Genomic DNA, 57,671 nt, shown 5'->3' on the forward strand with positions numbered 1-57,671 from the left:
GAGAAGCACGGAGGAAAAATCTTTTTAACCGCAGATGGACACAGATAAACGCGACTGGAATTTACGCCGTTTTGCCGGACTGAAAATCTATGTTTATCTGTGTTCATCTGCGGTTGGTTATCTCCGTGTTTCTCCGTGGGCTCCGTGGTTGAAATGTTTTTATTTACCGGTCGCAGTCGCCCATGACGAAGTCGAGCGAGCCGAGGATGGCGACGATGTCGGTCATCATCACTCCCTTGCAGAGTTTGGGTAAAATCGAGAGCGTGCAGAACGAGGGGCTGCGGATTTTCATGCGCCACGGGACGCCGCCGCCCTTGCTCACGATGTAGAAACCGAGCGCGCCCTTGGGATTTTCCGCCTCGAAATACGCCTCGCCCGGAGGAATCTGCGGACCGGTGGTCGTGATCATGAAGTTGTTGATCAACTCCTCCATTTTTGTGAGCACCTTGTCCTTGGGCGGCGCGAAAATGCGGCGCGCCTCCTCGGTGTCGTCCGCATACCAGGGGCCGTCGGGCATGTTTTTGATAATCTGGCGGACGATGCGCACGGACTGGCGCATTTCCTCGCCGCGGCAAAGATAGCGGTCGTAACAATCGCCAACGGTGCCGGTGGGCACGTCGAACTCGTATTGCTCGTAGCCGCTGTAAGGTTTGTCCTTGCGCAGGTCGAAGCCGATGCCGGAGCCGCGCAAGTTCGGCCCGGTGAGCCCGTAGGCAAGCGCGTCCTCCTTTGAAATGACGGCGACGCCGACTGTGCGGTCCATGAAGATTTTGTTGCGCGTGAGCATCGCGAGCATCTCCTCAAGGCGCGGGAGAAACTGGTCGCAAAAATCGCTGACACGCCCGAGCCAGCCTTCGGGCAGATCGCGGGTGACGCCGCCGATACGCGTGTAGCTGGTGGTCAGGCGCGCGCCGGTCAACTCCTCGAAAAGCGTGTAGAGCTTTTCGCGCTCGGTGAACTGGTAGAGGAAGGGCGTCCACGCGCCGGTATCCATCGCAAACGACCCGTAGCCGAGCAGGTGCGACGATATGCGGGCGAGCTCGGCGACGAGCACGCGAATCGCGGCGCAACGCGGCGGAACCTTCAAGCCGGCGAGTTTTTCGACGGCGAGGACGTAGGCGACATTGTTGGCGAGCGGGGCGAGGTAATCGAGCCGGTCCGTGTAAGGCACGAACTGGTTGTAGGTCATGTTCTCGGCGATTTTTTCGTCGCCGCGGTGCAAGTAGCCGATGACCGGCTCGCAATGGGAAACATCGTCGCCGTCGAGTTCGAGCTGGAGCCGGAGCACGCCGTGCGTCGATGGATGCGAGGGCCCCATCGAAAGGGACATTTTCTCGGTGTCAAAAATGGGCGCGTCGTCGGGCAAGTGCCCCGCGGCGACAGCGGCGGCGCTGGCGTTCTTGGCGGCGTTGTCCTGAAAAGTGTATTCGGTGGCCATGTCGTGGGGAAAAATTCTGAAGTTCTAAAAGCCTGAAGGCTGAAATTTTCGGAGCTTCGGTTGTGTTGGATTTTTAAGTGGCTTGGCGCGGTTGGATTGGTGCTGGTTTTCTGGCCTCTGGCTTTCTGGCTTCTGGTATTCTATTTGTTTCAGCCTTCAGCCTTTCAGATTTTCAGGCTTTGGATTCTCCTCGCTCCAGCTTTGGTCCTTTGCGCGCGGCTCGGACTCGGCGAGGTTGAGGTTTCCGGTGGAGGCGACAAACGGGCCGCCGGCCATCGGGGCGGCAACAAGCCGGGCTTTCGTTTCGGCCTCGACCTCCGGATCGGGCAGCTCGTCGTCCATGCCGGCGAGCGGAAATTCCTTGCGCAACGGATGGTGCGGATAGCCGTCCCACATGAGGATGCGGCGCAAATCGGGATGGCCGGTGAAAACGATGCCGAACATGTCGAACGTCTCGCGCTCGTGCCAGTTCGCGGCGGGCCAGATGCCCGCGACGCTGGGCATTTCCGGCTCGGTGTCGCTCGCGCAATCGGCCGCGACACGCAGGCACACGCCGGGATTAATCGTAACCGAAAGCAAATGCCACACGACGGTGAAGCGCGGCGACGAGCCCTCCGCCCAATCAACCGCCGTCAAATCCGAAAGCATTTCGTAACCGTGCTCGTCGCGCAGATACGTGAGAATCGCCACCGCGGCGTCGGCGGGCACGTTCACCGCGGGATGGTCGGCGGAGGCGCGCGGCGTGATCTTCTCCGCGCTTTGCGGAAATTTCTCGCGCAAAGTGGCGACGATCCCGGAAGTCGCGGTAGTGTTTGTTTCGGAAATTGCGTCGGACATTTTTTGAAAATTATTTCTGAATCCTTGGTCTCTTATCTGGCCTCTGGCATTCTGGCTTTCTGGTTCTCCGGCCTCTGAACCTCACCCCTTGTATTCCTCCTTGAAGAGCATCTTGGCGGAAGGCTCGCGGCGGATTTTTTCCTGCATCTTGATAAGCGCGTCGAGAATCGCCTCCGGACGCGGCGGGCAGCCGCTGATGTAAACATCGACGGGCAAAATCCGGTCCACGCCCTGCATGGTCGCGTAGCTGCGATACATGCCGCCGGTGCTTGCGCACGCGCCCATGGCGATCACCCATTTCGGCGACGCCATCTGGTCATAAATGCGGCGGATGTGCGGGGCCATCTTGTAAGTCACCGTGCCGGCCACGATCATGCAGTCCGACTGGCGCGGCGAAAACCGCATCACCTCGGCGCCGAAACGCGCAATGTCGAAGCGCGCCCCGCCCGCCCCCATGAGTTCGATGCCGCAGCAAGCGAGCCCCATCGGCATGGGCCAGATTGAGTTCGAGCGGATCCAATTGATCACCGCATCAAGGCGCGTGACGACGATGTCGCCCTCGATCGCCGAGTTGTAAGTCGCTTCTTTGTTTGCAGTAACCATCGTAGTAAAAATGACAATTTTCAGCCGGAAGCGGCAAACGTAATGCCGCCCCCACCTCATGCAAGGCCTTTTATGCCGCGTGCCGCGTTTGGGGCGTAATTCAAAATAAATTCAGATTGCCCCAAAAAAAGCCCCAAAACCGCCCGGCTCACAAAACGCCTCTCCCCGAAAACTTGCGTCCCGAAAACTTTCTTCTTCACGCCGCCGTGTTGAGCGTGTCTTATTTGCGGCTTTCAGTTTTGCGGCACTGGCGCCGCTCCCGCCTCACTCCAACCGATGACACGTTTTTTCATTTCACGACTCCTGCAGACGCTGCTCGCGTTGTTTGTCATCGTCACTGCGACATTTTTCATGTCGCGCTTCGCGCCGGGCGGGCCGTTCACCGCGGAAAAATCCACCACGCCCGAAATCGAGGCCAACATCAAGGCCTACTACAATCTCGATAAGCCGCTCTGGTGGCAGTATCGCAAATACATGTGGGATGTGATGCCGAAAACCTTCCGCCCCACCCTGCTCTTTTCGGAGCAAGGCGGCATCGACCTCAAGGCCGGCCTCGGCATGGATTTCGGCCCCTCCTACAAATACGCCAATCGCACCGTCAACGAGATCATCGCCGAAAAACTCCCCGTTTCCATCCAGCTCGGCATGCCCGCGCTCATCATCGCGCTCGGCATCGGCATCACGCTCGGCGTGCTTGCCGCGCTCAAGCGCAACACTTGGGTCGATTACGCGGCGTCCACGTTCGGCATGGTCGGCCTCGCCATTCCGACATTCGTCGTGGGGCCGATTTTTGTGCTCATTTTCGCGCTGCAACTGCACTGGTTCAACGCATCGGGCTGGTATACTGTTCAGGATCGCGTGCTGCCGTGCTTCGTGCTCGGCCTCGCCTACGCCGCGCCCATCGTGCGGCTCACTCGCGGCGGAATGCTCGAGGTGCTCAACCAGGATTTCATCCGCACCGCGCGCGCCAAGGGCGCGTCGGAGGCGCGCGTTGTTTTCCGCCACGCGCTGCGCGGCGGCCTGCTGCCCGTCGTGTCCTACCTCGGCCCCGCCGTGGCAAACATCCTCACGGGCTCGTTTGTCATCGAAACGATTTTCCAAATCCCGGGGCTCGGACGCGAGTTTGTGAACGGCGCGTTCAACCGCGACTACTTCATGATCCTCGGCACGGTGATCCTCTACGCCACGCTCATCATGACGCTCAACCTCCTCGTCGACATCGCACAGGCGTGGATGAACCCGAAAGTGCGACTGGAAAACTAAACCGCGCGCATGGCATCCATCGACACACCGCTTTCCCAGTTCGCCGCCGCCGAGCCGCTTGAAAAAGGCAGCTCGCTCTGGCACGACGCATGGCTGCGGCTGCGCAAAAACCACCTCGCGCTTTTCGGAGCCGGCGTCATGCTGGCGCTCGTTCTCGTTTGCATTGGAGGCTGGCTTTTCGGACAACCCTACTACGATCAAAACATCTACCTCGCCAACGCCACGCCCGGCTCCATCGGCATCCGCGTCACACCCGACGACAGCCCGTATGATTTTGCGACGTTTGAAATGCTCGACGACGAGGGCGTGTTCACCGACGCGCCCGAATCGCAGGCGCTGCGCGCGGCGCTTCTCGGCGGCAAAACAATCCGCATCGGCGACAACCAGTATTCGCGCAACTACCACCTGCTCGGCACCGACAAGCTCGGACGCGATCTCTTCGCGCGCCTCTGCTGGGGCGGCCTCATTTCGCTCGGCGTGGGACTCGCCGCGACCGCCGTCGCGCTCATCATCGGCGTGACCTACGGCGCCATCGCTGGATTTTTCGGCGGCAAGCTCGACGCCTTCATGATGCGCGTCGTGGACATCATGTATTCGCTGCCCTTCACGATCTTTGTGATTCTGCTCATGGTGCTTTTCGGACGCCACCTCGTGCTCCTCTTCGCGGCAATCGGCGCGGTCGAATGGCTGACCATGGCGCGCATCGTGCGCTCGCAAGTCATGGCGATAAAACGCATGGAGTTTATCGAGGCGGCCTATTCGCTCGGCTTCGGCAAGCGCCGCATCATCTTCCGCCACATCCTGCCGAACATCCTCGGGCCGGTGATTGTGTATATCACGCTCACGATTCCGTCGGTGATGCTGCTTGAGGCGTTTCTGAGTTATCTCGGCCTCGGCGTGCAGCCGCCGATCAGCTCGCTCGGCGTGCTCATCAAGGAAGGCTCCGAAATCATGGAGGAATACAGCTGGCAGCTCATGTATCCCGCGGCCGTCTTTTCGCTGATGATATTCTCGCTAAACTTCCTCGGCGACGGCCTCCGCGACGCGCTCGACGTGAAGGCGTCGAAGGATTGATGCCATTGGTCCGAATAATATATAAATCCCCAAACACTCATCTCCATGTGGCGCGTAATTTTTGCATTATCTTGTATAATATTTTTATCCACATCCGTCGCGCGCGCCACTGATTATGACGAAGACATAAAATACGCGCTCAACCAGCTCCGCGCATACAAGCACGAATCGGGGTTGCCCATGCTCGCCGGCTACTCTTCCGGCATAGGAGGCGCTCATGGAGCCTTTTATTTGCTTTATCCATACATCCGAACGCACGCCTCGCCGGAAAATGCGCGACTGATGCTCAAGGACGCCAGTCCGGTCGTCCGCATAGCGGCTGCAAAGTGTATATTAACTCCAAGTCTCCGCCCGTTACCCTTGAAATACCTCGATTGTCTGGCGAATGACAAGGAACAGCTCTGGGTTGGCCCGTTCCATAACGCCAAACAATCATACAAAGTCATGACCGTCGCCGAGGTCGTTGAAGAGATGAGAAAGGACCCTGAATTTCTCTTCAAACACTACTATGGCGAAAAAGTCCGCATGGATTACATTACGGAAGCCCGACCTTTACAGTCTGTGCAACCAGTGAATGCACCGTTGCCTGAGTTCCCCCATGAAATGCGACGTGCGAACATGTCCGGATATGTCACGGTGCGTTTTACGGTCAATGAAAACGGATCAGTTGGCGAAGTTTTTATCATCAAAAGCCCGCTCAAGGAATTTGAGCGTCCGGTTAAGAAAGCGGTGTCGAAGTGGCGTTTTTCCTTTTCAGATCAACTGCCGCAAGAAAAACGCACACCCATCGTATTGGAGTGCAAATTCACGTTTTACTTTGAGAATGACTGAGTCGGTCCGGTGATCGTATGTATATCACACTCACGATTTCCACGTCGAAAAATCCCCTCGAGGGCGCACGCAAGGTGCGCCCCTACGAAACTGCGGCGGCCAGTTTGCCGCTTCGCGAGAGGCCCAGGGCACCGGTCATGACGTCGAAGAGTTCCGTGTTTTGCATCAATCCGCAAATGGGCTCGCTGCCGGGGCCGATCGCCGCCAGCTCCACATGGTCGCTCGTGTGCGCGATGCCGGTCCAGCCAATCGACGTGTAGTTCGCGATCAACTGGCCGAGCGTAATCGTAGCGCGGTTGCGCACACGGTATCCCTCGCGCGGCGCGGGATCCTTTTTCAACGCCCGCATGAGCAGCTCGATTTCGTCGTCGAGCAGCTCGATGCCATTCGCGGTTTTCACGCGGTTGCGGATTTGCGCGGGCGTGCTTTTTTTGGAAAGCTTCGAGCGCACCCACCTGTTGCTCCGGCGAAAATCGCCCAGTCGGTCAAAACACTTCTGAGTGTCGCCGTAGCTGCCGCCGCGGCTGTCGAAACTGCCGCCGGTTCCGTTCAGGCCGGGATTCGAGTTGCCGTGGTCGGTCGTGACAATGACCAGCGTGTCGTCGCGCCCGGCGGCGAACTCAAGCGCCGCGCCCACGGCGTCGTCGAAATCGATCTGCTCGTGAATCAGCGCGCCGATGTCGTTGGCGTGCGCGGCGTAGTCGATGTTGGCCCCCTCGATTTGCATGAGAAAGCCGCCTGGGTGTTTCGCCATGCGGCCGATGGCGGCGCGCGCCATCTCGGCAAGTGACGGAATTGCCGCGCTGAGCGCCGCGTCCGCCTTCCGGTCAATCGCGTATGGCAGGTGGTCGTCGTCAAACACACCGAGCAGCCGCCCGCCGTTCGACGCCAAAAGCTCCTCGCGGTTGCGCAACACGCTGTATCCGTTGTTTGAATACTCGATGAGGAGGTCGCGCTCGTCGTTGCGTTTTTCGGAATCAAAAAAACGCACGCCGCCCCCGAGCAACACGTCGTAGCGCGCGTCGAGATACTGGATCGCTATGTCGCCCTCGTCCACACGCGACTCGATCGACGCGCCAAAACCCGCGGGCGTGGCATGCGTGAGGCGCGCCGTGGTGACAAGCGCGGTGCCGATGCCCGCCTCGGCCGCGAGGCGCAGGATGGGCTTGTGCAGGCGCCCGTCGGGAGTCTGGTTGAGCGCGCCGTTTTTGACCTTGTGGCCGCAGCCCCATGCCGACGCGGCGGCGGCGGAATCGGTCACGAGCGCGTTGGCCGAGCAGGTGTCCATCAGAGCGCGGCGAACATTGGGATATTTTTTATACATCCCGAGCCAGTGCGTGCCGCGGTTTTCGAAACGGCGCAGGTAGCGCTCCGTCATCGTGAGCGTGCCGAGGCTCATGCCGTCGGACACGAGCAGGATGACATTGCGGGCGCGCCGCGGCCCGGCGGTGATCGCGACGGATGGCGCGGATGCCGGACCGCGCAAGCCTGTTGAGAGCAAAACGGAACCGGCGATACCGGTGCGGAGAAAATCGCGGCGGGTAAACTTGGACATTCGGCGTATGTTTGGTCTTCGAGAAGAAAAATCAACATTCGGATGCCGCGGGCGGGCGGCTTTTCCAATCGCTGGAGGGCAATCGATTTTTGCGAAATCTCATCTCGCACACGCTGGCGGGATCGTCCAACGTTTGCGGCGATTCACGTCACCGCAAACCGCCGCATGAAGCGCTTCATTCCCTATTACTCGCATCTCAAGCAAGTCCGCTGGCCCTTTATCGGCGGCATCTTCTTCGGCATCTGTTTCGGCATCTCGAGCGGTTTCGGAATTCCGTTCATGCTGAAAAAAGTGCTGCCCGCGCTTTTCCCCGACACCGGCGAGGGCGTCACGCCGCTTGTGCTTTTGTCCGGCGAGGAAGCCTCGTGGATGCCCGCCATCATCGTGCCCGAGCAATACGTCCTCATTGTCGCGCTTTTCCTGCTTCCGATAACATTCTCGATACGCGGCATCAGCCAGTTTCTCAACGCCTACCTGCTCAACTACGCCGGGCTGCGCGTCCTCGAGTCCATACGCGCCGACATCTTCGCGCACTTGCAGTTTCTGCATCTCGACTATTTCCGCAAACACAAGTCGGGCGATCTCATCAGCCGCGTTTCAAACGACACCACGGTCGTCAAGGGCGTGATCGTCGAGGCCACCAACGACATCCTCATCCAACCCTTCACGCTCATCGGCGCCATGGGTTATCTCGTGTGGGAAACGCTGCAGCATCCCGAGGTGCTGCACTTCCTCGCCTGCCTTCTGGTGGTGCCCCTCTGCATTCTTCCCATTCGCTACGTGGGCAAAAAAACCCTGCGCAAATCCCAGGCGATGCTCGGCCAGGCGGGCGAGCTCAACGCGATCCTCACCGAAAGCCTCCAGTCGCCGCGCGACATCCGCGCCTACAATCTCGAGCAGCGCGAAATCTCCCGCTTCCGCCAGCAAGTGCGGAAGTTTTTCAAACTTCAACTGAAGGTCGTCAAATACGACAAGATGCTCTCGCCCATCATCGAGGTCGTCGCCGCCCTCGGCATTTCCTTCGCCATTTACCAAATTCACGGCAGCGGGCTGGACCAGGAATCCGTCATCGCGCTCATCGGCGCGCTCTATTTCGCCTACACTCCCATCAAAAAACTCGGCGGCCTCAACAACCGCATCCGTCAGGGCGAATCCGCGCTCAACCGCATCGAGGAGGTTCTCTACTCCCCAATCGAGGTCGCCTCGCCCGCAATCCCGGTGCCCATTCCCGCCGGCAGGGGCGATGTCGCCTTTGAAAACGTCACATTCGGCTACGACCCCGAAAATCCCATTCTCAAGGATATCAACATCGGCATTCGCACCGGGGAAATTGTCGCGCTTGTCGGGGCCACTGGCGCGGGCAAGAGCACCTTCATCAACCTCATCCCGCGCTTTTACGACGTCACCTCCGGCCGCATCACGCTCAACGGAATCGACCTCCGCAAAGCCTCGCTCGCCGATCTGCGCAACCACATCGCGCTCGTCTCGCAGCAACCCATTCTTTTCAACGACACCATTTACAACAACATCCTCCTCGGGCGCCCCGAGGCCTCCCGCGCCGAGGTCGAGGAGGCGGCCCGCCGCGCCTATGCGTTTGAATTCGTCACCGGGCTCCCCGAAGGCTGGGACACCATTGTCGGCGAGCGCGGAGACCGGCTCTCCGGCGGACAGCGCCAGCGCATCGCCATCGCGCGCGCATTCCTCCGCAACGCGCCCATCCTGATACTCGACGAGGCCACCAGCGCGCTCGACACCGAGTCCGAGGCGCAAGTGCAAGGCGCGCTCGAGGAGCTCACCCGCGGCAAAACCACATTCATCATCGCGCACCGTTTCAGCACGATCCGCAACGCGACCAAAATCCTGGTCCTCGACCAAGGCAGCATCATCGCCACCGGCACCCACGCAGAGCTCTACCAAGGCAGCCCCGTCTACAAAAACCTCTACGACTTGCAGACGGTGGGCGCGGGGTAAACCGGATGCGTTTTTGCGAGGCGCGCCCCTGCAAATCAACGTATTCACTGGAATAAAGGTTTATTCCAACTCCTCCCGTTGGTAACGTGGCGTGTTTTTTATTAACCCTTATCATTACCCGAGCATGAATCTGAAACACGCATTCCACGCGGCGGTCATCTCCGCGACATTGTTTTTCCCGACCGCGCTTTTTGCGGACGACGCGCCGTTTTACACAAGGGATCCGCTGGACATCGCAGCGCAGCTTCCCCCGCCGCCAGCCGATGCCTCGCCCGCGGGAATGGCTGACTTGGAAACCATCCTCCAAGTGCAGAAGGACCGGACGCCGGAGCAGGTGAAGCGCGCGACCAGCGTTGCCGGAAACACAACATTCTCGATGGGCACCAAGGTCTTCGGATCGAAGTTCACGCCGGAGAATCTTCCCCGCACGTCGGCGATTCTTTACAAGGCTCGCTTGGGTCTGCGCAAGGTGCTCCAACCGGCGAAAAAAAACTGGAGTCGTGAGCGCCCCAGCGTGAGGGACGGGCGGGTAAAACCCTGCGTGGCGATTCCAAAGGCCAACAATTATTATTCCTATCCGAGCGGCCATTCCTCGGCGGAGGCGTTGTTTTTTGCCTTTTATAGCGAGGCCATGCCCGAGTATGCGGCGCTTTTTGAGGACTATGTCCGGGAGACGATGTGGTGCCGGGTGATCGGCGGCGTGCATTATCCGACGGATACGCAAGCCGGGCACATGCTCGGGAAACTGGTGGCGGAGGAAATGCTGAAGAACCAGTCAACGCGGAATGCAATCGCGGAAATGCGCGCGGAGATTCTCGACTTTCTAAAGAAGCATCCGGACGCGCTCGAAAGCGCGGAGGCGGCGAAAAAGAAAGCGGCGCGCCGGTAGGGCGATCTTGTTTTCTATTCGTCGCGCGCCTTTGGCGCCCTGAAACAAATCAACGCTCATAAGGCCTCGCCCCACCCTGCCGGAGTTTGATTACGGCGCCTCTTTCCAGATGCCGTCCATCAACATTGAGACCGGACATTCGGGGACGCCGAGGTTGTTTGCGTGCATTTGGGCGACCACCATGTCCACGGCGTTTGCCGCAAGCTCGTCGTTGCGCAAATTGACCCCGGAAAGGACGCCCTGCGGATGCCATTCAAGCGTGATTATCTTGCGGGTCTTGGGCGATATTTTGCGTATCAACTCGACTGCATGCCGGTCAATTTGCCATGCCATTATCAGCACGTCCGGCTTTGTTTTTCGCAGCCATTTTTCCATTGGCGAAAAGTCCTTGGGCGTTCCGTAGGCGACGCATTTCATCGCATCTTTTGGATTCGGGTGATTCGTGATGAACGCGGCCGTCTGCATGAAGTGGATGCGCTCCTGCACCTCCTGGTTGAGAATGATCGCCGGGCGGGTATGCCCTTCCTTGCCCAGGCGTTCGAGCACCCGCCACACGCTCCGGTAATGAAAATGCGCCGAGCGGCTTATGGACGGCGTGAACTCCGTGTGACCGATGACCGCCGTCGCAAAGGGGCTCCAATCCCAATCCAGGGCAATGCTCCCGCGACAATCCATCGGCGCGAAAATGACGCCGGAAATTCCGCGGGAGACCAGTATCTTCCACAGGCGCGCCGGGGACAGCCCGTCCCCGAAGAGCCGGAACTGGTCAAGCGCGCAGCCGTGCTGCTCCGCCCGGCGCGTCACGCCGAGCAGGATGTTTTTTGCGAATTCCCGCGTGGCCGTGGCCAGTCCGGACAATTCGCGCGGGGTGTTGATCCAGACCAGGGCAAGGGTTTCCCCTTTTTCAAGACGCCTCCCGCGCCGGATGTTTGCCATGAGCGATTTGATGCGCAAATCGGGCTTGTAGCCGAGCTCCGCGGCCACCTTCCGCACACGCTCCACGGTCGCACGCGAAATGTTCGGATGTCCGCGCAATGCGTAGGAAGTTCCGCCAATGCTCAACCCCGCAGCCTTTGCGACATCCGTGAGGGTAACCTTTATGAGCTTCGACATGTTCCCGAAGTTTTCAGGAGGAAATTGCGCGGTCAAGCACTGCCGCCCGAGCGGACATTAACGCTTTCAGTTCGCTTTGCGTTTCATTTGTTGCGCAAGCCTGTTGAATGGAGCAGCAATCAATTCCCCCCATTTACCCAATCAATACATGACCTCAATCGACTACCTGATCATATTGTTATACTTCGTCGGACTCTTGATTTTGGGAGCGACGGTCGGGCGCAGGATCAAAAGCTCCAAGGAGATGTTTATCGCCGGAAGAAACTCCTCGTGGTGGCTCTCCGGCCTGTCCACTTACATGACAATATTCTCGGCGGGGACGTTTGTCGTGTGGGGCGGCGTCGCCTACCGTTCCGGCGTGGTGGCGATTGTCGTGGGGCTCATGCTGGGTTTCGCGTCGCTGTTCGTGGGATTGTTTCTCGCCGGCAAATGGTCGCGGATGCGCATTAATTCACCCGCGGAATATCTCGGCATCCGCTTCGGCAAACCAACCATCCGCTTCTACACCGTTTTCGGAATGATCGGCAAGGGAGTCCACACGGCCGTGGCGCTCTACGCCGTCGCAATCATGGCCGTGGCGCTGATGCCGTTGCCCGAGGGACATTTCCTCGCCGATCCGCGAACAGGCCACCTGTCGATCACCTACGCGGTCATCGTGCTCGGGCTTATCACCTTCGTTTATACGGCGGCGGGCGGATTTCTCGCGGTGCTGATGACCGACGTCGTGCAGTTTGCGATCCTCATAGCGATGATACTCATCATGATTCCGCTCTCGTTCAACAGCGTGGGCGGAGTTCAAGAGTTCATCGCCAAGGCGCCGCCCGAATATTTTTCCCTTTTCACCAGCCAGTATTCCTGGGTGTGGATGATCCTGTGGTGCCTGTTGCACGCCTTCATGATCGGCGGCGACTGGGCTTTCGTGCAACGCTACATCAGCGTGCCGACGTCTCGGGATGCGAAGAAGAGCGTCTTTCTTGTCGCTGGTCTTTATTTCGTCACACCGCTGTTTTTTTATGTGCCGGCGCTGGTTTACCGCGTCATCAATCCCGACGCCAATCCCGAGCAAGCCTACATGTTGATGAGCCAATACATCCTGACCACGGGCATGCTGGGAATGATGATGGCCGCCATGCTCTCGGCGACAATGAGCATGGTTTCAGGCACGCTCAACGTCTACGCAAACGTCTTCACCTACGACATCTTCAAATCCCTCCGTCCGCAATCAACCGACAGGACATTGATGCGGGTCGGACGCGTTTTCACGTTCATCTACGGTTCGCTCATCACGCTGGTCGCCATTCTCATCCCGTTCCTCGGTGGCGCCGAGCGCGTGGTCGTGTCGTTCCTAACGCTGGTCATTTCACCTCTCTTCATTCCGTCGATATGGGGACTGTTCTCCAAGCGCGTCGGCCAGAAATCTGTCTTCATAAGCATGGGCATCACCTTCGGCACCGCCATTTTGGTGAAAGCCGGCCTGCTCTTCCCCGACATTGTCAGCCGGCACCCCACGTTTGTCGACGCCTTCATCGGCTTGGTGTTCCCCGTCACCATTCTGACCATCCTCGAACTCATCCTGTGGAAAAAACCGCAGGCCGAGGGATTCCTCAAAATCGCCGCGCGCTACAAGAAAGAGGACGAGGTGCTGACCGCGGAGCAGATCCAAAAGAACAAGCAGGCCGGCGCGATGTATTCGAACATGGCCTTCAAAATCATGATGGGCACCTACGCCGCCATCGGCCTCATAATGGTGCTGCTCGCCCTCGGCAGCAAGGACGACCGCGGCTCGATGCTGATCTACGGGGGCATTTTCCTCGGCCTGTCCACACTGGCGTTCCTGCTCTACCACGGCATCAGGGCAAAACGAAAAAACTCAAACGCCGGCTGAACAATTTTCCGGAAAAACAACATCATGGAATCAATCACACAGACAAAAAACGTCCCCGTCGTGGGGCAATACGACGTGGTGGTGTGCGGAGGCGGCCCCGCCGGATTCATCGCCGCGATCGCCGCCGCGCGAGGCGGGGCGCGCACCGCGCTCATCGAACGATATGGGTTTACGGGCGGAATGGCCACCGCCGGACTCGTCGCCCCGATCAGCGTTTTCAATTACAACGGACGCCGGATAATCGGCGGCCTGCCATGGGAGTTCGTTGAGCGACTCATGGAAATAGGCGGCGCGGAGGAGGAAAAGCCGCTCGGCAACATCACTTTCTCGTCCGAGAAATACAAACTCACCGCCCAGCGCATGCTTCTGGAGGCCGGAGTGTCGCTCTATTACCACTCCTACCTGAGCGGCTGCCAAAAAACAGGCGCCAGCATCACCCATGTGATCATGGAAAACAAAAACGGCACGGAGGCCCTCACCGCGAAGTATTTCATCGATTGCACAGGCGACGCCGATCTCGCCATGCAAGCTGGCGTTCCGATGCAGCCCTCAGCCAAATCGCTGCAACCGGCCTCGCTCATTTTCATGCTCGGCGGCGTGGACACCGGCGCGCTGCCGATGATCCGGCACAGCCAGCAAGGGGTTAATTATCACGATCTCGCCATCCGCGAAACACTCACCGAGCTGCGCAAAACGCAGGATATCCCCGTGTTCGGCGGCCCGTGGTATTGCGGCGTGCTGGCCCCCGGAATCGTGCTTCTCAACATGACGCGCGCGCAAGCCGACATGGCGGACAACCGCGAGGCCACCAACACGGAATGCCTTCTGCGCGAGCACGCCCATCTGTTCGCCGGACTTCTTCGCGAACACATCCCCGCGTTCCGCAATTCCAGCCTGATCGGCACCGCCACGCAAACCGGTGTTCGCGAAACGCGCCGCATCAAGGGAGCCCACACGCTCACCGGCAACGAATATCTCAACGCGGTCGATTTCCCCGACGCCATCTCGCGCGGATGCCATCCGGTTGACATACACGCCTCAGAAACGACGCAGCAACGATGCGAGTTCCTCAAGAACGCCGCGTTCATTCCCTACCGCTGTCTGATCGCGCCCGGCTTCCCGAACCTTCTGGTTGCCGGCAGATCATTCTCCGCGGACGAAATCGCCTCGGCCTCCGTGCGCGTGCAGGCCTCGGTCATGGGATTGGGGCAGGCCGCCGGAACCGCCGCCGCCCTGTGCCTCAAGGCAAACGCCGATGTGTCAGCGGTGGATGTTAACGCGCTCCGAAACCGACTGACGCAAGACGGAGTAAACCTCACAGCGTAAACAAACCCGCGCGCACACAAACGAAGCGGCGATCTTTACATCACGCCCGTTTTGTTTCTAAAACCCAATCATCATGCACGACGCCCCGCATGTAATAGGAATGGATTTCGGCACGGATTCTGTCCGCGCCCTGTTGGTGAACGCGGTCACCGGCGAGGAAATCGACTCCGCCGTTTTTAATTATCCCCGCTGGTCGCAAGGACTGTATTGCGACGCGCAAAAGACGCAATTCCGCCAGCATCCGCTCGACCACATCGAGGGTTTGACGAGCGTGATCCGAAGCCTGACCGCGGCCCACCCCGAAATCGCAAAACAAATAAAAGCCGTCTCCGCCGACACCACCGGAAGCTCGCCCTGCCTCGTGGACAAGGAGTGCCGCCCGCTCGCCCTGCGCCCCGAATACGTGGAAAACCCCAACGCGATGTTTGTCCTCTGGAAAGACCACACCGGCGAAAAGGAATCCGCCGAGATCACCGCCCTGTGCGCGGCGTCGCCGGTCGATTATTCGGTGCACACCGGCGGCCACTACTCCTCGGAAAACTTCTGGTCCAAGATCGTCCACATTTTCCGCGATGAACTGGAAATCAAAAAGCACGCGCATGCCGCCATCGAACTCTGCGACTTCATCCCCGCGCTTCTCGCGGGCGTGAGCAACATCGCCGATTTGAAAATGGGCTACTGCGCCGTCAGCCAAAAATGGTTGTGGTCTGAAAGATGGGGCGGTTATCCGTCGCCGTCATTTTTTGAAAAACTGGAGCCGAGTCTGCAGGAATTCGCCAGCCGCCTCAACACGAGGATTTACACCTGCGACCAGGCCGCCGGCACAATCACGGCGGAATGGGCCGAACGCCTCGACCTGCCCCGCGACGTGAAAATAGGCACCGGAACGATCGACGCGCATTGCGGCGCGGTGGGCGCGGGAGTCGCCCATAAAACAATGGTGCTCAACATAGGAACCTCGGCCTGCTACATGACGGTTGTGCCGCGCGAAGTCCTGGGAGACCGAATGATAAAGGGAATCTACGGGCAGGGCGACAACTCCATCATCCCGGGCCTTGTCGGTTTCGAAATGGGGCTCTCCGCCTTTGGCGACGTCTATGCGTGGCTCCAAAAATTCCTGAGCTACCCCCTCGTGGAAATCCTGGGCAAAAGCAACTTGGTCGACGAAGCGACAAAACAAAAACTCATCGCCGAAACCCGCGGCAAAATTCTCCGCGAACTGGATGCGATGCCGGCCGTCGCGCCCGACGAAAACGCCCCCTTCGCCACGGACTGGCTGAACGGACGCCGCAGCCCCTCGGCAGACTTCACGCTGACAGGAAGCCTCATGGGATTGAGGCTCTCGACAACCGCGCCGCAAATATATCACGCCCTTGTCGAGGCGACGGCATTCGCGACAAAGACCGCCATCACCCACCTTATTGACAACGGCATTGAAATCGAACGCCTCGTCGCCGCCGGGGGCATCCCGCAAAAATCCCCCCTCGTGATGCAAACCCTCGCCGACGTGCTCGGGCGCGAGATACAAGTCACGGGCTGCCATCACACCGGCGCGCTGGGCGCGGCGATTCAAGCAGCAGTTGTGGCGGGCGTGCATGCCAATGTGCAAGCGGCGCAAAAAGCGCTCTGCAAACCCGCCATCCGCGCCTACGCGCCGAACATGGAAAATCACAAAATCCATCTCCGCCGATACGAAAAATACAAAGCCGCCGGAGCCTTCACCGAGAAGCGAATATAAAAAACCGGAGTCCCGAGGGATTTGATTTGGTAGGGCGAACCGTCCCGGTGAGCCGAAACGGTGAACGGCTCACCGGGACGGTTCGCCCTACCCTGTCAGGCTGTTTCCGTCGCGTTTTTTGCCGCGGTTTTCAGGGCTTTTATCATTGATGAAAAATCCCTTGGCACGGGGGCGCGGAGGTCGAGGGTTTTGCCGGTGATCGGGTGCGTCACCACCAAATGTTCCGCGTGCAGCATCACGCGCTTGGGTTGCGATTTTTCGGGAATGCGCGCGTCGCGCTTCCAGCCATACACCGCGTCACCGAGCAAAATGTGCCCGAGCGATTTCATGTGCACGCGGATTTGATGCGTGCGGCCCGTGTGAATGGCGCAGCGCACAAGCGCCGCGATTTTGCCGTAGCGTTCCACGACCTCCCAATCCGTGTGCGCGTCGCGTGGGCCGGACTTGCGACGCCCGCCGCCCGCGACCACGGAAGTGTTCTCGTCCTCATCCGCCTCCAAATCGTAGAACTCCGCAACCTTCTCCTCGGGTGCGAGGCTCCGGGCGGAATCCTCGAATGCCATCATTTTGTGCCGTTGCGACGGATGCCGCCCGATGGCTTTTGTGATGCTGCCGCTCAAGAGCGAGGGCGCGCCATTCACGAGCGCGAGATATTCCTTTTGCAACGAACGCGCCGAAAACTGCTCCGCCAGGCCGCGATGCGCCGCGTCGGTTTTGGCGATCACCATCACACCCGAGGTCTCGCGATCGAGCCGGTGCACGATGCCCGGACGCTCCACGCCGCCGATGCCGCTCAACGAGCCTTTGCAGTGCGCGAGCAGCGCGTGCACGAGCGTGTCCTCGCCCGTCGCCGCGCCCGGATGCACAACCATGCCCGCGGCCTTGTTGATCGCGAGCAAGTGCTTGTCCTCATACAAAACATCGAGCGGGATTTCCACCGGCCTCAATTCCGACGGCCTGGTTTGCGGCATCGAAAACACAATCTCATCGCCGCCGCTCACCGCCGAGTCGCGTGTGAGCGCGACGCCGCCGCGCAAAACCAGCCCCGCGTCAAACGCGCGTTGCAACGCCGAGCGGCTGTGCTCGGGAAAGCCGATCGCGAGCGCCTTGTCGGCGCGAATCGAGCGCACTCCCGGCGCGATTGTGTAAGTGTGTTGGGAGGACATCGTGAGAATTAAGACTTGGGAATTAAGCTTTGGGAAATCAGAAAACAAACCGCGCAATTGATGGCGGCCCGCTTCTTAAATCTTAACGCTCAGCTCGTTTTTTTGAACCTTTCCACGACCCAGCGGGAGATCGCCTTGTCTGGGTTTTCGACAACGTCGCGGGTGATGACAAAGCGCTTTGAGCCGTCACCGCCGTCGTCCGCCACAAGGAGCTTCAGCCCATGGTGGAAATTGTGAAACTTGTCCTCGCACAGCGCGCGGATCGTTTTGTCGGCGGCGAGGCTTTGCTCGATCAGCACATCGACAGCGCCGTCGTCAAAAACCAGTTCGAAGCCGTAATCCGTCTGAAAGCGTTGCGCGAATGCATTCACGTCGGCGCGAAGCACCTCGTGCTGCTTTTGCGCGTTTTCCCTGAGCAACGAACACAGAACGGCCTCGGGCTCGGCGATGGTTTTTTCGTCAACGCGAAAGGCCTTCACGGCGGTCGAAGGCAGCTCGAACTTGAAATTGCGAAACACCCGCTCGAGCACAGTCATCAATCCGCGCGCGCCCGTGTTTTCCTGATACGCCTGCGCGGCGATCTCGCATACCGCGGGTTGTGTGATTTCGAAGTCGATGCCGTAGCCGGCAAAGTCGGCGCGGTATTGCGAAAGGATGCTGCCTTCCGAGGTGACGAGGATTTTTTCCAAATCCGCCGCGGTGAGCGCCTGGCACGCCACGCGCACCGGCAGGCGCCCCACAAACTCCGGCTCCATGCCGTAGTCAATGATGTCGCGCGACTGCGCGAGGCGCAGAAAATCGCTGTCGTGCGTCACATGCGCCCGAGCCGCCGCCACCGCGCCCGCCGCGCCCGCGGCAAACCCGATACTGCTGCTTTGCACACGGCGCTTGATCTGCTCGGAGAGTTTGTCGAACGCGCCGCTCACGATGAACAGGATGTGTCGCGTGTTGATCGTGCGCTTCCGGCTGCGGCCCGTGCGTTGCATTTCCATCATCGCCTGCATTTGCGCGGCGAGGTCGGTCTGGCTGTGCAAGTTGACCTCGGTTTCCTCCATCAGTTTGAGCAGGTTTATCTGCACGCCGCGCCCCGACACATCGCGCCCGCCACCGCCGGTGGTGCTTCCCGACGAGGCGATTTTGTCGATTTCATCGATGTAAACGATGCCGTATTGAGCAAGTTCCACGTCGCCATCGGCGGCTTTCACCAAGTCGCGAACCAAGTCCTCGACATCGCCGCCCACGTAACCTGTTTCAGAAAATTTTGTCGCATCAGCCTTTACAAAAGGAACCCCAATCAGGCGCGCAATGCAGCGCATCAGGTAGGTTTTCCCGACGCCGGTCGGCCCGAGCAACAGAATGTTTTGTTTTGCATAATCGATTTCGCGCAAGGACGGGTTCTCAATGCACTGGCGCACATGGTTGTAATGGTCGCAAATGGCCACCGAAAGCACCTTTTTGGCCTCCGCCTGCTGGATCACAAAACGGTCCAGATAATCGCGTATCTCGCGAGGTTTCAAGTTGAAGCCTTGAATTCGCTTCAAGGTTTCCTCGTGCGCCTCGGCCCCCTGATCGTCCTCCGCGGGGGAATCCGGATTTTTTTCAGATTTCCCCACAAAAAATGTCTTGAACGGGGAACTTTTCATCAGATCACGAATCTCTTTAGGCAATTGATCCGTTGGCTCTTGTGAATCTTTATCACTCATATTCTAGTATCTTCCTGATTAACGTATAATTTGGATTGCAAACCACTTAACCGCAAATAGCTTAAAAATAACTCAACTCACTAATACCTATGCCTTCAAATCTGACCAAACGCGAGATTGTATTGGAAATCTACGAAAAAACCCAATTCCCCCAAAAGGAAATTGTATCAACTGTGCAGATGACGCTCGATATCATCATGAAAGCGCTGGCTGAAGGTCGCAATGTCGAGTTGCGCAACTTCGGTGTGTTGGAAGTGCAACGCCGCAAGGAACGCGTGGGACGCAATCCCAACAAGCCCGAAAACAAGGTGATCATCCCCGAGCGCGCTGTTGTTAAGTTCAAGTCCGGAAAAATCCTCAAGCAACTCCTCAAAAAGCTCAATGTGAAGGAGCTCTGAGCAATCCGCAGCAGCACACAAAAATTTCAAGCCGGAGCCGAACGCTCCGGTTTTTTTTGCGCCCAAATCCCATTTCTCCGGCATGCGAACTATCGTCAGAGAGGGATGTTTTTGGAAAAACCACCCCGCCGGCGCATCCACCAGTATTTTTTTCGCGATCAGCGAAGCTGGTTGATCTCCACGACGCGGTCGTCGCGGAATGTCACACGCAGGTAATCGCTGATTGTTGAGGGCGTGTTGTAGTATCCCGACCAGCCGTAATAACCGCCCCAATAACGCGGACGCATCGAATACGGACTGCCCCAGTAACCGTGGAATCCATAGTCAACCGAGGAATCGTAACCGCGATAGCGCCACGTCACCGTGGTGCCGTTTTTGTCGATTTTTTGGGCAATCTGATCCGGCTCGCCAAGCGCGAGTTTCACCATGTCGGGAGTGAACCCGAGCGCGACGCGCCCCTGCTTGATGAGCTCCTGGTCGGCGGCGGAAATGGAGGAGAACAATTCGGGGTTGTGCTTGATGCGCATGGAGGGCGTCGAGCAGCCCGCGATCACCAATGCGGCAACCGCCAGCCCAAAGGAGATTATTTTGGTTTTCATGGTATGGCCTTCCTTCTGTTAATTTCGCTTAAAGTGAATCTGCACGTTATGCAATCTATGACGCGCCTGACCTGACAATGTTGCAAACATCCGGGAGGTAAAAGATTCACTTCGCCTGCTCCAGCGACGAGACCCTGTCGTTTTCAAAAATAACGCGGACCTTGTCGTCGGAACGATCCCCGCCCGTCGAAATCCCAACACCCGTGCCAATCGAGGTGCGCCCTCCCCCGCCGATGCCGAGTCCGAAGCTGAGCGCGGGCGCCTTCGACCTGTAAGCCCACACCTCCGAATTGCCGCGCTCGGTGGTGCGCGTGTAACGGCGGTCGGGCTCGCCGAGCGCCATCAGAACCATGTCGGATGTGTAGCCGATATCAACCTTGCCGGCGCGAATGTTGGACTGCACTTCGGCGGGGAAACCATCAAAAAGCTGCTGGTTTTTCTTGATGCGACCGGAAGTGGTCGAGCAACCGGTGAAAAGCAGCGCTACAAAAGCAAAAAGCGCGATGACAATGATGTTTTGGACTTTCATAACAAAGGAACAGGAAGTATGTTTTGCGGTGCCGGGGAAAAAGGCTCTTGTGTAAGACAGCCCAATCCGCGGCAGGTTCAAACAATTTGCAAACGCATCCATGAAAACATTCCAGATTGCCATCGGTTCCGACCACGCCGGTTTCAAATACAAGGAAACCATCAAAACCATGCTCCTCTCAGCCGGGCACACAGTGCGCGACTTCGGCACACACTCGGAGTCGGCGTGCGATTATCCCGACTTCGTCCGCCCGGTGGCCGAGGCGGTTGCGCGCGGCGAATACGAGCGCGGCATCGTGCTTGGCGGCTCGGGCAACGGCGAGGCCATCGTCGCGAACCGCGTGAAAGGCATTCGCTGCGGGCTTTGCTGGAACGAACAAGTGGCGATCTGGAATCGCGCGCACAACGACGGCAACGTGCTTTCGATCGGCCAGCGCACGATCAGCGAGGAGGAGGCGTTGAAGATTGTGCGCGTGTGGCTGACCACCGAGTTTGAAGGCGGCCGCCATCTCGCCCGCATCAACAAAATCGACAACCCCGCGGGGTGACGAACGCGCCGGGTCCCGGCTCGGCACAAAGCATTTTCTAAAAAAATCAAACCTGCCGGGTCGGAACCCGGCATGCGTGACCGTCACACCAGCAGCAGCGCCGGGGCTTCGAGGAGTTGCTTGAGCGCGGCGAGGTATTGCGCGCCGAGGGCGCCGTCCACAACGCGGTGGTCGCAACTGAGCGTGAGCCCCATCGTCTGGCCGGCCACGATCTGGCCGTTTTTCACAACGGGTTTTGCCACGGTCGTGCCGACACCGAGGATCGCCGAGTTCGGCGGATTGATGATGGGATTAAATTTCGTGATACCCATCATGCCAAGGTTGCTCACGCAGAACGTGCCGCCGGTGAACTCGGCGGGCGCAAGTTTTTTCTCCTTGGCGCGCTTGCCGAGCGTCTTCGCCTCGGCGCTGATTTGGAAAACGCTTTTGTTGTGCGCGTCGCGGATGACCGGCGTGATGAGGCCGTCCTCGATCGCCACGGCAAACGAGACGTGCGCCCCGCCGAAGTAGCGGATTTGCGTGCCTTCCCACGAGGCGTTCACCGCGGGCACGCGGCGGAGCGCCTCGGCGCTGGCTTTCAAGATGAAGTCGTTGACCGAGAGTTTGACGCCTTGTTTTTCGAGCGCGACGTTGAGTTGCTGGCGCAAAACGAGAAGCGGCTCGGCGTCGACTTCGATATCGAGATAAAAGTGCGGGATGGTTGTCTTCGCCTCGAGGAGGCGGCGCGCGATGGTGGCGCGCATGTTGCCGACAACAACGGTGCGCTCTTCCTGGATCGGGCCCGAGGCGAATGCGGAATGCGGAGCGCGGAATGCGGAATTGGTCGGGCCTCCGGCAGCGCTAGTGGCGGCGGCGGTTGGCGCGGCGGCGAGGAGCGAGGGGTTTTCCGCCGCGGCGATAATGTCGGCGCGCACGATGCGCCCGCCGCGTCCGCTGCCTTGGAGGCGTGTGTAGTCGATGCCTTTTTCGCGGGCGAATTTGCGCGCGAGCGGCGAGATGCGGATGCGTTCGCTGGGAATGCGGGGAGCCTCGGTTTGCGGTTTTGGCGGAGTGGCCGGCGCGGGGCGGCCGACGGGGCGGCGTCTCCGGCGGAGGCGGGATTGGGTTGCGGAGTTGAAACGGGTTCGGCCGGTGCGGGCGCTTTCGGCTCAGCCGGAGGTTTCGCCTTGCCCTCGTCCTGGGCGGGTTCGGGCGGTTTCGGCGCCTCGACGGTTTCGCCGGGTTTGCCGACGGCGCAAAGCGCGACTCCGATGGGGACTTGCGAACCCTCGGGGGAGAAAATTTTCAACAGTGTGCCGTCGAAAAAGCTTTCCAGCTCCATCGTGGCCTTGTCGGTTTCGACTTCGGCGAGAATATCCCCGGTCTTGACGGGGTCGCCTTCCTTTTTGAGCCATTTTACCAGCGTGCCCACCGTCATGGTGTCGCTGAGTTTGGGCATGTCGATGATTTGAGCCATGGTGTTACACTTCGCTGAAAATTGAATGCTTAATGTTTAAGGGTTAAGAATGATGAGGCGAGGTATTTATAGTGCGCGCATTGTGTCGGTTTGTGCGCGTTATTTGCCGTCACACAAGGTAGGTCAATGGCATGAGACGTTTGTGTTTTTTCATCACTGCTCATGAACCCATGGTGGCGAGCGCGGCCTTGAGAATACGTTGGGAGTTGGGCAGTTGCTCGATTTCGGCGGGGGGGCTGTAGATTGCGGGCGCGTCCACGGTGCCGAGGCGCTGGATGGGCGCGTCGAGTTCGTCGAAGGCTTCGTTTTGAATCATGTAGGCGAGTTGCGCGCCGACGCCGCAGAAGGGGCGTTGTTCCTCGACGATGAGGACGCGGTGCGTTTTGCGCACGGAGGCGAGCACGGTGTCGATGTCGAGCGGGCGGATGGTGCGCAAGTCGACGATTTCGACGGAAAGGTTGTGTTGTTGCTGGAGCTGTTGCGCGGCGGCGAGCGACTGGATAACGGGGCGGCCGTAGGTGACGATGGTGAGGTCGGTGCCGGCGCGTTTCACGTCGGCATGGCCGAGCGGAACCAGGTATTCCTCGGCGGGGACTTCGCCCTCGAGCCCGTAGAGGATGGTGTTTTCGAGGACAAAGACGGGGTCGTTGTCGCGAATGGCGGACTTGAGGAGGCCCTTCGCGTCGTAGGGCGTGGAGGGCACGACGACTTTCACGCCGGGGTGGTGAGCGAGGATGTTTTCGGGCGTGTGCGAATGGGTCGCGCCGACGTTGGTGCCGCCGTTCGCCGGGCCGCGGATGACGATGGGGCAGTTAATTTGCCCGCCGCTCATGTAGCGGATGTTGGCGGCGTTGTTAAGGATTTGGTCAAACGCGACCGAGTAGAACGACCAGAACATCAGCTCCATGACGGGGCGCACGCCGAGCATGGACGCGCCGACGCCGAGGCCGATGAAGCCGGCTTCGGAGATGGGCGTGTCAACGATGCGCTTGGGGCCGAACTTTTCGAGGAGACCCTCGGTGACTTTGTAGGCGCCGTGGAACTGGCCGACTTCCTCGCCGAGAATGACGACGTTTTCGTCGCGCGTGAGTTCCTCGGCCATGGCGTGGCGGAGCGCTTCGCGGTAAGTGATTAAAGGCATGGTGTGGTGAAGGTGATTTTAGTTTTTGAAAGTGATTTGGTTCACCACGGAGACACGGAGGAGCACGGAGTTCGGAAGAGTTTTTCTTCCACGATTCTTTCTGTTTTGGCTCCGTGTTTCTCCGTGTCTCCGTGGTGAATTGAGTGGATTCTAATTAAAGAACAATCTTCCTCCGCTCGTGCGCTGCGACGGATTGTCGGCTTCCCAATAAACGTCCTTCTGGATGTCCTCGGGCGTCGGGAACGGGCTGGCCTCGGCGAAATCGGCGGCGAAATCGGCCTCGGAACGGGCCTCGGTGTCGATTTTTTCAATGAGCTCGTCGGTGAGCGCGCCCTCGGATTGGAGGATCGCGCGGAAGAGGTTGATCGGGTCTTTTGTGCGCTGGTAATCCTCGATTTCGGTTTTGCTGCGGTAGGTTTTGTCGGGGTCGGCGACGGAGTGGCCGCGGTAGCGATATGTCATGATCTCGACGAGCGCGGGTTTCGATTCCTCGCGCGCGCGGCGGAGGAGCGGCTCCATCTTTGCGCGGACATCGTAGAGGTCGTGGCCGTCGATGATCTCCCATTTCATGTCGTAACCGGCGGCGCGCGTGGCGAGTTCGCCGGCGGAGGAGCGCGCCTGCGAGGTGCCCATCGAGTAGCCGTTGTTTTCAATGACAAAAACGACCGGCAGGCTCCAGAGCGAGGCGAGGTTGTAGGCTTCGTGGACGGCGCCCTGATTCACCGCGCCGTCGCCCATGAACGCCATCGCGGCGCCCTTGAGCCCCTTGTATTTGAGCGCGTAGGCGAGGCCGGCGCCGAGCGGAACCTGGCCGCCGACGATGCCGTGGCCGCCCCAGAAATTGCGCGCCGGATCGAAGTAGTGCATCGAGCCGCCCTTCCCTTTCGAGCAGCCGGTGACCTTGCCGTAGAGCTCGGCCATGAGCGCCTTCGTATCCATGCCGACGGCGATGGCGTGGCCGTGGTCGCGGTAGGCGGTGATCACGTGGTCGTCCTTGCCCATGAGCGAACAGCAACCGACCGCGACCGCCTCCTGCCCGATGTAGAGGTGGAGAAAACCGCCGATTTTTTTCGCCTGATACGCGCGAAGCGAACGCTCCTCGAAGCGGCGGATGCGGACGAGTTTGCGGTAAAGCTCAACCTTCTCGTCGGCGGAAAGCGCGGTGTTGACGGGCGAGGAGTGCGAGGGATTGGGGCCGGACGCTGCGGGTTTTGGCGCGGCGGCGGGAGCCGCGTTTGCGCCGCCCGTCTTGGCGGCGGACGTCGTCTTTTTCGCGGCGGCGGCTGTTTTGTCGGTGGATTTTTTGCTCACGGTAATAAGTGCGAATGACTCTTGGGTGCGGGCTCTGTTGCTCAAGGAAAATATCCGCGGCGTATATGCCCAATGCACCCAACATGCATTTCAAACGACTTTTGTCAAAAGCTGGAGATCACCGCAAAACCACGCGGTCACTCCCGCCGGACAATATAACCTATCAGCACCAAAATCCATCACGCCCCGTGCGGGTCAACACACGGGGCACATGATTCAATTGCCACTCGTCACAGCATTGTGCGGATAGTCGTCGCCCAAGGATTCCAGGGGCATTTTCATCCATTTGCCGCGGACCTTCACCACGACTGCGCCAATGTCGGTGTCGTAGAAAATTGAGCCGTCGGGAGCCTTTTTGATGGCCTCTTTTTTCACCCACTTCAGCTCCTCCTTGTAAGCCTCGCCGCTGCGCGCGTGCCTGTAATCCGCGTCGTTTTCATAGTCGGCGCGCGAATGGGTTTTATTAAACTCCTCGGCGATGGCGGCGCGCTCGGCCTTGGTGGGAAAGGTGTCGCGCAAATCACCAGTCCCGATGCTGGCGAGGCTAAACAGGTTTTGCATCTCCACGTTTCCATAAAAAATCGCCCGGTCGCGACCAAAAAGAAAACTGTGATAGGGCACGTCGGAACCGATCCTGAACCAGTTGTAGGCCTTGAGCCCCTGTCCGTAGCCGGCGGCGTAATAATACATTTCGGCGACCGGCAGCCCCTCCTCGATGTGCTTGTTCAGAATCATCGTTATGCGCGAGCGGCAGTCCTTGGCGTAGCCCTCGAAGACGTGCAGTCCCCAGCGTTTTTTGAAGGTGTTTTCGCCGCGCACGACGAGTGTCGAATCGGTCGAGATTGTTGCGTTGAACATGAACGGCAGCGGCACTTTGCCCGACTTCATGCCGTAGGCGATGGCCCTGTCCTTCCAGCCCTCCCAGTTCGGGTTTATAAAGGAATCAAATGTCATGGGCGCCAGCGCGGGGGCGCGGATTTCACCGCGATTGCCTTCGGTCGCCGACGATTCGGTTTGCGCGATCACGCCAACGGAATCGCCCCTGGCGACAAACGACAAACATGAGAACGCCGCGACAAGGGCGATTAGGGTAATATTCTTTTTCATATGGTGTTTTATGGGCTGTTTTTGCAAAGGGTGGCACAGGAATTCATTCCTGTTTGCGTGAAGCAAAATCCATTATTCACGGCTCACGCAAGATTCTCCGCGCCACTTTCTTCAAGTGCCGTCCTGTTTTTTTATTCATCTATACAATGCGGTCGATCATGCCCCCACCCTTTTGACGTGTCCACGCGGCAAGATTTTCCAGAAAGTGACGCACGATGGCGGCGTCCTGGTCGCGGCGTCCTCCGGCAGTGTGCGGGGTGATGTAACAATTGCGCGTCGTCCAAAGCGGATCGGCGGGCGGCAGCGGCTCGGTCTCGAAAACGTCGAGGTAGGCGGCGGCAAGCCTTCCCGATTCGAGCGCATCGACGAGCGCGCGGTGATCGACCGTCGTGCCGCGCCCGATGTTATAAAACTTGGCGCCGGGTTTGCAGCAGGAGAGGCGGCGGGCGTTGACGTAGTTGCGCGTGGTTTCGTTGTCGGAGAGAAGATTCACGATGTGATCGGCCCCGGCGAGCGCGGCGCTGACGCGATCCTCGGGAATGATGTGCACGCCGGGCTCGCTGATGGCGCGGCGGCGGACGGCGACGATCCGCATGCCGAAGGGCGCGAGCAACTCCGTGAGGCGGCGCGCGATCGTTCCGTAACCGAGCATGAGCACGGTCTCGCCGTTGAGAAGGCGCGAGTCGTAACGGCGCTCGAAATAGTGCCACGACCGGTCGCTCAACTGGTCGCGATGCGATGGGAGCAGCTGGCGCGCAAACGCGAGCATCATGGCGAGCACATGTTGCGCGCACGGTTCGGCAAAAACATGCGACGCGTTTGTGAACGCGCCGTCGCGGGCTCGAATCGCGTCTTGAAAATCCTCGCGGTCGTAGCGCGTGTAGCCTGCCGTGGTGACCTCGATCCAGCGCAGCGCGGGCAGCGACATGCACTGCGCGACATCGGGCTGGCCGAGCGCGACATCGGCGGTGGCGAGAAGCGGGTCGGGCTTGCCGGCGTCGAGCACGGACGCGGAACAGAATTCCGAAAACACAAGCCGGTGCCCAAGCGCGCCCACACCCTCCTCAAGTTGACGCGAGACGTCGTCGGAAAATTTTGCGTTGCACCAGATCGTGAGCGGTTTGGGTGATGGCGAGGACATGCGCGGATGAAGAAGAATGATAAATGGTGAATGGTGAAAACGAACCCCGAAAAAACCTGCTTTCGATGCCCGACTCCTGTATTCTAACTCCTGACGCCTTTTTCGCTACGCGGCGCGTTTTGAACGGACGGGCGCGGCAGCGGAACGGCGCCTGAGTTGCGGGCGGCGTTTGCCTGAAACGACCGCGGCGTCGATGAGCACTTCGGCGATGTCCTCGCGCTGCGGGATTTCGAACATCACATCGAGCATGAGAGTTTCCATGATTGAGCGGAGGGCGCGCGCGCCGGTTTTGAGTTCGAGCGCCTTGCGCGCCAGGGCTTTCACGGCGTCGCGGGTGAAACGCAGCGTCACGCCGTCCATCGCGAAGAGTTTCGCGTATTGGTGAATGATGGCGTTTTTGGTGTCGAGAAGGATGTGTTCGAGGTCCTGCTCGTCCAGCGGGTTCAGCGCGGAAACAACGGGAAGGCGTCCCACAAATTCGGGGATCATGCCGAAACGCACAAGATCGTCGGGAATGATTTGCCGCATGATCTGGCTTGGCGTTTCGCCGGTTTCCCTTTGTTGCTTGATCGCCGAGTAGCCCACGACATCCGCGCCCGCGATGCGACGGCGCACGATCTGGTCGAGACCGACAAAGGCGCCGCCGCAAATGAAGAGAATGTTGGTCGTGTTGATGTAGATGTTTTCCATCCCCGGATGCTTGCGCCCCCCTTGGGGCGGCACGGCGCAAAGGGTGCCCTCGAGGATTTTGAGAAGCGCCTGCTGCACGCCCTCGCCGGAAACATCGCGCGTGATCGAGGCGCTCTCGGACTTGCGTCCGATTTTGTCGATCTCGTCGATGTAGATGATGCCGCGCTCGGCTTTTTTCACGTCGTAGTTGGCGGCCTTGAGGAGGCGGTGCACGACGTTTTCCACGTCGTCGCCCACATAACCCGCCTCGGTGAGCGTGGTGGCGTCGGCGATGGCGAAGGGCACGTCAAGAATGCGGGCGAGCGTGCGGGCGAGAAATGTTTTTCCGGAGCCGGTCGGCCCCATGAGCAGGATATTGCTCTTTTCGATTTCGACGGCGTTGAGAGCGGACGTGAGTTGCCCGGACGCGGGCTGGATGCGTTTGTAGTGATTGTAAACGGCGACGGAGAGAACTTTTTTGGCGTGTTCCTGGCCGATGACGTATTCGTCGAGCTCGCGCTTGATCACGGCGGGCTTGATGAGCTTGGGCGGCGGCGGCGCGGGAACGGGAGGAAGCGCGGCGGCAATTTCCGCGGCTGTGGCGGCAAAAATCCCGGGCGGTGGGTTGGCCCCGCGATCAATAAAAAGCTGGCAGACATGCACGCACTTTTCGCAAATGAAAACGCCGGGCCCGGTCAGCAGATTGCGCACCTCGGATCGCGGTTTGCCGCAAAAGGAGCAGAGTGTGAGATGTGCCGGTTTCGCCATGCCAGCAAAGTGCGCCGTGCGAAGGTTTGTGTCGAGGAGATCGTTTTTTAGGAGCGCATTCGCCGTTCCGATTTAAACCGGTTTCCCTGTGTGAAAATCATTCGTAGCGCAGAGCTTCGATGGGGTCGAGCGAGGCGGCTTTCCAGGCGGGATACATGCCGAAGATCACGCCAATCAGGCCGCACACGATCATGCCGACCACCGCCCAGATGACCGGGAACACGACGTTGAAGCCAAGCAGCAATCCGCCCGCAACGCCGATCAGGTAGCCGACAATCACGCCGATCATCGCACCGCTGAGCGAGAGCGTCACCGACTCGATCAGGAATTGCGCGAGGATGTTTATTTTTTTCGCGCCAATGCTTTTGCGAATGCCTATTTCCTTCGTGCGCTCGGTCACGCTCACGAGCATGATGTTCATCACGCCGATGCCGGCCGTCACGAGCGCGATGCCGCTGATCACAAACGCGCCGATCGCCACCACACCCGCGATTTTGTTAAAGGCGTCGATGAGCGATTCGTTGGAAAAAACTTCAAAGTCGTTCGGGTCCTCCGGCTTGAGCTGGCGCACGAGGCGCATCACGCCGATGGCGCGGTCCTGCACGGCTTCGAGATCTTCCTGCGAGTGCGATTGCACGTTGAGGCTGATCGAGCGCCAGGCGCGTCCGTAAACCATCAGCCAGCGCGTGATCGGCGTGATGACAAACGCGTCCTGGCTTTGGCCGAGCGAGGAGCCTTTCGCGGCGGTGACGCCGATGACCGTGTAGTTTTGGTTGCCGATGCGCACGAGCGCGCCGACCGCGCGTTCGTTGGGGAAAAGTTTCTCGACGATTTCGCTGCCCATCACGCACACGGGGCGGCCGAGCGCGACGTCCTCGGGGCTGAGGTTGCGGCCGTCGGCGATGGTGTAGTTGTAGGCGGTCAGGTAGTTTTCGTCGGTGCCGATGAGGCGGAGGCTGGGGTTGGTTTTGCGGTCCTTGTATTTGGCGACAAGGCCGCCGCGCGCGAGGCGCATGCTCACCTTGGCCTCGTCGCCCATGGCGTTTTTGAAGCGGTCGGCCATGGGATAGGTGATGTCGCGGCGGTTGCGAAATTGCCGCCAGCCGTCGCCAAAGGAGATCGCGGGATATTTCTGGATTTGAAAGCTGTTGGAGCCGAGCTGGCTGAGGCCGGATTCGATTTCGTTGCGCACGCCGTCCATGATTGTCATCGCGCCGATGATCGAGAACACGCCGATGGCCATCGCAAAAATGGTGAGGCCGCTGCGGACTTTGTTGGCGCGCAGCGAGGAGAAGGCGAGGCGGAGTATTTCGACGAGGATCATTCGTAGCGGAGGGCGACAACGGGGTCGAGTTTGCTGGCGCCGAGCGCCGGGATGAATCCGCTCAGGACGCCGACGGCGAGCGAGAGGCCGAAGCCGATGAACAGGAGTGTCAGGGAAAACACGGGCGGAAACGCGGGGAACATGATGGCGATGGCCTTGCAGACGCTCCACGCGATTGTGAGGCCGATGATGCCGCCGATGACGCTGATGCTCACGGCCTCGATCAGGAATTGCATGAGGATGGTGCCGCGGCGCGCGCCGAGGGCCTTGCGCGTGCCGATTTCTTTCGTGCGCTCTTTCACGCTGACAAAGGTGATGTTCGCGATGCCGATGGCACCGACAAAGAGCGAGAGTCCCGTGATGAAGAGGCCGGCCAGGGTGATGCTGCGCATCATGGGGTCGAGTTGTTCGCGGATTACTTTTTGCTCGTTGATGTCGAAGTTGTCCTTCGCCTCGGGCGGGAGCTGGCGGATGCGGCGCATGAGGCCGCGCAATTCCTCGCGCGCGTCGTCCATGCGGGACTGGTCCACTTGCACGCGGATTTCGACATTGTTGCCGATCCAGAAGTTGCGGCGGAAGGCGTTGATGGGCATGAGGACCATCGAGTCGAAACTGAACAGTCCGAGAAAGCTGCCCTGCCGCTCGGCGACGCCGATGACGGTGTATTGCTGGCTGCGGATGCGCAGTGTCTGGCCGACGGGGCTGCCGTTGGGGAAGAGCGCGTCGGCGACGTCGAAGCCGATGACGACGACGTTGCGCCCGCCGCGCGATTCGACTTCGTTGAAGAAGCGGCCTTCCTTCATGTCGGTGCGCACGATGCGCGCGTAATCGGAGACGGTGCCGAGCGTGTAGATGCCGGTCACCCGGTAGTCGCCGCGGATCACGGTGCTGTTGGCGCTGGCCACGGGCACGGCGAGCTTGAGCGGGTCTTCGGGGTGCGCGGAGATCCATTCGTTGATGCGCTGGGCGTGCTCGATGCGGAGGCGCGGGCGGTTGCGATAGCTCCACCAGTCGTCCACGTCGCGCCACGGCCATTTGGTGATGTAGAGCACGTCGTCGCCGAAGCCGGAGAGGGAGCTTTCGACTTTCGCGCCGATGCCGTTGATGGCGGTTCCCATGAGCGTGACCGAGACGATGCCGATGATGACGCCGAGCGCGGTGAGCAGCGAACGCATTTTGTTCGCGCGAATCTGCGCCGCCGCGATGCGGAGTGATTCGATAAACTCATAGTATATTTTTCGCATGGAGTAAAACGGCGGCGGCTGAATGCGGAATGCGGATTTCGGAATGCGGAATGATTAGGACGCGGCGCGGCGCGCGGTGCGAATGGAGCTGACCATGATCGCGGTGAGTTCCTCGGATTCCTTTTTCAACGCGGCGAGTTTTTTGGCGGGCAACAATCCGGATTCTTCGATGAGTTCCAGCCAGAACGATGACTCGTCGGATTCTTCCTCGACTATGCCGAGTTTCGCGATGAATTCCGGTTTGCTGCGTCCGCGACATGCGGAGCGATAATTTGCCGCCACCGATGTGGCTGAGCGCAACAGTTGTTTGCCGAGCACGCCGCCAGTCATTGTTCGCGGCAGGGCTTCGGTCATTTTAATGATGCGCAGGGCGAATTGTTTGGTTCGTTTTTTGAGGTCGTTGTTTTTCATGTTGTTTGGGGTTCGTTTCATTCCGCATTCCGAAATCCGAATTCCGCATTCAACTCGTCCGACTCGATCAGGCCGTCGCGGAGGCGCACGATTCTTCTGGCGTGCCTTGCGATGTCTTCCTCGTGGGTGACCACGATGAGCGTGTTGCCTTGTTTGTAGAGGTCTTCGAAAAGGGCCATGATTTCCTCGCCGGTGCGCGAATCAAGATTTCCCGTCGGCTCGTCGGCAAGGATGATCGAGGGATTGTTCACGAGGGCGCGCGCAATGGCAACGCGCTGGCGCTGGCCGCCGGAGAGCTCGTTGGGCTTGTGGTTCATGCGGTCGGCGAGACCGACGTGCTCAAGCGCGGCGCGGGCGCGTTCGAGGCGGTCGTGGCGCGGCACACCGGCGTAGATGAGCGGGAGCTCGACGTTGTGCAGCGCGGTCGAGCGGGCGAGCAGGTTGAAGGTTTGAAAGACGAAGCCGATTTCCTGGTTGCGGATTGCGGCGAGCTCGTCGTCCATCATGTGGGCGACGTTTTTTCGGTTGAACTCGTAGAGTCCGGCGGTCGGCGTGTCGAGGCAGCCGAGCATGTTCATGAGCGTCGATTTTCCGCTGCCGGACGGGCCCATGATGGCGAGGTATTCGTTGCGATGGATTTTGAGGGCGACGCCGCGCAGCGCGTGGATCGTCTCCGTGCCCATGTGGTAGAGTTTCGTGACGCCTTCGATTTCGATGACGAGCGAGCCGGGCGCGCGGTATTCGCGCGCGGGGGGATTGGCGTGGCGGGTGCGATCATGGGTTAGGTCAGGTTAGTTAAATGCGGAATGCGGATTTCGGAGTGCGGAATGCCGGACGCAAGCGGTAGACGGATGATTTGCGTGGGTTTTAATTCCGCATTCCGAAATCCGCATTCCGCATTTTGCTCACTTCTTGCCCGGCTTCCTTGCGTCCTCCATCACGTCCATGCCGTCGCTGAGGATGCGGGTGATGGCGGCGTAGCTGCCCGAGACGATTTTGTCGCCTTCCTTCACGCCGGTTTTGATTTCCATGTGCGTGGTGTCGGCGATGCCGGTTTCGACGGGCACCATTTTCACCTTGGCGCCATTGAGAACAAACACGACGCGGTCAAGCGACTCGCGGTCGTTGCGCTCGGAGAGGCGCTTGTCGCGCGTGTTGACAGCGGTGGCGGCGCCCGCGCCTTTTGTCTCGGAGCTTTTCTTGGCGCGGTCGGCGGCGAGCTGGTCCATGGTTTTGCTGCCTTCGCGCGAGCGGACGGTGACGGACTGGATGGGAACGGCGACGACGTTTTCGACGGTTTGTGTCTCGACGTCGGCGTTGGCGCTCATGCCGGGGCGGATGGGGATGTCCTTGTCGAGGATGCGAATTTTCACCTGGAAGTTGGTGACTTCCTCCTGCGTGTTGCTGCCGGTGGTCTTGGCGGCGGAACCGATTTCCTTCACAACGGCGTCGAACTTGCGCCCGGGGAAGGCGTCGATGGTGACGCGAGCCTTGTCGCCAACCTTCACGTTGACGATGTCGTTTTCGTTGATGTCCACGCGCACTTCCATGTTGGTGAGGTCGGCGACGCGCATCATTTCGGTGCCGGCGAATTGTCCCGTGCCGACGACGCGCTCGCCGACTTCCGATGTGCGCGAGCTGATGGTGCCGTCGATGGGCGAGTAGATGGTGGTTTTGTCGAGCTGGTCCTTGGCCTGGTTGAGCAGGCCCTCGGAGCTGTTGATGGAGGCGTTGGCGGCGTCGAGGTTGGCGCGCGCGCGGTCGTGGAGGGCCTTGGCGGCAATGTAGTCGGCCTCGGAAATGAGGCTCTGTTTGTAAAGGCCGTCGGCGCGCTTGAGGTCGTCCTCGGTTTTGATGAGCTGCACTTGCGCGTCGGCGGCGGAGGCGCGCGCGGAGGCGAGCGCGGCTTCGCGTTGCTCAACTTGGAAGCGGTAGTTGTCGGCCTTGATCTGCGCGAGCAGGTCGCCTTTTTTCACATACGCGCCCTCGCGAAACGGCAGCTCAAGGATTTCGCCGGCGACTTCGGGGGAAATTTTCACCTCGGTCTCGGGCTGTATTTTTCCGGTGGCTGAAACGATTTGCGTGATTGTCTTGATGATCGCCGGCTCGACGGTCACGCGCTGCGCCTTCGGGCCGCGCTTGCTCGCGGCGACGGCGGCGATGACGAGGCCGACGACAACGAGGCCGCTGACAAGGAGCAGCAGCCCCTTGCGCGATTTGCGGCGCGGGCGCGTTGCGCTTGGGCGAGTGACGGTCTGGTTGGGTGCGGAGGACGAGGGCGATGCGGGAGATGACATTGGCTTGGAACGGAAAAAGGAGTGCGGAAACGAGGGAATGAAAGAGCGTGGCGCGTCTTTCAAACACCACGGAGGCGGGAAAAGTTACAATTATTTTTTGACGGCGCGCGCCGCGCCGCGCACACACCGCAAAATCGTTCCGTCAAATTTTGCCCGTGCCCGCGAGCGCCGCGCCGACGATGCCGGCGTCGTTGAAAAATTCCGCGGGCACGAGGCGCGCGCGGGTTTTCATGTATTTGAAGAACTTGTGATGCTTGTCGCTCACGCCGCCGCCGACGATGATCAGCTCGGGCCAGAGCAACTTTTCGAGAACACGCACGTAGTTGCCGAGCTGCGTGCCCCACTCCTTCCAGGAAAGGTCGCGCTGTTTTCGCGCGGAGGCGGCGACGAATTTTTCGGCGGATTTCCCGCGGATCGGCAAATGCCCCAGCTCGGTGTTCGGTTGCAACACGCCGCGCCAGAACAACGCCGAGCCGATGCCCGTGCCGAGCGTCAGCAAAAGCACCGCGCCCTTCTCGCCGCGGCCCGCGCCGAAACGCATTTCGGCCACGCCGGCGGCGTCGGCGTCGTTGATGACGCGCACGCGGCACTTCGTGGCTTTTTCGATGACCTCGACGAGGTCGCAGTCGATGAATTTTTTGTGGAGATTGGCCGAGGTGCGAATCATCGGGCCCTGCGCGACGCCGGGAAACCCCGCGCCGATGCGCCCGCGCCAGCGGAAATGTTTCGCGATTTCCGCGATGATTTCGCCGAGCCGTTGCGGCGAAACCTTGTCGGGCGTTTCGATGCGATAACGCTCCGCGAGGAGTTTTCCAGTGCGAGTGTCAACCGGCGCGCCTTTGACCGCCGATCCGCCGATGTCGATGCTGAGAACGTTCATAAAATGTGGGAATGTGGATTAAGGTTTAAGTTTGGGATTAAAATTTCAGCAGCCTTCGCAGTCGCCGTTTTCGCAATCGCAATCGCCGTCCTTGCAACTGCCGCGCTGTTTGCCGCAGCCGCAGCGACGCGCGTTTGCCAGTTGCTCGATTTCCTCGGGCGTTGCCTCGCGCACGGCGACGATCTCGACGTGAAACGTCAGGTCCACGCCCGCGAGCGGATGGTTGGCGTCGAGCGTGATCTCGTCGCCATTGACGGCGGACACCGTCACGACGGGCGCGCGCGGATCGGGCGCGGTGCGGAACTGGTCGCCGACGCTTATCTCGCCCTCGACGGGGAGCTGCGAGCGATTGATCTTGTGGAGGAGCGACTCGTCGCGCGCGCCGTAGGCTTGGGCAGCGGGGACGTTGACGGTGGTTTTGGTTCCGGCGGACAGCCCGCTGAGCTGAGCCTCCAGCCCGTCGATGATCTGCCCGGCGCCCTCCATGTAGCTTACCGGTTCGCCGCCGACCGACATGTCGATCATGTTTCCCGAGGCGTCGCGCAATGTGTAGTGAAAAGTGATAATGTTCTGTGACATGAAAAAGAAGGGAAACGCCTACCCGCTTCCTTTGGCTTCCGCAAGTAACAACAATCGGACCAACAAAAAACCAAACTTCAAGGTCCTCCACGCGCCGTGATTGCCCGCCGCGTTCATCTGCCGGGCGTTGTTGCCGACCGCACGCATCACACCCAAACGTGTCATTCGCGACAATGGCCTGAATGTCCTGTAATCATAAAAAATTACACTTTTTCGCGCGTTTTTGAGCCTCGTTGCGTCCATTCGCTCAGTTTTGCCTCAGTTTTGCTATTGCGACTGCATCGCGCGGATTTTTTACATTTGTCTGCAAGGTAATTGTTTTCCCAAAAAAATCTCGCCCACCCAACCTATCAGCTTGCAAATGCAAATTACTTTATCTAGCAATCCCGCCCAGTGAAACGCCTGCTCATCGCCATATCATTTCTAGCCGCAGTCACATTGACCGCAGCCGATTACACATGGACAGGCGCCGCAGGCGACGGCAATTACGACAATCCTCTCAACTGGACCTTCAGAAAAATCCCATCGGCCAACAACGGCACGGAAACCGTGTATCTGACCGAGGAGGGCGCGGGCACGATCAATTTTGGCGCCAACAAGGTTCGCCTCAAGGCGCTCGTTTTTCTCAACTCCACACCTTACACCTTCGCGGGCAACGGAATGAACATCGGGCTGGTCGATGGCATCACGCTGGGTTCGGGGGATGTCACACTCGACAGCGTGCAAATTGCCGGCGGCACCCTGCAAGTTGACGGACCGGGAAAACTCTACCTCAGCAACCCCGTCGCCGCCGACGCCACTGCCGTCGTTCCGCTCGACATTCGCGGCACCGGCAAAGTTATTCTGACCGGCCGCAAAGCGGGCGCCGACGATAGGACCCCGCAGTCATACACGCTCTCATCGGAAGCATACCTCGGATACACGGAAAATTTTGCGTCCAGCTTCGCGGAATTCCTCCAAAACATCCAAGCCATCAGCGATCCCAACGCCATCGTGGGCATCGACAGCGCCAATCCCTCGACCACCCGCACGGTTTCCGACCACATCGACCTTTCCCTGCTTGGCAGAACCGAGCAAACCACGCCCTACTACATCGGCACCACGAGCAATATCAACCTCACCGGCCTCATCACGCCCACGTTCACCACAGGGGGCGGCTACGACGCGCTTTATCTGGCGGCGCTTGACGACGGTTATCTGAAAATCTCCTCCCAACTCGGCGGTTCGGCCTCGCAAGTGAACGCCGTTGTCATCGGCAAGGCCGGCTTGGACAACCAAGGCACCGTCGAAATCGCCGGAGCCAACTCCTACAGCGGAGGCACGCGCGTCCTCGGCGGAACGCTGTTTGTCAACACCAACAATGCCCTCGGCGCCACCTCCGGCACCGTTTCCGTCTCATCCGGCGCCACGCTCAATCTCGGTTCCAGTGCGTCGGTGTCGCTCTACAATCCCGTCGTGCTCGACCCCGGCTCCACCATCACCGGCTACGGCAACTACATCTCGCACATTACGCTCAGCACCGGCGCAAACCTCGTCCCCGGCGGCTTCGGGCGGATAGGCGAAATCCATTTTCATTCCCCCGGCACCAGCCTCACCATCGAGGCCGGCGCCATCTGGCACGTCGACCTCTCCACCACCAACAGCGACAAACTCTGCGCATGGAATAACATCGATATTCTTGGCAACCGGCTCGTCCCCATTGTCATCAACCTCTACTCGGTAAACGGCAACGATTTCGGCCCCCTGCTCAACTTCGATCCCACCCAAGCCTACTCGTGGACAATCCTCTCCCGCAACCAAACCCTCACCGGCTTTGATTCCGATTACTTTAACATCAACGCTGACGCTCTTCTCGCCTACAACCCCAAGCTCGCGGGCCTTGGTGATTTCAACATTGAGCAAATCGGCAACAATCTCGCCATCACCTTCACCCCCGTCCCCGAACCCGGCACTTACGCGCTCATGCTCCTCGGCCTGGCCACAATGGGAGTCATGAAATACCGCCGTCGCCGCGCTCGCCGCTAAGGCGATGGGATTTTCAGTTCACAGCTTGCGGTTACAATCAGGCGCCACCGCGTCCCGCGAAGGTTTGGCAGCTGTGAACTGCAAACCGTAAACTTCACCCCCCGCGCACCTTTGCTTTTGACCCTGCGCGCATCTGGCATACGAAATACCCAACGTATGTCCGCCACCACCACACCCGCCATCATCTACACCAAGACCGACGAAGCCCCCGCGCTCGCCACCTATTCGCTCCTGCCCATCGTGCAGGCGTTCACCAAACACGCGGGCATCACGGTTGAGACACGCGACATCTCCCTCGCCGGGCGCATCCTCGCCGCCTTCGCCGACCTGCTCCCCGAAAAACAGCGCACCCACGACGCCCTCGCCGAACTCGGCGCGCTCACCCTCCGCCCCGAGGCCAACATCATCAAGCTCCCCAACATCTCCGCCTCCGTCCCCCAGCTCACCGCCGCCATCAACGAACTCCGCGCCCACGGCTACAACCTCCCCGATTACCCCGCCAACCCCGCGACCGACGCCGAGCGCGACATCCGCACCCGCTACGACCGAGTCAAAGGCTCCGCCGTCAACCCCGTCCTCCGCGAAGGCAACTCCGACCGCCGCGCACCGAAAGCCGTCAAGGAATACGCCCGCAAACACCCGCACTCCATGGGCGCCTGGACGCCCGACTCCAAAACCAACGTCGTCCACATGGACGGCGGCGACTTTTACTCCAACGAAAAATCCGTCACCCTCCCCGCCGCCACCACCGTCCGCATCGACCTCGTCTCGCCCGACGGCGCGCTCATCAAAACCCTCAAGGAAAAACTCCCGCTCCTCGAAGGCGAAATCCTCGACGCCACCGTCATGAGCAAACGCGACCTCGTCGCCTTCTACGAAACCCAAATCGCCCGCGCTCGCTCCGAAGGCGTTCTCCTTTCCCTCCATCTCAAGGCCACCATGATGAAAGTCTCCGACCCCATCATGTTCGGCCACGCCGTGCGCGCCTACCTCAAGGACTATCTCGCCGCGCACGCCGCCGCGCTCGCCCCCCTCGGCATCGACCTCAACAACGGCATCGGCGACCTCGTCGCCAAAATACAAACCCTCCCCGAAGACCAGCGCGCCCCCCTCGAAGCCGGCCTCAACGCCGCGCTCGCCGCCGGCCCCGCCCTCGCCATGGTCAACTCCGACAAAGGCATCACCAACCTCCACGTCCCCAGCGACATCATCGTGGACGCATCCATGCCCGCCATGATCCGCACCTCCGGCAAAATGTGGAACGCCGAGGGCAAACTCCAAGACACCCTCGCCCTCATCCCCGACGCCTCCTACGCCCCCGTCTATCAAGCCGTCATCGAGGACTGCAAAAAACACGGCGCCTACGACCCGCGCACCATGGGCACCGTCCCCAACGTCGGCCTCATGGCCCAAGCCGCCGAGGAATACGGCTCGCATAACAAAACATTCGAGATTCCCGCCAACGGACTCGTCCGCGTCATCGACACCGCCAACGGCGACATTCTCATCGAGCACACCGTGGAGGCTGGCGACATCTGGCGCGCCTGCCAGACCAAGGACGCCGCCGTCCTCGACTGGGTGAAACTCGCCATCACCCGCGCCCGCGCCACCGGCGCGCCCGCCATCTTCTGGCTCGACCGCAACCGCGCGCACGACGCCGAACTCATTGCAAAAGTCCTCCCCGCCATCACCACGCACGACACCACCGGCCTCGACATCCGCCTCCTCGCCCCCGCCGCCGCCTGCCGCGCCACCCTCGAACGCCTCCGCGCCGGACAGGACACGATCAGCGTCACCGGCAACGTCCTGCGCGACTACCTCACCGACCTCTTCCCCATCCTCGAACTTGGCACCAGCGCCAAAATGCTCTCCATCGTTCCCCTCATGAACGGCGGAGGCCTCTTTGAAACCGGCGCCGGCGGCTCCGCGCCCAAGCACGTCCAGCAATTCCTCGGGGAAAACTACCTGCGCTGGGACAGCCTCGGCGAATTCCTCGCCCTCGCCGTCTCGCTCGAACACCACGCCACCGCGAACAAAAACCCCAAGGCGCAAATCCTGGCCGACACGCTCGACGCCGCCACGGGCCAGTTCTTGGAAAACAACAAATCACCCGCGCGCAAAGTCGGCCAGATCGACAACCGCGGCAGCCACTTCTACCTCGCCCTCTACTGGGCGCAACAACTCGCCGCGCAAGACAAGGACGCTGATCTGAAAAAAATCTTCGCCCCCGTCGCCGAAAAACTCGCCGCCGCCGAGCCGACAATCGCCGCCGAACTCATCGCCGTCCAAGGCAAGTCCGCCGACATCGGCGGTTACTACAAACCCGACGCCGCCAAAGCCGCCGCCGCCATGCGCCCCAGCGCGACATTTAATAATATACTGGCTGAATTATAATATTCACCAGTCGGGTTTCATTATATAATCCGCGCATTATTATATGCGCCTGAATTGAACACGGGCGCATCTCAATTTTTTGCCGACAAACGCGTGCGCAAGGAGCGGCTGCGTCTCGCTGCCGGACGCGAGCAAAGCGAGCGCCCCTCGCGTATTTGGTTATCGAATTCAAAATGGTTTCGATGGCGCATTCGTATTCGCTATTCGCGCACGCGCAGCCAAATGGCGAGGCCGTTGGCCTCGTCCGGCGGCGGGACGCGCGCCGCTCCTTGCGCACGCGCCCCTTCACACATCTCAACACTTTGGAGTGCGGCAGCAGAGGCCGCAGGCCGCCGACGCCGCTTTCACGCGGAGAAAGTTGCATCCGTTTGGCGCCGAGGGAACGCCTGCAAGCCTGACGCCAAAGGCGTCACACAACTTAGCCCAGGGTGAGCGCGCAGCACGCCCCGCAGGGTTCCCAACAGCATGCCGACTGCGCCCTGAAGGGGCGCGACAACATGCAATGTGCCTGATTGGTTGCGCCCTTTTAGTCCAGCCCCGTCCCCGAAATCTCGTGCAACGCGTCCGCGAGCGTGCGGCAAAAAATATCATCCATGCGCGCGCAATCTTCGTCGGAAATTGTCACCACGCGGTTGTCGCTTTTGAGCAGGCGCGTGATTGTCGCGGCGATTTTTTTCCTATTCGCGGGATTCCGTTGCCCGAGCGTTTTCAGCATTTTGCAGATGTCGGGGACAAGCGGCAGCAACCGGTGTTCACGCGTCGCCTTTTTTAGTGCCGTGAGATTTGTCGCCAGCCCTTTCGGATGATCGGGCTGCAATTGCAACAAGGCGCCCATCGCCGTGACCGGCGCGCATTCATCCTTGCCGGACCATGTCGAGCGGCCCTTTGCGACGATGGACTCCAGCATCTCCACCAACGAGTCCATCAGATTTTTCGGCGCGTTTTTGGAAAGCTGGACCGCAAGCGCGCAGGCGTTTGGCAGCGGGCGCTCCGCCTTGTCAATAATCGCCAGCAATGTCGGCCACACGCTTTTCGCCCCATCGACGCCGGCCAGCGCGCGAATCGCGAGCAACTGTTCATCGCGCGCCGGAAAACTCGTCGCCGCCTTGCCGGTGATCAATGCGCGACACAATGCATGAAACGCCGCGTCGGGACGCGCCGCCCACGCCTTGAGCAAATCGCTCAAAAAATGCCTCGCCTTTCCCTCCTTGTCATTTCGCTCATACGCCGCGCGCGCCAATTCGAAATGCCGCGCATCGCCCTTCAATTGCGCCAGCGCAATGTGCGGCCACATCGCCGTGTTCGAGCCGCGCGCGTCGAGTTTTTGCGCAAGCTCCTCAAGCCGCGGAATCGCCGCGGCGCACCGCCATGAGCCGAGGAGAAGCGACGCCTTTTGCTCCGCCTTCGGCAAACCGGCCATGACTTCGCGAGCGAGCGTTGACACCTTTTCCGCCGGCCACGTTTCGAGAAGTTCGCACCACGACGACGGCTCAACCGCGATGCGTTTTTTTGCGCGCGCCAGCAAGCGCGGCGTGCAGGGAGCCTTTTCACGCGCAAACGCGATGGCAAACGTGGAGCACATGGCGTTGTGCCCAACCCAATCGGTCTCCGGCGACGCCTTATCCAAAAGCCGGTCCCAGCGCTTGTCTCCCGCGCGCAACAACGCCAGCGCGCCATCCGCCCGCAAGTCGCGCAGATAAGATTGTTCGCCGAGCCCGGAGCCGGTGGGCCGCTTCACCGTCTGCGTCCAGGTCGGCGACGGATCGCCCGTGGCAACTTCTATAATCGCATCGGCCGCGCGCCCGCCAACCCCGGTATTCCCGAGCATGTGCACAAGCCGGCGGCGCATGTCCGCGTGCGGTTTCCGCGCCACCTTGAGAAGCACGTCTAGCGCCGCATCCGCCGCCGCGCGCGACATGCCCGCCAGCGCCGCGGCGCCATCAATGGCCGAACGCTGCACCGCCGGGCTTTTTTGCGCCGCGAGCGCGTCGAGCAACGGCAGCACCGCGCCCTTGCGCGTCATGACCAGTTCCACGATGGCGTCGTCACAAACACCCTTCGCCTCCAATTTTTCCGCGCACGCGCCCCAGTGTTTTGCCAGCGTTTCAAAATGCCACGGCTCGATTTCCGCGCCCGACTGAACCGCCTTCCACGCCGTCGCAAACACGACTGATGGCGCGCTATCCTCCCTGAGTGCGTCAACTTCCGCCCTCGACAACGCGCCTCCCGCCACGAGCGCGCGGATGATCGCGGCCTTGGCGTCGTTGTCCTTTTCCACGGACAACTGTTGCCGAAGCATCGCGATTATTTTTTCCGGCACCGGCAGGGACGCCTGCGCCACCTGCGCCGCCAGCGCGCGAAGCTCCGGCGCCGAGTCGCTCACCACGCGGGCAACCGTCCCGCACGCGTCGGCCAGCGCCGCGCGACAACGCGCGTCGAAATCCTTCATGTTGGTTCCGCGCGGCAAATACCCCGGCGTCCGCGACCAGCCCGCGCGTATCGATTCGCCAAACCCAATCAGAAACCACAACGCCTCCTTGCGCCCCCGCGCGCCGGGGCACGCGGCGATGCGCGCAAAAAACGGAATCGCCGGAATCGTCGCCGTGTAAATCGTGCCCTGGTGAAGGATGGCGGCGAACAGTTCCGAGCTCGCATGATCGGCCGCCTTGGCATCGCCGTCCACCAGCGCGCGCAAATGCCCCGGCACATCCGACGCGTCGCCATAGGCGTGTGAGAGGTTGCCCCATGAAACCGAATCAATGCCGGCAAGCGGATTTTGTTTATTGGAGTTTGAGGACATTGACTTTTCGGCTTATACAACCGCGCCCGGCCGGATGACAGCAAATAGTTGAACATTGAGCGCATCGTTCGGGCACGGCGTTTATATTTAATAATATTTTAATATCAATTCAAGCAACGGCACGCGTGGACACACTCTTTATTATTCTATTATAAAATTAATAATTACAGATCGAATATCATCACACCCCGCCTTTATATTATTTTCCCGTGCTTCCAAACCCGCCCGCGCCGCGGCTTGTGTCATCCAGTTCGCCAACCTCGACCGGCGTCGGATAGGAGCATTTCTCGATTATAAATTGCGCGATGCGGTCGCCCTTTTTGAATAATACAGGGTCCTGCGACGTGTTTAATAATACAACACCGAGCTCGCCGCGATACGCCTCGTCCACCACGCCCGCGAGGCAATGCACGCCGAGCGTCCATGCGTTGCCCGAGCGGTCGGCGACGCGGCCGTAATGACCCTCGGGCACCGCAACCGCCAGTCCCGTTTTCGCCAGCGCGCGTTTGCCCGGCTCAATCGAAAAATCCTCGATCGAATATAAATCCAACCCTGCGTCGGTTGGGTTTGCGCGCGATGGAATTCTGGCCTCGGGTGACAATTTTTTGAACTGAATAATCATGGTGGGGATGAAGTGGAGGGTTGTTTTTGCCGTCATTTGATCTTGTCGGCTCCCGACCAAAGGCAACCCCAAAGCCACTTGCACGCATCCGGTGCTCCAAATGCGCGGGATTTCGCGAAATCTCCCTCGGACGCGCCTTCGCAACCATCATCAAATCAAGTCGTTTTGCAACTTTTTGAGAATAACGCGCAAGCCGTTCACAGCTTATTCACAATTTCGTGTGAATAAGTTTTCCGTTAAAACCATCGAAAATCCTCACTTCCGCAATTTTTGGGCTTGAATGAAATGGAGGAAAATGGATTGATGTGGAGAGATTTGGAGCGACTTGTAAAAAACGCCGCTTCATCACACCGATGACACCACAAGGCACAGCAGTTTATTCCGGCGAATACCGCCACGCCCTCGACGACAAGAATCGTCTCACGATTCCGTCGCCGTGGCGCACGCCCGCGGCCATCGGTGTGTCGTTCCTTGCCGTCCCCCAACACGACGACGAAGGCAACCGCTTCATCGCCGTGCTCACGCCCGCCAAAGTGGCCTCCATCCACGCCAAGTCGGATCAAATCCCCATCTCCAACGTCAAGGGCCGCCAGGCGCTCGCCCGCTTTTTCTCGAAGTCGAAAGATTTCAGCTACGACAAGCAGGGCCGCGCCGCCATTTCGCCCGATCACTGCGAGCACGCCGGCATCACCCGCGACGCCGTCCTCGTTGGCTCGATGGACAACTTTTTCATCTACAGCCCCGAGACATGGGCTCGCATTTCCAAACCCGAGGCCGACGACAACAGCGTCCTCGCTCAACTCGGCATCTAACGCGCGCAAAAGCCATGGTCATTCCCAACGACAATCCGCATCCCGCGCCCGCCGCCGCCTCGCGTCTCGATGGAAACATCAGAGCGCGCCTCTGGCATTTCCGCCTGATGCGCGCCAGCCTCAGCCCGGCCTCGTTCACCGCGCGCCGCGCAACCGCCCGCTCCCACTCTCAACACGCCATGGGCGCGCACGCCGCCGCCCCGTCCAACGATGTCCGGCCTGGAAACGAAACCCGCCATGCCGCATGAGCCAGAAAACAACGTCATGCCTGCAACCGGACAACATCAACCCGTTCTCCTCAATGAGGTGATCGCGCTCCTCTCGCCGCGCGACAACGGGCGTTATCTCGACGGCACGTTCGGAGGAGGAGGCCACACGCGCGCCATCCTCGAGGCCGCGACTGGCTCCTTCGTCTTCGCCTTCGACCGCGATCCCGCCGCCGCCGCGCGCGCCGACAGGCTCGCGCGCGAATTTCCCGGGCGTATCCAGTTAACGAATACCGATTTCGCTCGCCTCGCCGAGCCCGACGCCGATCCCGCGGACGGCTCCGCCATCGCAAACCTCGACGGCGCGCTCTTCGACCTCGGCCTTTCCTCCTTCCAGCTCGACGAAACCGGACGCGGATTTTCATTCCGCACCGACGCTCCCGCCGACATGCGCATGGATCCGCGCTCCGGAATCCCCGCAGGCGCGTGGCTTGAAACCGCGCCCGAGGAGGAAATCGTCCGCGCCATCCGCAACTACGGCGAGGAACCAAGCTGGCGCCGCGTCACCCGCGCGCTCATCGCGGCCCGCGGCTCCGGCGCGCTTGCGCACACATCCTCGCTCGCGAACGTCATCGCCGACGCGATTCCCGCGCGCGAACGCCGCGCGTCCAAAATCCACCCGGCCACGCGCTCGTTCCAAGGCATCCGCATTTTCATCAACGACGAACTCGCGTCCATAGAGCGCGCGCTGCCCGCCGCCTTCGCCCGCCTCGCACCCGGGGGAATCCTCTGCGTGATCAGCTTCCACTCACTCGAGGACCGCATCGTCAAGACACTCTTCCGGCGGCTCTGCGGCCAGCCCGAAAGCGCCGCCGATTCCCGCCCGCAGCAGTTCCGCGACAAACACGCCGAGCCGCTCACCCGCAAACCCATCGTCCCCGGCGACGATGAAATCTCCGCCAATCCGCGAAGCCGCTCCGCGAAGCTCCGCGCCATCAAAAAACTCTGACGCCCGCGCGCCACAGTCATTCCGCATTACAAAAAAAGCATTTCCAATGAAAACTTCCTCACTCAACAAAGGCTATATCACCACTCTCACCGCCCTCGTGCTGGCGTCGGTATTCTGCCTGGGCGCGTCCACCTTCGCCGTTGTCTGGCAGCAGCAAAGCAATGTCCGCGTCGCGAAAGAAAGCGGCAAACTTGAAAACAGCATCGCGAGCCTCCAGCGCCACCAGGCCGAGCTCAACAACAAGATCGCCACCGCGCAGACGCTTGAGGCGCTGAACCGCCGCAACGCCCAGTTCCGCCTCAACCTCGCCGCGATCCGCGAGCAACAACTCGTGCGCGTCACCCGCGACCCGAAGCTTCTTCTCGACCTGAAACGCAACATGGAGCGCATCGGTTTCATGCCCGCCGCGCCCGCCGCCGACGCGCCCCTGCTCGCGCGTCCCGACACCAACACCACGCCTTCCCTCATCCGCTTTGTGAGCATGAGCCACTAAGCCGCGCCACCATCAACCCATGCCCAAGGGCTTCGCATCCAACAAACGCATAATTATCGTCGCCGTTTGCATTTTTGCAATCTTCTGCGCGGTGCCCGTGCGTCTTGTTCAGTTGCATGTGACCGACCACGAGAATCGCGCCGACAAGGCCGGCGTCGCCCGGCACAAATTCGACATCGAGCATTCGCGCCGCGGCGACATCGTTGACGCGCACGGCGACATCCTCGCTACCAGCCGCACACTCGTGCAAATCGGCATCGATCCCGACGCCTATGAACGCTTTTTCAGGGTCCTTCGGAAGAACAGAAAAAAAAGGCCCGACATCATCGCCAAGACCACCGCCGAGGAAAACGCCAAGTGGCGTGAACTCGCCGGAATGCTTCAAATCTCCCCCGCCGAAATCGAACGCATCTGCGCCACCTACCTTCGCGACAGTTCCTTCGACGCCGAGGAAGAGGCCAAGGACAAGGCCTGCAAGAGCAAGCGCCCGGACAGGGTTCGCTTTGTGAAGATCCACCCCGGCGTCAACGAGGATGTCTACGAAACCATTTCCAATCTCAAGATCGGGAGCGGCCTCAACGCCACGCGCATCTACGAACGCACCTATCCGCACAACCAGCTCGCCGCGCACCTCATCGGTTTCGTCAACAAGGAGCAGAAACCCATCACTGGCGTCGAGGCCTCCTTCGACAGCTACCTCAGGCCATACGACGGCTGGCGCGAATCCGAGAAAGACGTCCGCAGTCGCGAGCTTGTTCAGTTTCGCTCGCGCGAAGTTCCCGCCGTCGACGGCTACACCGTCAAGCTCACCATCGACTCCGTCGTCCAGAAATGGGCCGAGGAGGAACTGGCCGGCATCGCCGATAAATTCACCCCCGCGCACGCCGTCATCATCGTGAGCGACGCGCAAAGCGGCGCGCTTCTCGCGCTCGCCAATCACCCCACCTTCAACCTCAACGAATACAACAAAGCCCCCGCCGAAAACCTCGGCAACTTCGCCATCCAATCCTACGTAGCCCCCGGCTCCACGTTCAAGATCGTCGCCGCCTCGGGCGCGCTTGAGGACCGGCTCGTCACGCCCGACACCCGCTTCGACTGCTCCGCCACCAGCGTCGAATACAGGGGGCGGAAAGTCTCACTCATGACCGACGACCACCGATGGGATCATCCGCTCTCCGTCTCCGAAATCATCTCCCATTCCAGCAACCGCGGCGCCGCCCTGCTCGCCATACGCCTCGGCGACCGGCGCTTTCACGATTACATACGCGCCTTCGGTTTCGGCTCGCGAACCGGCTTCCCCCTCGGCGGCGAAATCCACGGCGCCCTCAACCCCGTCGAAAAATGGTATCCCATTGACATCACCCGCATCGCCGCCGGCTACTCCATCGGCGCCACGCCTCTCCAAATCCACTACGCCATGGCCGCCATCGCCAACGGCGGCGAACTCGTCAGCCCGCAAATCATCTCCGAGGTGCGCAAGCCCGACGGCGAGCTCGCCTTCCAGTTCGGCAAGGAAATCCGCCGTCGCGTCATCAGCCCCGGAACCGCGGAAACCATGCGCGCGCTCCTCCAGCGCGTTGTCTCCGCCGACGGCACCGCCGGCAAAATCGCCCTCCCCGGCTACCAGCTCGCCGGCAAAACAGGCACCGCGCAAAAACTCGTCGACGGCCGCCACTCCAAGAAAAACCACATCGCGTCATTCTCCGGCTTTTTCCCCGCCTCCGCCCCGCGCGTCGTCATTACCGTCATCGTTGACGACGCCAACCTCCCCGGCGGCCGCGCCGCCTATGGCGGCTCCGTCGCCGCCCCCAGTTTCAGGCATCTCGCCGAAAAGCTCATTCCCTATCTCAACATCAAGCCGGTTCCCGAAGCCCGGTCCTCGCACCTCGGCTCCCAAACCGTCATCGCCACCAACCACTGATCCACACCGCATCCAGATGATCAGCTATCTCACACAAAACCACTTTCTCGTCACCGCGTTTCGCGACACGCCCGCCGCCGCCATGCTCGACCTCGCGCCCGCGCCTCGCGCCCGTCGCACTCCCGCGCGCGCCGCCCGCTCGCCGCGCGCGCTCAAACCGCACCACGCAAACAATCTTTTCAAAATGGCACCCAAACTCTCCGACTACTTCAAGGACGACGAAATCATCGCCAGCAAAGGCCCGCTCGACCGCCCCATCTCCGGCATCGTCATGGACTCCCGCCGCGTCGTCCCCGGCAACCTCTACTTCGCGCTCCCCGGCCTCCGCACCGACGGCGGCGAATACATCGACGAGGCCATCAACCGCGGCGCCGTCGCCATCGTCACCAACAAGCTCCCCCTCCACGCCCCCGGCAAGGCAACCTTCATCCAAGTCGCCGACCCGCGCGCCCAGCTCGCCCGCGTTTCGCAGCGCTATTACCGTTTCCCCGACCGCGACATGACCGTCATCGGCGTCACCGGCACCAACGGCAAAACCACCGTCACCCACCTCCTCAAGCACCTCCTCAACGGCGACCAGCGCGTCGGCCTCGTCGGCACCATCAACTACGACCTCGGCGCCCGCACCGTGCCCTCCTTCAAGACCACCCCCGAGTCAATCGACATCTACGGCATGCTCGCCCAAATGCGCGATGCCGGCTGCCGCCAGACCGTCATGGAAGTCTCCTCGCACGGCATCGACCAAAACCGCGTCCTAGGCATGCACTTCGACGCCGCAGTCTTCACCAACCTCACCCGCGACCACCTCGACTACCACAAAAGCCTCGACGAATACTTCGACGTCAAAACGCGCCTCTTCACCGGCAAAACCGGCGCGCAACCCAAGCTCGCCGTCATCAACATCGACGACCCACGCGGCTCCGAACTCGTCAAGCGCGTCCCCGAGGGCGTCCGCGTTCTCACCTTCGGCGAATCCCCCTCAGCCGACGTCCGCGCCGAAAACATTTCGCTCAATTTCAAGAACACCACCTTCCGCCTCGTCTGGTCCGGCGGCGCGCTCGACATCGACTCGCCCCTCATCGGCCGCTACAACGTCTCCAACCTCCTCGCCGCCGTCGCCACCGCGATCGGCCTCGGACGCGACCCGCTCGTCATCATGTCGCGCCTGAAAACATTCACCGGCGTCGCCGGCCGCATGGAACGCATCGAGGCCGGCCAGCCCTTCAACGCCCTCGTCGATTACGCGCACACCGACGACGCCCTCCGCAACGCCCTCGGCATGCTCCGCGCCATCACGCCCGGCCGCCTCCTCGTCGTCTTCGGCTGCGGCGGCAACCGCGACCGCGCCAAGCGCCCCCTCATGATGCGCGCCGTGCAGGAATTCGCCGACTACGCCTTCGCCACCGCCGACAACCCCCGCTCCGAACCGCTCCAGCAAATTTTCGACGACATGAAAACCGGCGTCACCGCGCCCGAAAAGCTCACATGGATCGAGGACCGCCGCCGCGCCATCAGTCTCGCGCTCGACATGGCCAAACCCGGCGACTGCCTCCTCGTCGCCGGCAAAGGCCACGAATCCTACCAAGAGTTCGCCGACACCGTGATCCCCTTCGACGACCGCCAGACAGTCCGCGAACTCATCAACCTAAAAACCCTGAAGTCCTAAAAATCGTCTCATCAGTCCCACCGGTCTTATCGGTCCTATCAGTCCCATTTCTCCGTGCCATACTATGATCCAGTTCAACTTGCCGCCTGGGCTGCCGCCCAATGGACGCAACAGCCCGGCGGCTCGTTGACTGGTTTTACAAACGACACGCGCACGCTCCGCCCCGGGGAAATCTTCATCGCCCTGCGCACCGCCAGCCGCGACGGCCACGATTACCTCGCCGCCGCGAAAGCCGCCGGAGCCGCCGCCGCGATCGTCTCGCGCGCGAACCCCGCAATCGATCTCCCGCAGCTCGTCGTCGCCGACCCGCTCGCCGCCTTTCAGAAAATCGCCGCAGCGCACCGCGCCGCCTGCCAGGCCGCCGGAGTCGTTGTCATCGGCATCTCCGGCAGTAACGGCAAAACCTCCACGAAAAATCTCCTCGCCGACATTCTCCGCGCCGCGCACGGCGAAGACCGCGTCCTCGCCACCGAGGGCAACCTCAACAACCACATCGGCGTCCCGCTCACCCTCACGCGCATCGACCCCGAGCGCCACAAATACGCCGTCGTTGAAGCCGGCATCAGCGCCCCCGGCGAAATGGAAACCCTCGCCACGATGATCGCCCCCGATCACGCGATCATCACAATGATCGCCCCCGCGCACACCCAAGACCTCGGCGACCTCAAGACCATCGCACGCGAAAAAGCTGTGATGCTTGAGCACGTCCGCAATAATGGCGCGCGCATCTTCCCCCCCGCCTGCTTGAGCTACCCCGCCTTCGCCGCGCTCCCCTCCCCCGCTCCGATTTCAGCCCTTCAGTCCTTCAGCCCTTCAGCCTTTGTTGCATCCTCCGGGATGCAACAAAACGCCGCCCTCGCCATCACGCTCGCCAAACGCCTCGGCGTATCCGATCTTCAAATACAAACCGCCCTCGACGCGTGGCGGCCCTCGAAATGGCGCGGCGAAATCGTGCGCGATTCCTCCGGACGCCTCTTCTACCTCGATCTCTACAACGCCAACCCCGCCTCGATGTCCGACGCGCTCGACGCCTTCGTCCGCGTCGCCCCGTCCGAACTCCCGCGCCTCTACATCATCGGCGGCATGGAGGAACTCGGCCCCGAGTCGCCGCGCCACCACCGCGAACTCGGCGCGCAACTCGCCGCGCTTCTCCGCGACCGCCCCGGCGACCAACTCATCCTCATCGGCGCGCACGCCCCCGACATCGCCGCCGGCGTATCCCCCGACAGCGTCCGTATTGAAATATCGGATACAGAAACCGCAGCGCAACGCATCGCCGCGTTTCAAGGCGCCGTCTTCATGAAAGGCAGCCGCCGCAATGCGCTGGAAAACGCGCTGCCCGACAACATCAAAAACGCCCATTTATGAACGCACCGTCCTTCGCCACCCACAACCGCTCGCACGTTTACAGCTGCAATCCCGCCGCCGCATTCAGCTATGTTATCGACAACCTCGGCAGCGCCACCCCGTGGGCAATGCTCGCGATCAGTTCCATGATGCCCCCTCCCGCCGCCCGCCCCGCCCCGCGTAGCGTCACTCCTCCTGCGCAACAGCGCGCAACTTCAAACCCCGCCCGCCTCCCGTTACCCGCCACTCGCCACTGATCCGGATTTCCATGCTAAGCCACCTGGCAGATTTCGACACTATTTTTGGCCCGCTGCGCCTGTTGCGGTTCATTACCTTCCGCGCATTTGCCAGCGCGGGCACGGCGGCGATTATTGGTTTCGCGCTCGGCCCGTGGCTCATCCACCGCCTCCGGGTTCTCAAGTTCGGCCAGCACTACGACGACGACCGCACCGGCGATCTCGCCGTGCGTTTTGACAAAAAGAACACGCCCACCATGGGCGGCCTTCTTATTTTTGCGTCGGTTTTCATCAGCACGCTCCTTTGGGCGCGTCCCAACATCTGGATCATCGTCGCCCTATTCGTATACGCCGCGCTCACAGCAGTCGGCTTTCGCGACGACTACCTGAAGGTTGTCCGCAAAAGCCGCGACGGCATTTCCTCGCGCGAAAAAATGGCGTGGCAGACGGTCATCACGATCATCGCGCTCGGCGCGCTTCTGCTCCATCCCATGAGCTCCGCCAAGATCAGCGAACTGTGGCTCCCGTTCGTCAAGGAGCCCGTGCTCCTGTTCACGGGCGTGCTCGGCATAATCGCGCTTCTGGTGATGATGTTTTTCTGGATCGTCGGTTTCAGCAACGCAATCAACCTCACCGACGGGCTCGACGGGCTCGCGATGGGCTGCACCGTCACTGTCGCGCTCGTGTATGGCATCATGGCCTACGCCGCCGGCAACGCCCTCGTCTCCGAATACCTGCTCATCAGCTTCGTGCCCGGCACCTCCGAGCTCACCATCGTGTGCACCGCGCTCGTCGGCGCCGGACTCTCGTTCCTCTGGTTCAACTCGCACCCCGCCGAAGTCTTCATGGGCGACACCGGCTCGCTCGCCCTCGGCGGCCTCATCGGCGTGATCGCCTTCATGGTGCAGCAACCCTTCACGCTCATCATCGTCGGAGGCGTCTTTGTCGCCGAGGCTTGCTCGGTGCTCATCCAAGTCGGCCATTTCAAATACACCCGCCGCAAATACGGCGAGGGCCGCCGTTTCTTCCTGATGGCCCCGATTCACCACCACTTCCAAAAACGCGGCTGGCCCGAAACCAAAGTCGTGATCCGTTTCTGGATCATCTCGCTCATGTGCGCCCTCGCCGGCCTCGCCACGCTCAAACTCCGTTGAAAAATCAGCCCTTCAGTCATTCAGCCTTTCAGTCTTTTTCCTCTCCCATGCCTCTCCAAATTCCAGACCTCATCGCACCGCACCTTGCCAAGCCCGTCGCCGTCTTGGGCGGAGGACGCAGCGGCGAGGCCGTTCTCGCGCTCCTCGAAAAACTCGGCGCGAAAGGCGTGCTCTACGACGAAAAACTCAAGCACGCCAAGCATGTCTTCACCGCCACGCAGGCGCGCGCGCATCCGCTTGTCATTTTCAGTCCCGGCTTCGCGGCAAATCACAAATGGCTCGCCACCGCGCGCAAGGCCGGCTGCGAAACCCTCGGCGAACTTGACTTCGCTTCCCTTTTCTGGCGAGGCAAGATCATCGCCGTCACGGGCACCAACGGCAAAACCACGCTCACCGAATTTCTCACGCACGCCCTCCGCTCCATCAAGCGCGACACCACCGCCGCCGGCAATGTCGGCTTCCCCTTCAGCGCGCTCGTCAACCGCACCGACGGCGGCACGATCGACGACACCGCCGTCGTCGAGGTCAGCTCCTTCCAATCCGAAAGCTTCAAGTATTTCCGCGCCGACTCCGCCCTCTGGATCAACCTCGCCGAGGACCACCTCGAGCGCCACCAGCACATGCGCGACTACTTCGACGCCAAGTGGCGGCTCCTCGACCGCTCCCTCGGCGGCGTCATCCTCGCCGGCGACTCCGTGCAACGCCACGCCGCCGAGTTCGGCTGCGCGCTCCCGCCCGACGCCTGCGTCGCCACCGAGAACCAGCCCGCCGACATCCTCCTCGCCGGCACCATCTTCGAGCACTACCCGCAACGCGAAAACTTCCTCATTGCCGCCGCCTGGTGGCGCCACGCCGGCCTCCCCGAGCAAGCCCTCTACACGGCCGCTCAAAACTTCAAGCTCGGACGCCACCGCCTCCAGCGCGTCGCGGAGGTGAGGGGCGTCTCCTACTGGAACGACTCCAAGGCCACCAACTTCCACGCCGTCGAGTCCGCCCTCTCGCAATTCCCCTCGCCCGTCATCCTCATCGCCGGCGGCCTCTCCAAGGGTGGCGACATCCCCGGCTTCGTCCGCCGAATCGCGCCCTCCGTCAAGCACGCCCTCCTCATCGGCGCCACCTCCGGCGAGCTCTCCGCCGCCTGCCGCGCCTACAATGTATCCCACACCGCCTGCGCCACCTTTGCAGAAGCTGTAAAATTGGCGTCCAAGAACGCACAAAGTGGAGATCACGTATTGCTAAGTCCCGGTTTTGCCAGTTTTGATATGTTCACCAGTTACGAGGATCGAGGAGACCAGTTCGAGCAGCTTGTTGCCGGACTCGCCGCCGCGCCCGCCTCCAAACACTGAACAACGTTCGCGTCCAGTATCCATTTTTCAAATACAACAACAAACACACCTTCATCCTCCAATGAAAATTCTAAAAATGATCGGCCTCGTCGTCGCGGTGCACGCCGTCGTGCTCACCTTCGGCTTCATCCTTCCCGGCTGCCAGTCCACCGCGCGCACCTCGCACTCGACGTCGGAAAAAACCACCGCCTCCGACCTTTCGCGCATCGACGCCGCGCGCGCCGCCACCACCGTCGGCGGGCAACCCGACTCCGGCGTCTCCGCCCCCGACAGCGGCCACACCGGCCAAGCGCCCCTCTCAACGGCGCCCGACAGCGGCAGCGCCTTCACCGGCGGCCCTGTTACGAATTTCAGCGTCCCCGCCTCTAGCGCCGTCACGCCGACGCGCCCGCAAGCCGGGGCGGAGACTCCCGCCATCGAGCCGGAGCCGCCCCCCATGCTCACCTACACCGTCGTGTCGGGCGACAGCGCGTGGAAGATCGCCAAGAAGTTTAAAATCTCCACCAACGAGCTTCTCGCAGCCAATGAGCTTCCGCGCAACCCCACACTCCAGGTCGGCCAAAAGCTCAGGATTCCCGCAAGGACCGTCGGCCAGACAACCACCCGCGCCACGACGCAGGCAACGCAAGCCGGCACCAACATCTACAAGGTGCAGGCCGGCGACAGCCTCGCCGTCATCGCCCGCCGCTACAACACCACCGTTGCGCAGATCCAGAGCCTCAACAAACTCACCGGCACCTCCATCCGCATCGGGCAGGAACTCGTCGTTCCCTCCATTGCCGACGCGCCCGCGACAACCGCGCCCGCGCCCGCCGCCACCACCGACGCATCGGGAGCCCGATTCACCATCACCCACATTGTGAAGCCCGGCGAGAGCCTCGACGTCATCGCCCGCCATTATGGGACATCGCGCAACGAAATCGCCACCACCAACCACATCACCGATCCGCGCAAACTTCAGGCCGGCCAAAAACTCACCATCACCTCCGCGAGGAAAAACCTGCCCGCCGACGCGCCCGCCAGCGCCGCGACAACACCCGCAGCGCAGCAACCCGCGGCCCAAACGCCCCCGCCGGCGACTCCTCCGCCGCCCGTGGAAACCGCGCCCGTCAGCCCCATCTCGCCGGTGAGTGAAAGCCCCATCTCGCCCGCCCCCGCCGACGCGCCGCCCGTCGTCACGCCGCAGGACCCCGTGCGCTGACGCGCGCAGGGCATCACGATAAACTTCCCGCTCTCCGCCGCCACATGGATTCCGCCAGCTATTTCGATTCCCCCATCGAGGCAAAACCAAAGGCCATCACGCCCGTTTCGGTTATCATCGCGTGCGCGCTTTTGCTTCTGGCGATTGGCATTCCGATTGTTTACAGCGCCAGCACGGCATCCAAATACGGGGCGTCCACGTTTGTCACCAAGCAGTTGATCGGCGTGGGGCTCGGCGTTTGCGTCGCGTTTGTCGTGAGCCGGTTCGATCTTGAGCACCTGCGCAAATACGCGGTGCCGCTGCTTGTTGTCGCGATCATTCTTTTGCTTCTCACACTGGTGCCCGGCATCGGCATCCGCCGCAACGGCAGCAGCCGCTGGCTCGGCACGTCGTCGCTCGCGTTTCAAACCTCGGAGTTTGCAAAAGTCGCGCTTATATTCTGCCTCGCGCACTACCTCGCGATCAAACAAACCCACATCGGAAAAACAGTGCATGGCTACTGCATCCCGCTGCTCATGATCGCCGCCATCACGGTGCCCATCTCGCAGCAAAAGGACATCGGCACCGCGGGGCTTATTTTTGGAGTCGGCATCATCATCCTTTTCCTTGCCGGCGCCAAATTCGCCAAACACATCGTGCCCACAATCGTCATTGGAATCGCCGGGGCCGCATGCCTTGTCATTGGCACCGAAAACCGCTTTGCGCGCCTCGACGCATGGGTGAAGCACACCGTGCCCGACTCCTGGCTCGCGCACGCCGTGAGCCAAATAATGGCATGGCGCAACTACACCCCGAAGGAGGACATCGACGCCTGGCAGCTCGAGCAGGCGCTCTCCGCGTTCGCCGTCGGCGGCATTCAAGGCGCGGGGCTCGGGCAAGGCCGCCAGCAGATCACCTTTCTGCCCGAGGCGCACACCGACTTCATTTGCGCGGTCATCGGCGAGGAACTCGGGCTCATCGGCACGCTCTCCGTCGTCGTGCTCTTCATGGTTATTTTTATCGCCGGCCTCGTGCATCTGCGCCGCGCGCCAAACATGTTCCAATACCTGCTCACCGCGGGCGCGATTCTATTCCTGATCATGCCCGCGTTGATCAACTTCTACGTCGTCACCGGCGTAGTGCCGACAAAGGGAATGTCACTGCCCTTCGTCAGCTACGGCATGTCCAACCTCCTTCTCACCGGCGCGCTCATCGGGATACTGCTCAACAACCAGCGCAACTGGCCGCGCCCCGCATTTTCCAAACGCGAACGCATCCTCAGGGAAGTCGTTCAGACCTGAAAACTAAGAGTTAAGATTTGAGAGTTAAGAGGCAAACCCGCGCCGCCGGAACCCTCCGTGGCGCGATGGCGACTGCTTCTTAATTCTTGAAAATTAAATCCCTGTTTCACCAGTCCGCCGCTCCCGTCCACAAATTCTCAAGTGTCTTCCACCAGCCAGCCAACTCACACGAAAACCTTCCTCCTCGCCTGCGGCGGCACCGGCGGGCATCTCGCTCCCGGCATCGCGCTTGCCGAGGCGCTCCTCGCGCGCGGCCACAACGCGACACTTCTCATCAGCAGCAAAAAAGTCGACTCGCGCCTCTCCGAAAAATATCCGCACCTCAACTTCCGCCGCGTCCCAAGCGCGCCCCTGCCGCGAAATCCGTTCCTGCTGCCGGTGTTCCTTCTTCGCCAGCTCCACGGATTTCTTTTCAGCATTAACCTGGTCCGCAAAACCAAGCCCGACGGCATCGTCGGTTTTGGCGGCTTCACCACGGCGAGCGTTATCATTGCAGGGGCGATTTTCCGCGTGCCCATCGCGCTTCACGAATCCAACCGCGTGCCCGGCCGCGCCACCCGGTTTCTCCAGCCGCTCGCAACGCGCATCTTTCTGCCGCCCGGCATCGCGATCCCCGGCGTCACGCGCTCGCGCATGCGGCCGATGGGATTGCCCGTGCGCAAGGAAATCCAGCGCGAACCGCGCGACGCCGCGCGCGCCAGCTTCGGACTTTCCCCCGAGCGCAGCGTCCTCGTCATCCTCGGAGGCTCGCAAGGCGCGACCTCCATCAACAACTGGGCCCGCGAAAACCTCCACACCCTCGCCCGCGACGGCATCCAGGTTTATTGCGTCACCGGCCTCGGCAAGGGGGGCGACGAAATCATCACCCACCCCGACGCCAACGGACGCCCCGTCAAAAGCATCTTCTCGCCCTTCTGCGACCGCATGGCAGCGCTCATGTCCGCCGCCGATCTTGTCGTTTCGCGCGCCGGCTCGGGCACCATCGCCGAGCTCATCCGCTGCGTCACCCCCGCGATCCTCATCCCCTACCCGCAGGCCGCCGACAATCACCAGCAGGCCAACGCGCTTTATTTCGAACAGCAAGGCGGCGGGGTTGTGATCGACCAAAGCCGCCTCAACACGCTCACGCGCGAAGTCCGCGACACCATTTTCAACGACTGGCTCCTGCGCAAATTTCGCGAAAACCTCGTCCGCATGGATCGCGCCAACTCGCTCGACCTCCTTCTCGACGACCTCGAGCAAATCACCAACCGTCGCCCGCCCCACAACGCGAAGGCCGGCAAGTCCGCCTCACCCGCCGCATGACCGACGCCCGCACACCGCTCCCCACCCTCTTCGGACGCGAAGTGCGCGCGATCCACTGCGC

The 57,671-nt window shown here is 60.8% G+C and carries 50 protein-coding genes and 2 pseudogenes (1 of these 52 running past the window's edge); 26 read left to right on the plus strand and 26 right to left on the minus strand.

Features of this window, described 5'->3' with window-relative positions:
- Positions 1 to 163 precede the first annotated feature (163 nt).
- The 3 genes from nuoD to nuoB form a co-directional block, all read right to left on the minus strand.
- On the minus strand, positions 164 to 1,438 hold the full coding sequence (gene nuoD / locus CKA38_RS00495) for an NADH dehydrogenase (quinone) subunit D (protein ID WP_108823747.1): 1,275 nt from the start codon (positions 1,436 to 1,438) through the stop codon (positions 164 to 166).
- Between the two features lie 156 nt (positions 1,439 to 1,594).
- On the minus strand, positions 1,595 to 2,275 hold the full coding sequence (locus tag CKA38_RS00500; protein WP_108823748.1) for an NADH-quinone oxidoreductase subunit C: 681 nt from the start codon (positions 2,273 to 2,275) through the stop codon (positions 1,595 to 1,597).
- An 81-nt stretch (positions 2,276 to 2,356) separates the two neighbouring features.
- Positions 2,357 to 2,878 carry an NADH-quinone oxidoreductase subunit NuoB gene (gene nuoB, locus CKA38_RS00505; protein WP_108823749.1) on the minus strand — a complete coding sequence of 174 codons (522 nt, stop codon included), beginning with the start codon at positions 2,876 to 2,878 and terminating at the stop codon, positions 2,357 to 2,359.
- Positions 2,879 to 3,154: 276 nt separating this feature from the next.
- Here nuoB and CKA38_RS00510 point away from each other — a divergent pair, with 276 nt between their 5' ends.
- Genes CKA38_RS00510 through CKA38_RS00520 form a run of 3 tightly spaced genes read left to right on the plus strand, consistent with a single transcriptional unit; the run spans position 3,155 to position 6,046 of the window.
- A complete protein-coding gene (locus CKA38_RS00510) occupies positions 3,155 to 4,141 on the plus strand; it encodes an ABC transporter permease (RefSeq protein WP_108823750.1) in 987 nt (328 codons plus the stop codon).
- Positions 4,142 to 4,150: 9 nt separating this feature from the next.
- Positions 4,151 to 5,215 (plus strand): ABC transporter permease, encoded by a 1,065-nt coding sequence (locus tag CKA38_RS00515; protein WP_108823751.1) that lies wholly within the window; start codon positions 4,151 to 4,153, stop codon positions 5,213 to 5,215.
- Positions 5,216 to 5,260: 45 nt separating this feature from the next.
- Complete coding sequence (locus CKA38_RS00520; RefSeq protein WP_108823752.1) at positions 5,261 to 6,046, plus strand: energy transducer TonB; 786 nt, start codon at positions 5,261 to 5,263, stop codon at positions 6,044 to 6,046.
- 82 nt (positions 6,047 to 6,128) lie between these two features.
- Here the strand turns inward: CKA38_RS00520 and CKA38_RS00525 are convergent, their stop codons facing one another.
- Positions 6,129 to 7,601: an alkaline phosphatase gene (locus CKA38_RS00525; protein WP_108823753.1), complete on the minus strand. Its 1,473-nt coding sequence runs from the start codon at positions 7,599 to 7,601 to the stop codon at positions 6,129 to 6,131.
- A 165-nt stretch (positions 7,602 to 7,766) separates the two neighbouring features.
- Here CKA38_RS00525 and CKA38_RS00530 point away from each other — a divergent pair, with 165 nt between their 5' ends.
- Both CKA38_RS00530 and CKA38_RS00535 read left to right on the plus strand, forming a co-directional pair.
- A complete protein-coding gene (locus CKA38_RS00530) occupies positions 7,767 to 9,572 on the plus strand; it encodes an ABC transporter ATP-binding protein (protein WP_108826326.1) in 1,806 nt (601 codons plus the stop codon).
- Positions 9,573 to 9,696: 124 nt separating this feature from the next.
- Complete coding sequence (locus CKA38_RS00535; protein WP_108823754.1) at positions 9,697 to 10,461, plus strand: phosphatase PAP2 family protein; 765 nt, start codon at positions 9,697 to 9,699, stop codon at positions 10,459 to 10,461.
- Positions 10,462 to 10,551: 90 nt separating this feature from the next.
- Here the strand turns inward: CKA38_RS00535 and CKA38_RS00540 are convergent, their stop codons facing one another.
- Positions 10,552 to 11,574, minus strand: a complete 1,023-nt coding sequence (locus CKA38_RS00540) for a LacI family DNA-binding transcriptional regulator (protein ID WP_108823755.1) — start codon at positions 11,572 to 11,574, stop codon at positions 10,552 to 10,554.
- Between the two features lie 148 nt (positions 11,575 to 11,722).
- Here CKA38_RS00540 and CKA38_RS00545 point away from each other — a divergent pair, with 148 nt between their 5' ends.
- From CKA38_RS00545 to CKA38_RS00555, 3 genes are all read left to right on the plus strand, one after another.
- Positions 11,723 to 13,459 (plus strand): sodium:solute symporter family transporter, encoded by a 1,737-nt coding sequence (locus CKA38_RS00545; RefSeq protein WP_108823756.1) that lies wholly within the window; start codon positions 11,723 to 11,725, stop codon positions 13,457 to 13,459.
- A gap of 24 nt (positions 13,460 to 13,483) precedes the next feature.
- Entirely contained in the window at positions 13,484 to 14,785 is a 1,302-nt protein-coding gene (locus CKA38_RS00550; protein WP_108823757.1) for an FAD-dependent oxidoreductase, read from the plus strand.
- 73 nt (positions 14,786 to 14,858) lie between these two features.
- Positions 14,859 to 16,523, plus strand: coding sequence for a ribulokinase (locus CKA38_RS00555; protein ID WP_108823758.1), 1,665 nt, complete (start codon positions 14,859 to 14,861; stop codon positions 16,521 to 16,523).
- 95 nt (positions 16,524 to 16,618) lie between these two features.
- Here the strand turns inward: CKA38_RS00555 and CKA38_RS00560 are convergent, their stop codons facing one another.
- Positions 16,619 to 17,689: an RluA family pseudouridine synthase gene (locus CKA38_RS00560; protein WP_108823759.1), complete on the minus strand. Its 1,071-nt coding sequence runs from the start codon at positions 17,687 to 17,689 to the stop codon at positions 16,619 to 16,621.
- An 89-nt stretch (positions 17,690 to 17,778) separates the two neighbouring features.
- Entirely contained in the window at positions 17,779 to 19,332 is a 1,554-nt protein-coding gene (locus CKA38_RS00565; RefSeq protein WP_202863935.1) for an AAA family ATPase, read from the minus strand.
- A gap of 149 nt (positions 19,333 to 19,481) precedes the next feature.
- Here CKA38_RS00565 and CKA38_RS00570 point away from each other — a divergent pair, with 149 nt between their 5' ends.
- Positions 19,482 to 19,790, plus strand: a complete 309-nt coding sequence (locus CKA38_RS00570) for an HU family DNA-binding protein (protein ID WP_108823761.1) — start codon at positions 19,482 to 19,484, stop codon at positions 19,788 to 19,790.
- A 158-nt stretch (positions 19,791 to 19,948) separates the two neighbouring features.
- Here CKA38_RS00570 and CKA38_RS00575 read toward each other — a convergent pair whose 3' ends face one another.
- Together CKA38_RS00575 and CKA38_RS00580 are read right to left on the minus strand one after the other, a co-directional pair.
- Positions 19,949 to 20,389 carry a hypothetical protein gene (locus CKA38_RS00575; RefSeq protein ID WP_108823762.1) on the minus strand — a complete coding sequence of 147 codons (441 nt, stop codon included), beginning with the start codon at positions 20,387 to 20,389 and terminating at the stop codon, positions 19,949 to 19,951.
- Positions 20,390 to 20,495: 106 nt separating this feature from the next.
- Positions 20,496 to 20,918, minus strand: a complete 423-nt coding sequence (locus CKA38_RS00580; protein WP_108823763.1) for a hypothetical protein — start codon at positions 20,916 to 20,918, stop codon at positions 20,496 to 20,498.
- Between the two features lie 100 nt (positions 20,919 to 21,018).
- Between CKA38_RS00580 and rpiB the strand changes: the two genes are divergently transcribed.
- On the plus strand, positions 21,019 to 21,465 hold the full coding sequence (rpiB, locus tag CKA38_RS00585) for a ribose 5-phosphate isomerase B (RefSeq protein ID WP_108823764.1): 447 nt from the start codon (positions 21,019 to 21,021) through the stop codon (positions 21,463 to 21,465).
- An 83-nt stretch (positions 21,466 to 21,548) separates the two neighbouring features.
- Here rpiB and CKA38_RS16100 read toward each other — a convergent pair whose 3' ends face one another.
- The 15 genes and pseudogenes from CKA38_RS16100 to CKA38_RS00650 all read right to left on the minus strand — a co-directional run bounded on the left by CKA38_RS16100 (position 21,549) and on the right by CKA38_RS00650 (position 35,793).
- Entirely contained in the window at positions 21,549 to 22,379 is an 831-nt protein-coding gene (locus CKA38_RS16100) for a dihydrolipoamide acetyltransferase family protein (protein ID WP_236919078.1), read from the minus strand.
- 33 nt (positions 22,380 to 22,412) lie between these two features.
- Positions 22,413 to 22,484: pseudogene (locus CKA38_RS16920) on the minus strand (E3 binding domain-containing protein); the annotation flags it as partial.
- Between the two features lie 275 nt (positions 22,485 to 22,759).
- Positions 22,760 to 22,921, minus strand: a pseudogene (locus CKA38_RS16105) (biotin/lipoyl-containing protein); the annotation flags it as partial.
- A 160-nt stretch (positions 22,922 to 23,081) separates the two neighbouring features.
- Positions 23,082 to 24,062: an alpha-ketoacid dehydrogenase subunit beta gene (locus tag CKA38_RS00595; protein ID WP_108823765.1), complete on the minus strand. Its 981-nt coding sequence runs from the start codon at positions 24,060 to 24,062 to the stop codon at positions 23,082 to 23,084.
- Positions 24,063 to 24,212: 150 nt separating this feature from the next.
- The gene (gene pdhA / locus CKA38_RS00600; RefSeq protein WP_192881144.1) at positions 24,213 to 25,373 is read right to left on the minus strand and encodes a pyruvate dehydrogenase (acetyl-transferring) E1 component subunit alpha; all 1,161 of its coding nucleotides are present in this window, start codon (positions 25,371 to 25,373) and stop codon (positions 24,213 to 24,215) included.
- 216 nt (positions 25,374 to 25,589) lie between these two features.
- Positions 25,590 to 26,480, minus strand: a complete 891-nt coding sequence (locus tag CKA38_RS00605; protein ID WP_152032589.1) for a hypothetical protein — start codon at positions 26,478 to 26,480, stop codon at positions 25,590 to 25,592.
- A gap of 139 nt (positions 26,481 to 26,619) precedes the next feature.
- Entirely contained in the window at positions 26,620 to 27,621 is a 1,002-nt protein-coding gene (locus tag CKA38_RS00610) for a D-2-hydroxyacid dehydrogenase (RefSeq protein ID WP_108823767.1), read from the minus strand.
- A gap of 105 nt (positions 27,622 to 27,726) precedes the next feature.
- Complete coding sequence (gene clpX / locus CKA38_RS00615) at positions 27,727 to 29,058, minus strand: ATP-dependent Clp protease ATP-binding subunit ClpX (protein WP_108823768.1); 1,332 nt, start codon at positions 29,056 to 29,058, stop codon at positions 27,727 to 27,729.
- Positions 29,059 to 29,155: 97 nt separating this feature from the next.
- A complete protein-coding gene (locus CKA38_RS00620) occupies positions 29,156 to 30,382 on the minus strand; it encodes an ABC transporter permease (protein WP_108823769.1) in 1,227 nt (408 codons plus the stop codon).
- Complete coding sequence (locus CKA38_RS00625; protein WP_108823770.1) at positions 30,379 to 31,626, minus strand: ABC transporter permease; 1,248 nt, start codon at positions 31,624 to 31,626, stop codon at positions 30,379 to 30,381. Before CKA38_RS00625 ends, CKA38_RS00620 begins: the two co-directional genes overlap by 4 nt.
- A gap of 54 nt (positions 31,627 to 31,680) precedes the next feature.
- Positions 31,681 to 32,037, minus strand: coding sequence for a four helix bundle protein (locus tag CKA38_RS00630; RefSeq protein WP_108826328.1), 357 nt, complete (start codon positions 32,035 to 32,037; stop codon positions 31,681 to 31,683).
- A gap of 17 nt (positions 32,038 to 32,054) precedes the next feature.
- Positions 32,055 to 32,720 (minus strand): ABC transporter ATP-binding protein, encoded by a 666-nt coding sequence (locus CKA38_RS00635; RefSeq protein ID WP_108823771.1) that lies wholly within the window; start codon positions 32,718 to 32,720, stop codon positions 32,055 to 32,057.
- Between the two features lie 222 nt (positions 32,721 to 32,942).
- Positions 32,943 to 34,334, minus strand: coding sequence for an efflux RND transporter periplasmic adaptor subunit (locus tag CKA38_RS00640; protein ID WP_108826329.1), 1,392 nt, complete (start codon positions 34,332 to 34,334; stop codon positions 32,943 to 32,945).
- A gap of 142 nt (positions 34,335 to 34,476) precedes the next feature.
- Positions 34,477 to 35,214, minus strand: a complete 738-nt coding sequence (ppgK, locus tag CKA38_RS00645) for a polyphosphate--glucose phosphotransferase (RefSeq protein ID WP_108823772.1) — start codon at positions 35,212 to 35,214, stop codon at positions 34,477 to 34,479.
- A gap of 45 nt (positions 35,215 to 35,259) precedes the next feature.
- Positions 35,260 to 35,793, minus strand: a complete 534-nt coding sequence (locus CKA38_RS00650) for an FKBP-type peptidyl-prolyl cis-trans isomerase (protein ID WP_108823773.1) — start codon at positions 35,791 to 35,793, stop codon at positions 35,260 to 35,262.
- Between the two features lie 393 nt (positions 35,794 to 36,186).
- Here CKA38_RS00650 and CKA38_RS00655 point away from each other — a divergent pair, with 393 nt between their 5' ends.
- Together CKA38_RS00655 and CKA38_RS00660 are read left to right on the plus strand one after the other, a co-directional pair.
- Positions 36,187 to 37,818: a PEP-CTERM sorting domain-containing protein gene (locus CKA38_RS00655; protein ID WP_108823774.1), complete on the plus strand. Its 1,632-nt coding sequence runs from the start codon at positions 36,187 to 36,189 to the stop codon at positions 37,816 to 37,818.
- 156 nt (positions 37,819 to 37,974) lie between these two features.
- The gene (locus tag CKA38_RS00660) at positions 37,975 to 40,212 is read left to right on the plus strand and encodes an NADP-dependent isocitrate dehydrogenase (RefSeq protein ID WP_108823775.1); all 2,238 of its coding nucleotides are present in this window, start codon (positions 37,975 to 37,977) and stop codon (positions 40,210 to 40,212) included.
- 526 nt (positions 40,213 to 40,738) lie between these two features.
- Here the strand turns inward: CKA38_RS00660 and CKA38_RS00670 are convergent.
- Positions 40,739 to 43,012, minus strand: a complete 2,274-nt coding sequence (locus tag CKA38_RS00670; RefSeq protein WP_108823777.1) for a hypothetical protein — start codon at positions 43,010 to 43,012, stop codon at positions 40,739 to 40,741.
- Positions 43,013 to 43,211: 199 nt separating this feature from the next.
- Positions 43,212 to 43,634 carry a dUTP diphosphatase gene (gene dut, locus CKA38_RS00675; RefSeq protein WP_108826330.1) on the minus strand — a complete coding sequence of 141 codons (423 nt, stop codon included), beginning with the start codon at positions 43,632 to 43,634 and terminating at the stop codon, positions 43,212 to 43,214.
- Between the two features lie 353 nt (positions 43,635 to 43,987).
- Between dut and CKA38_RS00680 the strand changes: the two genes are divergently transcribed.
- The 14 genes from CKA38_RS00680 to murB all read left to right on the plus strand — a co-directional run.
- Positions 43,988 to 44,446 (plus strand): division/cell wall cluster transcriptional repressor MraZ, encoded by a 459-nt coding sequence (locus tag CKA38_RS00680; protein WP_108823778.1) that lies wholly within the window; start codon positions 43,988 to 43,990, stop codon positions 44,444 to 44,446.
- 14 nt (positions 44,447 to 44,460) lie between these two features.
- Positions 44,461 to 44,694: a hypothetical protein gene (locus tag CKA38_RS00685; RefSeq protein WP_108823779.1), complete on the plus strand. Its 234-nt coding sequence runs from the start codon at positions 44,461 to 44,463 to the stop codon at positions 44,692 to 44,694.
- Positions 44,657 to 45,661 (plus strand): 16S rRNA (cytosine(1402)-N(4))-methyltransferase RsmH, encoded by a 1,005-nt coding sequence (gene rsmH / locus CKA38_RS00690; RefSeq protein ID WP_236919079.1) that lies wholly within the window; start codon positions 44,657 to 44,659, stop codon positions 45,659 to 45,661. Before CKA38_RS00685 ends, rsmH begins: the two co-directional genes overlap by 38 nt.
- Before the next feature lie 46 nt (positions 45,662 to 45,707).
- The gene (locus CKA38_RS00695; RefSeq protein WP_108823780.1) at positions 45,708 to 46,154 is read left to right on the plus strand and encodes a hypothetical protein; all 447 of its coding nucleotides are present in this window, start codon (positions 45,708 to 45,710) and stop codon (positions 46,152 to 46,154) included.
- Between the two features lie 19 nt (positions 46,155 to 46,173).
- On the plus strand, positions 46,174 to 48,075 hold the full coding sequence (locus CKA38_RS00700) for a peptidoglycan D,D-transpeptidase FtsI family protein (RefSeq protein WP_108823781.1): 1,902 nt from the start codon (positions 46,174 to 46,176) through the stop codon (positions 48,073 to 48,075).
- A gap of 16 nt (positions 48,076 to 48,091) precedes the next feature.
- The gene (locus CKA38_RS00705; RefSeq protein ID WP_108823782.1) at positions 48,092 to 49,741 is read left to right on the plus strand and encodes a UDP-N-acetylmuramoyl-L-alanyl-D-glutamate--2,6-diaminopimelate ligase; all 1,650 of its coding nucleotides are present in this window, start codon (positions 48,092 to 48,094) and stop codon (positions 49,739 to 49,741) included.
- Positions 49,742 to 49,795: 54 nt separating this feature from the next.
- A complete protein-coding gene (locus tag CKA38_RS00710; RefSeq protein WP_108823783.1) occupies positions 49,796 to 51,109 on the plus strand; it encodes a UDP-N-acetylmuramoyl-tripeptide--D-alanyl-D-alanine ligase in 1,314 nt (437 codons plus the stop codon).
- Positions 51,106 to 51,345 carry a hypothetical protein gene (locus CKA38_RS00715; RefSeq protein WP_108823784.1) on the plus strand — a complete coding sequence of 80 codons (240 nt, stop codon included), beginning with the start codon at positions 51,106 to 51,108 and terminating at the stop codon, positions 51,343 to 51,345. The genes CKA38_RS00710 and CKA38_RS00715 overlap by 4 nt, the downstream gene beginning before the upstream one ends.
- Before the next feature lie 11 nt (positions 51,346 to 51,356).
- Positions 51,357 to 52,478, plus strand: a complete 1,122-nt coding sequence (mraY, locus tag CKA38_RS00720) for a phospho-N-acetylmuramoyl-pentapeptide-transferase (protein ID WP_108823785.1) — start codon at positions 51,357 to 51,359, stop codon at positions 52,476 to 52,478.
- A 47-nt stretch (positions 52,479 to 52,525) separates the two neighbouring features.
- Positions 52,526 to 53,824 (plus strand): UDP-N-acetylmuramoyl-L-alanine--D-glutamate ligase, encoded by a 1,299-nt coding sequence (gene murD / locus CKA38_RS00725; RefSeq protein ID WP_108823786.1) that lies wholly within the window; start codon positions 52,526 to 52,528, stop codon positions 53,822 to 53,824.
- Between the two features lie 61 nt (positions 53,825 to 53,885).
- Complete coding sequence (locus tag CKA38_RS00730) at positions 53,886 to 55,025, plus strand: LysM peptidoglycan-binding domain-containing protein (RefSeq protein WP_108823787.1); 1,140 nt, start codon at positions 53,886 to 53,888, stop codon at positions 55,023 to 55,025.
- A 44-nt stretch (positions 55,026 to 55,069) separates the two neighbouring features.
- On the plus strand, positions 55,070 to 56,305 hold the full coding sequence (locus CKA38_RS00735) for an FtsW/RodA/SpoVE family cell cycle protein (protein WP_108823788.1): 1,236 nt from the start codon (positions 55,070 to 55,072) through the stop codon (positions 56,303 to 56,305).
- A 141-nt stretch (positions 56,306 to 56,446) separates the two neighbouring features.
- Positions 56,447 to 57,610 carry a UDP-N-acetylglucosamine--N-acetylmuramyl-(pentapeptide) pyrophosphoryl-undecaprenol N-acetylglucosamine transferase gene (locus CKA38_RS00740; protein WP_108823789.1) on the plus strand — a complete coding sequence of 388 codons (1,164 nt, stop codon included), beginning with the start codon at positions 56,447 to 56,449 and terminating at the stop codon, positions 57,608 to 57,610.
- On the plus strand, positions 57,607 to 57,671 hold the 5' end (the start) of the coding sequence (gene murB / locus CKA38_RS00745; protein WP_108823790.1) for a UDP-N-acetylmuramate dehydrogenase. It continues 2,377 nt past the right edge of the window; only the first 65 of its 2,442 coding nucleotides appear in the window; its start codon is at positions 57,607 to 57,609; its stop codon lies beyond the right edge, outside the window. The genes CKA38_RS00740 and murB overlap by 4 nt, the downstream gene beginning before the upstream one ends.

Source organism: Ereboglobus luteus (genome assembly GCF_003096195.1).
GTDB lineage: Bacteria > Verrucomicrobiota > Verrucomicrobiia > Opitutales > Opitutaceae > Ereboglobus > Ereboglobus luteus.

Coding starts and splice junctions, on each gene's coding strand:
- CKA38_RS00695 (WP_108823780.1), top strand. CDS start 45,708: ATGAAAACTTCCTCACTCAACAAAGGCTATATCACCACTCTCACCGCC.
- CKA38_RS00730 (WP_108823787.1), top strand. CDS start 53,886: ATGAAAATTCTAAAAATGATCGGCCTCGTCGTCGCGGTGCACGCCGTC.
- CKA38_RS00555 (WP_108823758.1), top strand. CDS start 14,859: ATGCACGACGCCCCGCATGTAATAGGAATGGATTTCGGCACGGATTCT.
- nuoD (WP_108823747.1), bottom strand. CDS start 1,438: ATGGCCACCGAATACACTTTTCAGGACAACGCCGCCAAGAACGCCAGC.
- CKA38_RS00565 (WP_202863935.1), bottom strand. CDS start 19,332: ATGAAAAGTTCCCCGTTCAAGACATTTTTTGTGGGGAAATCTGAAAAA.
- CKA38_RS00580 (WP_108823763.1), bottom strand. CDS start 20,918: ATGAAAGTCCAAAACATCATTGTCATCGCGCTTTTTGCTTTTGTAGCG.
- CKA38_RS00670 (WP_108823777.1), bottom strand. CDS start 43,012: ATGTCCTCAAACTCCAATAAACAAAATCCGCTTGCCGGCATTGATTCG.
- CKA38_RS00545 (WP_108823756.1), top strand. CDS start 11,723: ATGACCTCAATCGACTACCTGATCATATTGTTATACTTCGTCGGACTC.
- CKA38_RS00635 (WP_108823771.1), bottom strand. CDS start 32,720: ATGGGCACGGAGACGATCCACGCGCTGCGCGGCGTCGCCCTCAAAATC.
- rsmH (WP_236919079.1), top strand. CDS start 44,657: ATGTCCGGCCTGGAAACGAAACCCGCCATGCCGCATGAGCCAGAAAAC.
- CKA38_RS00570 (WP_108823761.1), top strand. CDS start 19,482: ATGCCTTCAAATCTGACCAAACGCGAGATTGTATTGGAAATCTACGAA.
- CKA38_RS00680 (WP_108823778.1), top strand. CDS start 43,988: ATGACACCACAAGGCACAGCAGTTTATTCCGGCGAATACCGCCACGCC.
- CKA38_RS00625 (WP_108823770.1), bottom strand. CDS start 31,626: ATGCGAAAAATATACTATGAGTTTATCGAATCACTCCGCATCGCGGCG.
- CKA38_RS00510 (WP_108823750.1), top strand. CDS start 3,155: ATGACACGTTTTTTCATTTCACGACTCCTGCAGACGCTGCTCGCGTTG.
- ppgK (WP_108823772.1), bottom strand. CDS start 35,214: ATGAACGTTCTCAGCATCGACATCGGCGGATCGGCGGTCAAAGGCGCG.
- CKA38_RS00705 (WP_108823782.1), top strand. CDS start 48,092: ATGATCAGCTATCTCACACAAAACCACTTTCTCGTCACCGCGTTTCGC.
- CKA38_RS00500 (WP_108823748.1), bottom strand. CDS start 2,275: ATGTCCGACGCAATTTCCGAAACAAACACTACCGCGACTTCCGGGATC.
- CKA38_RS00560 (WP_108823759.1), bottom strand. CDS start 17,689: ATGTCCTCCCAACACACTTACACAATCGCGCCGGGAGTGCGCTCGATT.
- CKA38_RS00640 (WP_108826329.1), bottom strand. CDS start 34,334: ATGTCATCTCCCGCATCGCCCTCGTCCTCCGCACCCAACCAGACCGTC.
- CKA38_RS00735 (WP_108823788.1), top strand. CDS start 55,070: ATGGATTCCGCCAGCTATTTCGATTCCCCCATCGAGGCAAAACCAAAG.
- CKA38_RS00610 (WP_108823767.1), bottom strand. CDS start 27,621: ATGTCCTCGCCATCACCCAAACCGCTCACGATCTGGTGCAACGCAAAA.
- CKA38_RS00715 (WP_108823784.1), top strand. CDS start 51,106: ATGAACGCACCGTCCTTCGCCACCCACAACCGCTCGCACGTTTACAGC.
- CKA38_RS00515 (WP_108823751.1), top strand. CDS start 4,151: ATGGCATCCATCGACACACCGCTTTCCCAGTTCGCCGCCGCCGAGCCG.
- CKA38_RS00540 (WP_108823755.1), bottom strand. CDS start 11,574: ATGTCGAAGCTCATAAAGGTTACCCTCACGGATGTCGCAAAGGCTGCG.
- CKA38_RS00620 (WP_108823769.1), bottom strand. CDS start 30,382: ATGATCCTCGTCGAAATACTCCGCCTCGCCTTCTCCTCGCTGCGCGCC.
- CKA38_RS00700 (WP_108823781.1), top strand. CDS start 46,174: ATGCCCAAGGGCTTCGCATCCAACAAACGCATAATTATCGTCGCCGTT.
- CKA38_RS00575 (WP_108823762.1), bottom strand. CDS start 20,389: ATGAAAACCAAAATAATCTCCTTTGGGCTGGCGGTTGCCGCATTGGTG.
- CKA38_RS00605 (WP_152032589.1), bottom strand. CDS start 26,480: ATGAAAAAGAATATTACCCTAATCGCCCTTGTCGCGGCGTTCTCATGT.
- CKA38_RS00550 (WP_108823757.1), top strand. CDS start 13,484: ATGGAATCAATCACACAGACAAAAAACGTCCCCGTCGTGGGGCAATAC.
- nuoB (WP_108823749.1), bottom strand. CDS start 2,878: ATGGTTACTGCAAACAAAGAAGCGACTTACAACTCGGCGATCGAGGGC.
- CKA38_RS00650 (WP_108823773.1), bottom strand. CDS start 35,793: ATGTCACAGAACATTATCACTTTTCACTACACATTGCGCGACGCCTCG.
- murD (WP_108823786.1), top strand. CDS start 52,526: ATGCCTCTCCAAATTCCAGACCTCATCGCACCGCACCTTGCCAAGCCC.
- CKA38_RS00660 (WP_108823775.1), top strand. CDS start 37,975: ATGTCCGCCACCACCACACCCGCCATCATCTACACCAAGACCGACGAA.
- CKA38_RS00530 (WP_108826326.1), top strand. CDS start 7,767: ATGAAGCGCTTCATTCCCTATTACTCGCATCTCAAGCAAGTCCGCTGG.
- CKA38_RS00630 (WP_108826328.1), bottom strand. CDS start 32,037: ATGAAAAACAACGACCTCAAAAAACGAACCAAACAATTCGCCCTGCGC.
- CKA38_RS00685 (WP_108823779.1), top strand. CDS start 44,461: ATGGTCATTCCCAACGACAATCCGCATCCCGCGCCCGCCGCCGCCTCG.
- CKA38_RS00535 (WP_108823754.1), top strand. CDS start 9,697: ATGAATCTGAAACACGCATTCCACGCGGCGGTCATCTCCGCGACATTG.
- clpX (WP_108823768.1), bottom strand. CDS start 29,058: ATGGCGAAACCGGCACATCTCACACTCTGCTCCTTTTGCGGCAAACCG.
- CKA38_RS00520 (WP_108823752.1), top strand. CDS start 5,261: ATGTGGCGCGTAATTTTTGCATTATCTTGTATAATATTTTTATCCACA.
- CKA38_RS00525 (WP_108823753.1), bottom strand. CDS start 7,601: ATGTCCAAGTTTACCCGCCGCGATTTTCTCCGCACCGGTATCGCCGGT.
- mraY (WP_108823785.1), top strand. CDS start 51,357: ATGCTAAGCCACCTGGCAGATTTCGACACTATTTTTGGCCCGCTGCGC.
- dut (WP_108826330.1), bottom strand. CDS start 43,634: ATGATTATTCAGTTCAAAAAATTGTCACCCGAGGCCAGAATTCCATCG.
- CKA38_RS00595 (WP_108823765.1), bottom strand. CDS start 24,062: ATGCCTTTAATCACTTACCGCGAAGCGCTCCGCCACGCCATGGCCGAG.
- rpiB (WP_108823764.1), top strand. CDS start 21,019: ATGAAAACATTCCAGATTGCCATCGGTTCCGACCACGCCGGTTTCAAA.